55 protein-coding genes and 1 pseudogene (1 of these 56 running past the window's edge) are annotated in these 55,937 nt (G+C 53.7%); 27 read left to right on the top strand and 29 right to left on the bottom strand.

From position 1 onward, the window contains the following. Positions 1–674, bottom strand: the 5' portion of a protein-coding gene (locus ACYVBJ_RS16940) for a tetratricopeptide repeat protein (RefSeq protein WP_460983542.1). 364 nt of this gene lie to the left of the window's left edge; only the first 674 of its 1,038 coding nucleotides appear in the window; the start codon lies at positions 672–674; its stop codon lies off the left edge, out of view. 79 nt (positions 675–753) lie between these two features. Between ACYVBJ_RS16940 and ACYVBJ_RS16935 the strand changes: the two genes are divergently transcribed. The 3 genes from ACYVBJ_RS16935 (at position 754) to cobA (ending at position 4,180) form a co-directional block, all read left to right on the top strand. Continuing rightward, positions 754–1,002, top strand: a complete 249-nt coding sequence (locus ACYVBJ_RS16935) for a hypothetical protein (protein WP_460983485.1) — start codon at positions 754–756, stop codon at positions 1,000–1,002. Between the two features lie 194 nt (positions 1,003–1,196). Then, the gene (locus ACYVBJ_RS16930) at positions 1,197–3,350 is read left to right on the top strand and encodes a nitrite reductase (protein WP_460983484.1); all 2,154 of its coding nucleotides are present in this window, start codon (positions 1,197–1,199) and stop codon (positions 3,348–3,350) included. A gap of 68 nt (positions 3,351–3,418) precedes the next feature. Continuing rightward, on the top strand, positions 3,419–4,180 hold the full coding sequence (gene cobA, locus ACYVBJ_RS16925; protein ID WP_460983483.1) for a uroporphyrinogen-III C-methyltransferase: 762 nt from the start codon (positions 3,419–3,421) through the stop codon (positions 4,178–4,180). Positions 4,181–4,263: 83 nt separating this feature from the next. Here cobA and ACYVBJ_RS16920 read toward each other — a convergent pair whose 3' ends face one another. Next, a complete protein-coding gene (locus ACYVBJ_RS16920) occupies positions 4,264–5,316 on the bottom strand; it encodes an LLM class flavin-dependent oxidoreductase (protein ID WP_460983541.1) in 1,053 nt (350 codons plus the stop codon). Positions 5,317–5,933: 617 nt separating this feature from the next. Here ACYVBJ_RS16920 and ACYVBJ_RS16915 point away from each other — a divergent pair. From ACYVBJ_RS16915 to ACYVBJ_RS16895, 5 genes and pseudogenes are all read left to right on the top strand, one after another. Continuing rightward, positions 5,934–6,209: a redox-active disulfide protein 2 gene (locus ACYVBJ_RS16915; protein WP_460983482.1), complete on the top strand. Its 276-nt coding sequence runs from the start codon at positions 5,934–5,936 to the stop codon at positions 6,207–6,209. Positions 6,210–6,367: 158 nt separating this feature from the next. Further along, positions 6,368–6,622: pseudogene (locus ACYVBJ_RS16910) on the top strand (DUF3667 domain-containing protein); the annotation flags it as partial. A gap of 48 nt (positions 6,623–6,670) precedes the next feature. Beyond that, the gene (locus tag ACYVBJ_RS16905; RefSeq protein ID WP_460983543.1) at positions 6,671–7,183 is read left to right on the top strand and encodes a hypothetical protein; all 513 of its coding nucleotides are present in this window, start codon (positions 6,671–6,673) and stop codon (positions 7,181–7,183) included. 69 nt (positions 7,184–7,252) lie between these two features. Continuing rightward, positions 7,253–8,062, top strand: coding sequence for a subclass B1 metallo-beta-lactamase (gene bla, locus ACYVBJ_RS16900; protein WP_460983481.1), 810 nt, complete (start codon positions 7,253–7,255; stop codon positions 8,060–8,062). Between the two features lie 18 nt (positions 8,063–8,080). Next, entirely contained in the window at positions 8,081–8,527 is a 447-nt protein-coding gene (locus tag ACYVBJ_RS16895) for a VOC family protein (protein ID WP_460983480.1), read from the top strand. Positions 8,528–8,548: 21 nt separating this feature from the next. Here the strand turns inward: ACYVBJ_RS16895 and ACYVBJ_RS16890 are convergent, their stop codons facing one another. Beyond that, positions 8,549–8,860 (bottom strand): GNAT family N-acetyltransferase, encoded by a 312-nt coding sequence (locus ACYVBJ_RS16890; protein ID WP_460983479.1) that lies wholly within the window; start codon positions 8,858–8,860, stop codon positions 8,549–8,551. Between the two features lie 95 nt (positions 8,861–8,955). Between ACYVBJ_RS16890 and ACYVBJ_RS16885 the strand changes: the two genes are divergently transcribed. Further along, positions 8,956–9,918, top strand: coding sequence for a helix-turn-helix transcriptional regulator (locus ACYVBJ_RS16885; protein WP_460983478.1), 963 nt, complete (start codon positions 8,956–8,958; stop codon positions 9,916–9,918). A 103-nt stretch (positions 9,919–10,021) separates the two neighbouring features. Continuing rightward, positions 10,022–10,438: a DUF3224 domain-containing protein gene (locus tag ACYVBJ_RS16880; RefSeq protein ID WP_460983477.1), complete on the top strand. Its 417-nt coding sequence runs from the start codon at positions 10,022–10,024 to the stop codon at positions 10,436–10,438. A gap of 67 nt (positions 10,439–10,505) precedes the next feature. Here ACYVBJ_RS16880 and ACYVBJ_RS16875 read toward each other — a convergent pair whose 3' ends face one another. The 4 genes from ACYVBJ_RS16875 to ACYVBJ_RS16860 all read right to left on the bottom strand — a co-directional run bounded on the left by ACYVBJ_RS16875 (position 10,506) and on the right by ACYVBJ_RS16860 (position 13,392). Then, positions 10,506–10,751 (bottom strand): hypothetical protein, encoded by a 246-nt coding sequence (locus ACYVBJ_RS16875; RefSeq protein ID WP_460983476.1) that lies wholly within the window; start codon positions 10,749–10,751, stop codon positions 10,506–10,508. Between the two features lie 24 nt (positions 10,752–10,775). Further along, a complete protein-coding gene (locus ACYVBJ_RS16870; RefSeq protein WP_460983475.1) occupies positions 10,776–11,984 on the bottom strand; it encodes an acyl-CoA dehydrogenase family protein in 1,209 nt (402 codons plus the stop codon). Between the two features lie 161 nt (positions 11,985–12,145). Next, entirely contained in the window at positions 12,146–12,799 is a 654-nt protein-coding gene (locus ACYVBJ_RS16865; RefSeq protein WP_460983474.1) for a hypothetical protein, read from the bottom strand. Positions 12,800–12,801: 2 nt separating this feature from the next. Next, positions 12,802–13,392: an RNA polymerase sigma factor gene (locus ACYVBJ_RS16860; protein ID WP_460983473.1), complete on the bottom strand. Its 591-nt coding sequence runs from the start codon at positions 13,390–13,392 to the stop codon at positions 12,802–12,804. Positions 13,393–13,576: 184 nt separating this feature from the next. Between ACYVBJ_RS16860 and ACYVBJ_RS16855 the strand changes: the two genes are divergently transcribed. Then, positions 13,577–13,984: an OsmC family protein gene (locus ACYVBJ_RS16855; RefSeq protein ID WP_460983472.1), complete on the top strand. Its 408-nt coding sequence runs from the start codon at positions 13,577–13,579 to the stop codon at positions 13,982–13,984. Positions 13,985–14,034: 50 nt separating this feature from the next. Further along, on the top strand, positions 14,035–14,424 hold the full coding sequence (locus tag ACYVBJ_RS16850) for an iron chaperone (protein ID WP_460983471.1): 390 nt from the start codon (positions 14,035–14,037) through the stop codon (positions 14,422–14,424). A gap of 42 nt (positions 14,425–14,466) precedes the next feature. On the opposite strand, the gene ACYVBJ_RS16845 is transcribed toward ACYVBJ_RS16850, so the two are convergent. The 4 genes from ACYVBJ_RS16845 to ACYVBJ_RS16830 form a co-directional block, all read right to left on the bottom strand. After that, positions 14,467–15,654: an endonuclease/exonuclease/phosphatase family protein gene (locus ACYVBJ_RS16845; RefSeq protein WP_460983470.1), complete on the bottom strand. Its 1,188-nt coding sequence runs from the start codon at positions 15,652–15,654 to the stop codon at positions 14,467–14,469. A gap of 32 nt (positions 15,655–15,686) precedes the next feature. Continuing rightward, the gene (locus ACYVBJ_RS16840; protein WP_460983469.1) at positions 15,687–16,640 is read right to left on the bottom strand and encodes a hypothetical protein; all 954 of its coding nucleotides are present in this window, start codon (positions 16,638–16,640) and stop codon (positions 15,687–15,689) included. Between the two features lie 75 nt (positions 16,641–16,715). Next, positions 16,716–18,098 (bottom strand): sensor histidine kinase, encoded by a 1,383-nt coding sequence (locus ACYVBJ_RS16835; protein WP_460983468.1) that lies wholly within the window; start codon positions 18,096–18,098, stop codon positions 16,716–16,718. After that, positions 18,098–18,775 carry a response regulator gene (locus ACYVBJ_RS16830; RefSeq protein ID WP_460983540.1) on the bottom strand — a complete coding sequence of 226 codons (678 nt, stop codon included), beginning with the start codon at positions 18,773–18,775 and terminating at the stop codon, positions 18,098–18,100. Before ACYVBJ_RS16830 ends, ACYVBJ_RS16835 begins: the two co-directional genes overlap by 1 nt. Before the next feature lie 224 nt (positions 18,776–18,999). Here ACYVBJ_RS16830 and ACYVBJ_RS16825 point away from each other — a divergent pair, with 224 nt between their 5' ends. The 5 genes from ACYVBJ_RS16825 (at position 19,000) to ACYVBJ_RS16805 (ending at position 23,660) form a co-directional block, all read left to right on the top strand. After that, a complete protein-coding gene (locus ACYVBJ_RS16825) occupies positions 19,000–19,731 on the top strand; it encodes an OmpA family protein (protein ID WP_460983467.1) in 732 nt (243 codons plus the stop codon). Positions 19,732–19,804: 73 nt separating this feature from the next. Beyond that, on the top strand, positions 19,805–20,584 hold the full coding sequence (locus tag ACYVBJ_RS16820) for an oxygenase MpaB family protein (RefSeq protein ID WP_460983466.1): 780 nt from the start codon (positions 19,805–19,807) through the stop codon (positions 20,582–20,584). A 129-nt stretch (positions 20,585–20,713) separates the two neighbouring features. Beyond that, on the top strand, positions 20,714–22,099 hold the full coding sequence (locus tag ACYVBJ_RS16815; protein ID WP_460983465.1) for an L-serine ammonia-lyase: 1,386 nt from the start codon (positions 20,714–20,716) through the stop codon (positions 22,097–22,099). A 94-nt stretch (positions 22,100–22,193) separates the two neighbouring features. Continuing rightward, entirely contained in the window at positions 22,194–23,261 is a 1,068-nt protein-coding gene (locus tag ACYVBJ_RS16810) for an AI-2E family transporter (RefSeq protein ID WP_460983464.1), read from the top strand. 180 nt (positions 23,262–23,441) lie between these two features. Next, complete coding sequence (locus tag ACYVBJ_RS16805) at positions 23,442–23,660, top strand: hypothetical protein (protein ID WP_460983463.1); 219 nt, start codon at positions 23,442–23,444, stop codon at positions 23,658–23,660. A gap of 81 nt (positions 23,661–23,741) precedes the next feature. Here the strand turns inward: ACYVBJ_RS16805 and ACYVBJ_RS16800 are convergent, their stop codons facing one another. Then, positions 23,742–26,261 carry a PspC domain-containing protein gene (locus tag ACYVBJ_RS16800; RefSeq protein ID WP_460983462.1) on the bottom strand — a complete coding sequence of 840 codons (2,520 nt, stop codon included), beginning with the start codon at positions 26,259–26,261 and terminating at the stop codon, positions 23,742–23,744. A 22-nt stretch (positions 26,262–26,283) separates the two neighbouring features. Then, positions 26,284–26,688: a PadR family transcriptional regulator gene (locus ACYVBJ_RS16795; RefSeq protein WP_460977553.1), complete on the bottom strand. Its 405-nt coding sequence runs from the start codon at positions 26,686–26,688 to the stop codon at positions 26,284–26,286. Positions 26,689–26,936: 248 nt separating this feature from the next. On the opposite strand from ACYVBJ_RS16795, the gene ACYVBJ_RS16790 reads away from it, so the two are divergent. From ACYVBJ_RS16790 to ACYVBJ_RS16780, 3 genes are all read left to right on the top strand, one after another. Beyond that, positions 26,937–27,803, top strand: a complete 867-nt coding sequence (locus ACYVBJ_RS16790) for a tetratricopeptide repeat protein (protein ID WP_460983461.1) — start codon at positions 26,937–26,939, stop codon at positions 27,801–27,803. 107 nt (positions 27,804–27,910) lie between these two features. After that, a complete protein-coding gene (gene porU2 / locus ACYVBJ_RS16785; protein WP_460983460.1) occupies positions 27,911–31,903 on the top strand; it encodes a putative type IX secretion system sortase PorU2 in 3,993 nt (1,330 codons plus the stop codon). Further along, complete coding sequence (locus ACYVBJ_RS16780; protein ID WP_460983459.1) at positions 31,903–32,988, top strand: acyltransferase family protein; 1,086 nt, start codon at positions 31,903–31,905, stop codon at positions 32,986–32,988. Before porU2 ends, ACYVBJ_RS16780 begins: the two co-directional genes overlap by 1 nt. 45 nt (positions 32,989–33,033) lie before the next feature. Here ACYVBJ_RS16780 and ACYVBJ_RS16775 read toward each other — a convergent pair whose 3' ends face one another. Together ACYVBJ_RS16775 and ACYVBJ_RS16770 are read right to left on the bottom strand one after the other, a co-directional pair. Then, positions 33,034–33,297 (bottom strand): hypothetical protein, encoded by a 264-nt coding sequence (locus ACYVBJ_RS16775; protein WP_460983458.1) that lies wholly within the window; start codon positions 33,295–33,297, stop codon positions 33,034–33,036. 90 nt (positions 33,298–33,387) lie between these two features. Continuing rightward, entirely contained in the window at positions 33,388–33,906 is a 519-nt protein-coding gene (locus tag ACYVBJ_RS16770) for a hypothetical protein (protein WP_460983457.1), read from the bottom strand. Between the two features lie 381 nt (positions 33,907–34,287). On the opposite strand from ACYVBJ_RS16770, the gene ACYVBJ_RS16765 reads away from it, so the two are divergent. Both ACYVBJ_RS16765 and ACYVBJ_RS16760 read left to right on the top strand, forming a co-directional pair. After that, on the top strand, positions 34,288–34,779 hold the full coding sequence (locus ACYVBJ_RS16765) for a DUF3592 domain-containing protein (RefSeq protein WP_460983456.1): 492 nt from the start codon (positions 34,288–34,290) through the stop codon (positions 34,777–34,779). Positions 34,780–34,868: 89 nt separating this feature from the next. Next, positions 34,869–35,168 carry a hypothetical protein gene (locus ACYVBJ_RS16760; RefSeq protein ID WP_460983455.1) on the top strand — a complete coding sequence of 100 codons (300 nt, stop codon included), beginning with the start codon at positions 34,869–34,871 and terminating at the stop codon, positions 35,166–35,168. 143 nt (positions 35,169–35,311) lie between these two features. Here the strand turns inward: ACYVBJ_RS16760 and ACYVBJ_RS16755 are convergent, their stop codons facing one another. Together ACYVBJ_RS16755 and ACYVBJ_RS16750 are read right to left on the bottom strand one after the other, a co-directional pair. Then, positions 35,312–38,347: a ligand-binding sensor domain-containing protein gene (locus ACYVBJ_RS16755; protein ID WP_460983454.1), complete on the bottom strand. Its 3,036-nt coding sequence runs from the start codon at positions 38,345–38,347 to the stop codon at positions 35,312–35,314. Then, positions 38,344–39,120 (bottom strand): LytR/AlgR family response regulator transcription factor, encoded by a 777-nt coding sequence (locus ACYVBJ_RS16750; protein ID WP_460983453.1) that lies wholly within the window; start codon positions 39,118–39,120, stop codon positions 38,344–38,346. Before ACYVBJ_RS16750 ends, ACYVBJ_RS16755 begins: the two co-directional genes overlap by 4 nt. Before the next feature lie 255 nt (positions 39,121–39,375). Between ACYVBJ_RS16750 and ACYVBJ_RS16745 the strand changes: the two genes are divergently transcribed. Continuing rightward, positions 39,376–39,864, top strand: coding sequence for a globin domain-containing protein (locus ACYVBJ_RS16745; protein ID WP_460983539.1), 489 nt, complete (start codon positions 39,376–39,378; stop codon positions 39,862–39,864). A 91-nt stretch (positions 39,865–39,955) separates the two neighbouring features. On the opposite strand, the gene ACYVBJ_RS16740 is transcribed toward ACYVBJ_RS16745, so the two are convergent. The 3 genes from ACYVBJ_RS16740 to ACYVBJ_RS16730 form a co-directional block, all read right to left on the bottom strand. Beyond that, complete coding sequence (locus ACYVBJ_RS16740; RefSeq protein WP_460983452.1) at positions 39,956–40,618, bottom strand: thiamine diphosphokinase; 663 nt, start codon at positions 40,616–40,618, stop codon at positions 39,956–39,958. A 69-nt stretch (positions 40,619–40,687) separates the two neighbouring features. Continuing rightward, a complete protein-coding gene (locus ACYVBJ_RS16735) occupies positions 40,688–41,164 on the bottom strand; it encodes a nucleoside deaminase (RefSeq protein ID WP_460983451.1) in 477 nt (158 codons plus the stop codon). A 3-nt stretch (positions 41,165–41,167) separates the two neighbouring features. After that, complete coding sequence (locus ACYVBJ_RS16730; RefSeq protein ID WP_460983450.1) at positions 41,168–41,980, bottom strand: nucleotidyltransferase domain-containing protein; 813 nt, start codon at positions 41,978–41,980, stop codon at positions 41,168–41,170. A gap of 196 nt (positions 41,981–42,176) precedes the next feature. On the opposite strand from ACYVBJ_RS16730, the gene ACYVBJ_RS16725 reads away from it, so the two are divergent. Continuing rightward, positions 42,177–42,611, top strand: coding sequence for a YybH family protein (locus tag ACYVBJ_RS16725; RefSeq protein ID WP_460983449.1), 435 nt, complete (start codon positions 42,177–42,179; stop codon positions 42,609–42,611). A 34-nt stretch (positions 42,612–42,645) separates the two neighbouring features. Here the strand turns inward: ACYVBJ_RS16725 and ACYVBJ_RS16720 are convergent, their stop codons facing one another. The 3 genes from ACYVBJ_RS16720 to moaC are packed head-to-tail and all read right to left on the bottom strand — an operon-like array spanning position 42,646 to position 44,325. Continuing rightward, entirely contained in the window at positions 42,646–43,248 is a 603-nt protein-coding gene (locus tag ACYVBJ_RS16720; protein WP_460983448.1) for a DUF6992 family protein, read from the bottom strand. A gap of 41 nt (positions 43,249–43,289) precedes the next feature. Next, complete coding sequence (locus ACYVBJ_RS16715) at positions 43,290–43,862, bottom strand: NTP transferase domain-containing protein (protein ID WP_460983447.1); 573 nt, start codon at positions 43,860–43,862, stop codon at positions 43,290–43,292. Then, positions 43,855–44,325, bottom strand: coding sequence for a cyclic pyranopterin monophosphate synthase MoaC (gene moaC / locus ACYVBJ_RS16710; protein WP_460983538.1), 471 nt, complete (start codon positions 44,323–44,325; stop codon positions 43,855–43,857). Before moaC ends, ACYVBJ_RS16715 begins: the two co-directional genes overlap by 8 nt. 95 nt (positions 44,326–44,420) lie before the next feature. Between moaC and ACYVBJ_RS16705 the strand changes: the two genes are divergently transcribed. Then, positions 44,421–45,617: a molybdopterin molybdotransferase MoeA gene (locus ACYVBJ_RS16705; RefSeq protein WP_460983446.1), complete on the top strand. Its 1,197-nt coding sequence runs from the start codon at positions 44,421–44,423 to the stop codon at positions 45,615–45,617. Between the two features lie 397 nt (positions 45,618–46,014). Here ACYVBJ_RS16705 and ACYVBJ_RS16700 read toward each other — a convergent pair whose 3' ends face one another. Together ACYVBJ_RS16700 and ACYVBJ_RS16695 are read right to left on the bottom strand one after the other, a co-directional pair. Continuing rightward, positions 46,015–47,679: a two-component regulator propeller domain-containing protein gene (locus ACYVBJ_RS16700; protein ID WP_460983445.1), complete on the bottom strand. Its 1,665-nt coding sequence runs from the start codon at positions 47,677–47,679 to the stop codon at positions 46,015–46,017. Between the two features lie 457 nt (positions 47,680–48,136). Next, positions 48,137–49,156: a hypothetical protein gene (locus ACYVBJ_RS16695; RefSeq protein ID WP_460983444.1), complete on the bottom strand. Its 1,020-nt coding sequence runs from the start codon at positions 49,154–49,156 to the stop codon at positions 48,137–48,139. A 205-nt stretch (positions 49,157–49,361) separates the two neighbouring features. Between ACYVBJ_RS16695 and ACYVBJ_RS16690 the strand changes: the two genes are divergently transcribed. Then, entirely contained in the window at positions 49,362–49,964 is a 603-nt protein-coding gene (locus ACYVBJ_RS16690; RefSeq protein WP_460983443.1) for a DUF4254 domain-containing protein, read from the top strand. Between the two features lie 15 nt (positions 49,965–49,979). Next, complete coding sequence (locus ACYVBJ_RS16685) at positions 49,980–51,035, top strand: glycosyltransferase family 9 protein (RefSeq protein WP_460983442.1); 1,056 nt, start codon at positions 49,980–49,982, stop codon at positions 51,033–51,035. Positions 51,036–51,045: 10 nt separating this feature from the next. On the opposite strand, the gene ACYVBJ_RS16680 is transcribed toward ACYVBJ_RS16685, so the two are convergent. Genes ACYVBJ_RS16680 through ACYVBJ_RS16665 form a run of 4 tightly spaced genes read right to left on the bottom strand, consistent with a single transcriptional unit; the run spans position 51,046 to position 55,792 of the window. Then, the gene (locus tag ACYVBJ_RS16680; RefSeq protein WP_460983441.1) at positions 51,046–52,041 is read right to left on the bottom strand and encodes a glycosyltransferase family 9 protein; all 996 of its coding nucleotides are present in this window, start codon (positions 52,039–52,041) and stop codon (positions 51,046–51,048) included. A gap of 48 nt (positions 52,042–52,089) precedes the next feature. Next, on the bottom strand, positions 52,090–53,172 hold the full coding sequence (locus ACYVBJ_RS16675) for a DUF4249 domain-containing protein (protein ID WP_460983440.1): 1,083 nt from the start codon (positions 53,170–53,172) through the stop codon (positions 52,090–52,092). Positions 53,173–53,210: 38 nt separating this feature from the next. After that, on the bottom strand, positions 53,211–53,378 hold the full coding sequence (locus tag ACYVBJ_RS16670; RefSeq protein ID WP_460983439.1) for a hypothetical protein: 168 nt from the start codon (positions 53,376–53,378) through the stop codon (positions 53,211–53,213). Positions 53,379–53,380: 2 nt separating this feature from the next. After that, positions 53,381–55,792 carry a TonB-dependent receptor gene (locus ACYVBJ_RS16665; RefSeq protein WP_460983438.1) on the bottom strand — a complete coding sequence of 804 codons (2,412 nt, stop codon included), beginning with the start codon at positions 55,790–55,792 and terminating at the stop codon, positions 53,381–53,383. Positions 55,793–55,937: the final 145 nt, after the last annotated feature.

Genomic DNA, 55,937 nt, shown 5'->3' with positions numbered 1-55,937 from the left:
TGGTCAACGAACGATAGAGCCTCGGCGTATTTTTCCGTACGGGCCAGCAGCAGACTCTGGTTGTTCAGAGCCGCGTCCTGGTTCGGGTTCAGTTGCAACGCTTTTCGGATGTCCTGTTCCGCCTGATCGTATGCTTTCTGGCTGAAATAAAGGGCACCGCGGTTGGTGAGCGCTTCGACGTTGTTGGGGTTAAGCTGCAAGGCCCGATCATACGCAGTCTGGGCCTGCAGCGGGTTGTTGAGCCGAACATACGTATCGCCCAGCCGGGTTTGATAAAACGTGGAATCCCGGTACGTTTTTTCGATTCGCTGAAGATCGGCTAAGCTTCCGGCAGCATCGCCCGTTTCTAACCGGACTTCCGCCCGATTGAAAGAGGCCGTTGCGAAGTCGGGGTCAAGGTCAAGTGCTTTGGTGTAATCCGCCAGCGCCCCCTCCCGATCGTCGTTCCGAAATTTGGCTAACCCCCGATTATTATAAGCGTCGGCAAAATCCGCTTTTTTCTCGATGGCCTCCGAGTAATACCGGATGGCCTCCCGGTACTCCCGTTTCTGCAGTTGAACGTTACCACGCAGAAAAAACTGAGCCGCTTCATCCGCCGTCTTATCCCCACAGCCAATCAGGAAATGAAAGCAACCCAGCCATAGCAGCGGAATGACAACGATTCGCAACCGCATCTGCGTAATCCGTACCTTTGTCGTATACAACCTCAACTCATTTCTCATTCGTTCCAGTTACTAATAAGTCACTTGTCCCATGCGTTTTGTTCAGGATATCCCCCACCCTCAGTTCCGAATCGGTCTCTACGCCTGGAACGGCAAATATATCGTCAAAATCGAAGCCGGTCCGTATGAGCAGACCTATAAGGTTAGTGAACTGGACCTGACCGCCCCAGAGGACGTACCAACTATGCTCGACGAGACGTTTCTGAGCCGGGTAGCTCAGCGTTTTCAGGAGATGGATCTGGACTGGCAGGCCGCTGGCGAACGGAACAACCTGTTCTGATCGCTTGTTATCCGGGGGAACCCCGAGGTTGTATAACGAATCGCTATCGACCATAACCAGAAGTTGGGCTTCCGCCGAACTTTACAAAGGGCGAAACCCTTTATACTTGTACAAAGAAACGATACCCAACGCCGGAATGAACCGGCGTTTCGTTTTAATGAATTAGTTGATTATTTCTATAGACTATATACTTTATGTCTATCCAACTCACAGACCGAGTAAATGAAGCGGCCCGTCGCGACATTCTGGATTTAGAACGCAAGATTAGCTCTTTTCGCTCCGGCGACATTCCCGAGGAAGCCTTTCGCAAGTATCGGCTCACCCGTGGTGTTTACGGTCAGCGGCAACCCGGCGTTCAAATGGTTCGGATTAAACTGCCCCACGGCCGCATCACGGCTGATCAACTCATTCGCATTGCCGACCTGTCCGATACCTACGCAACCGGCAATCTGCACGCCACGACCCGGCAGGATATTCAGCTCCACTTCGTGAAACTGGCCGACTCGCCCCAACTCTGGGCCGCCCTGGAGGACGCCGGCATCACGATCAAAGAAGCCTGTGGCAACACGGTTCGGAACGTAACGGGATCAGCCCGGGCGGGTATCGACCCCGAGGAGCCGTTCGACATTACGCCCTACGCCTACGCCATTTTTGATTACTTCCTGCGCAACCCAATCTGCCAGGATATGGGACGTAAGTTTAAAATATCGTTATCCTCCAGCGAAAAAGACTCGGCCTACGGCTACATGCATGATGTCGGGCTGGTCGCACGCATTCAGGATGGCAAGCGAGGCTTTAAGGTCATGCTGGGCGGTGGTCTGGGTGCTCAGCCATTTCCGGCCCAGACGGCGTTCGAGTTTCTGGAAGAAGATCAGGTTGTTCCGTTTATTGAAGGCGTCATCCGGGTATTCGACCGCTACGGGGAACGGGTGAAACGCCACAAAGCCCGCATGAAGTACCTCCTGAACGACATTGGTTTGGAAGAACTGCTCCGGCGGGTCGACGAAGAGCGGCCAGCCCTGCGCGTTCAGCAGTTTAGGGTATCCACCCCTACTGGCGAAGTCGATCCGGCCGCGCTGACCACCGATTTCGTCGCTCACTTAACGGACCAAACTGCGATTGAAGCTCTGCCAAAGTATCAGGCCTGGCTAAAAACAAACGTGTTTGAGCAGAAGCAGGCGGGTTGGTACGCCGTTCAGCTTCGGGTGTTACTGGGCGATATGCACTCGGATACCGCTCGCGCACTGGCCCAGATCGTGAAGCAGTACGCAGCCGACGACATTCGGGTAACGGTCAACCAGGGGTATCTCCTGCGGTTCATCCGGCCTGAGAATTTACCCGCTGTATTCGAAGCACTCGACAGCCTGGGGCTGGCGGAACCCGGCTTCGACACGACGGCCGACATCACCACCTGCCCCGGTACGGATACCTGTAACCTCGCCATTTCGAGCAGCTACGGCATTACGCGGGCGCTGGAAACCATGATGCGGGACGAATTTCCGGATCTGGTGTTCAACGACGACATCAAGATCAAAATTTCGGGGTGCATGAACGGCTGCGGCCAGCATTCCGTAGCAAACATTGGCTACCACGGTTCGTCGCTGAAGAATGGCGCGTACGTTTTACCGGCCCTACAGGTTCTGCTGGGCGGTGGTTTCAACGGCAAGGGCGAAGGTCTGATTGCCGATAAAGTCATCAAGATCCCGTCGAAACGCGGTCCGGAGTCGCTGCGGTTTCTCTTACGCGATTTCGAGACGAACGCCTTCGACGGGGAATACTATAGCGACTATTACGCACGGCAGGGTAAAAATTATTTTTACCAGTTGCTGAAGCCCCTGGCCGATCTGAAAACCCTGCAGGATAGTGACTACATCGACTGGGACCATACCGAACAATACGTAACCGAGGTAGGGATTGGGGAATGTGCCAGTGTCCTGATCGACCTGGTCGCTACCACCCTGACCGAGGCAAGCGAGAAATTAGGGTGGGCGCAGGAAGCGTTAGCCGAAGGTCGGTGGGCCGACGCGCTCTACCATTCGTACAACGTGTTCATTACGGGCGCGAAAGCCGGACTGATGAGCCGCGACGTACCAACCAATACCCAGCACGGCATTGTGAGCGACTTCGATAAGACGTTCGCTGGTGAGTCGAACTTTCACCAGACTGAAGGCGAGTTCAGGACGCTGGTGTTCAGCATCAACAAGCAGGAACCTTCGGAAGCCTTTGCCCGTGACTTCAACGCACAGGCGGAAGCATTTTTAGGGGCCATTCAGGCGTACCGGAATTTGCAGATCGAACTGGAAGGGGTTCCTCATCTGCACGAGTTAACACAGGCGCAGGATAGCTAATAGCAAAAAGGAACGAGCGATTTATCACCTGACGTTTCCCTCGTTCCTTTTCTTTCTCTCATTAACGAATGAAACTTACGCTCGTAGGGGCCGGTCCCGGAGATCCGGACCTGATAACCGTTAAAGGAATTCGGGCTTTGCAACAGGCCGACGTCGTGATGTACGATGCGCTGGTTGCTCCCGAGCTGCTGGATTATTGCCGTCCCGAGGCTCTGAAAGTATACGTAGGAAAACGCCGGGGTGCCTATTCCTGTATGCAGGAAGACATCAATCCGCTCATTGTGCACTATGCCCAGCAGTACGGTCATGTGGTTCGGCTCAAAGGGGGCGACTCGTTTGTGTTTGGTCGCGGCTACGAAGAACTGGAATACGCCCAGCAGCAGGGCGTTGAAACAAGCGTCATTCCGGGCATATCGAGCAGCTATGCCGTGCCCGCTTCGGCGGGGATTCCGCTCACCTCGCGGGGTGTTTCAGAAAGCTTCTGGGTGGTGACGGGGACGACCAAATCGGGGCAACTGTCGAAGGACCTGCATCTGGCCGCTCAATCATCCGCCACCGTCGTGATCCTGATGGGTATGCACAAACTGCCCGAAATAACGGCCCTGTTTGCCCAGGTCGGGAAAGCTGATACGCCTGCGGCCATCATCCAGAACGGAACCACCGCCGACGAACGCGTTGTGCTTGGGCGGGTATCAGCGATCGTGGAGCAGGCCGAAGCAGCGGGTCTAGGCAATCCTGCCGTCATCGTTATTGGCGACGTAGCCGGACTACCAAACCCTACGTACCGGGAACTGCTGGCGACAGCGGGCACAAGCGACGAAAACGACTAGTCACGTATTGAATACACCTGAATCAATAATGCAGCAGGCGGCCTTATGGCCGCCTGCTTTTTGAGGACCACTGCTGACGCCAGCTACTCCCCAACCTGGGCAACACTTCCAACGGCCTTTTTAACGGCCGGAGCAACCACGGTACCCAGCAGTTCGATAGCGTGCAGTACGTTCGCATGGGGTAACGTACCCACACTGATGTGGAACAGAAAGCGGGTATTCCCGAATAATTCATACTCCCAGAGAATCTTCTCGATAACCTGCTGGGGGCTTCCGACCAGTAATGATCCTTCCGGCGAACGCATGAGATCGTATTGACCTCGGGACATCGCCGACCAGCCCCGCTCCCGGCCAATCTGGCTCATTACGTAGGCATACGGGCCGTAAAACTCATCGGCCGCCCGCTGCGAATTGTCAGCAATATAGCCGTGCGAGTTGATACCCAACTGAAGCCTGGCGGGATCATGGCCCGCTTTAACCCAACTGTCTTTATAAAGGTTAGTGAACGGAACAAACCGCTCGGGCATACCGCCAATAATGGCCAGCGCCATAGGCAGCCCATAACTGGCGGCCCGAACGACCGACTCCGGCGTTCCCCCTACGGCTACCCAGATGGGCAGTTCCGGCTGATACGGCCTTGGATAAACACCCCGGTTATCGATAGAAGGCCGGTGATGGCCCTGCCAGGTTATTTTTTCACTTTTATTTAACTTGGTCAATAAGTCCAGCTTCTCGGCAAACAGGGAATTATAGTCCTCCAGGTCATTGCCAAACAGCGGAAACGACTCAATGAACGAACCCCGGCCCGCCATGATCTCGGCCCGGCCTTTCGACAGCAGATCGACATGGGCAAAATCCTGGAACACCCGAACCGGGTCGTCGGAGCTTAACACGGTTACGGCGCTGGACAGTCGAATCTGTTTCGTTTTGACCGCTGCGGCCGCTAAAACAACCGCCGGCGATGAGACGATAAAATCAGGTCGGTGGTGTTCGCCGATCGAAAAAACATCCAGACCGAGCTGATCGGCCAGTTCAATCTCTTCCATCAGATTCATCATCCGCTGGTGTGGGCTAAGCAGTTTACCCGTAGCCAGATCAGGCGTGTTCTCTACGAAGGTGGTGATGCCAATTTCCATAAATGATGTATCTACATCTTTTTTTACATAACGCATAAATATGAGAAAAACGTTGCGGCAATTTCAACAATCTCTCTTTTTCTGACAAGATGCCTGACGGTGGCCTTCTTGCCTGGCCCTTAGCTGAATACAGCTACGTAACAAATTGAATTTAAATCGAATGTCGTATTTTGTTTGCTCCAGGCCCTCTTGTTCGTGAGCGGATGATTCGACTGGTCTGGCCGATCTGCCGACTCTCCTTTTCCCGGCAACTCCTGTAACCTCTTCCTCAACTCGTATAAAACCTTCCTTTCAGATCGGGCAGGGTCACTTCTTTTCCTTTGCCCTGCCCGGTCGAACTGCCTACTATGTAACAACACTATCAGATCAATCAGCAGGGAAACATTCTGGGGACAAATAACCCAACGGTTAACCCTAATACCGGCCCAACCCACGAATGGCGGCCGTTGAATCCCATAAAACGCTGATGGTTACGTCTGTCGGCTCCTTCATCATCGTTGAAAGCTAAATTAAGGGTGATAAAGACCTTCTTTTGATACGTCAGGTTTGGATTTTCGAGTTTGGTATGGCAAATTGACCTTGGAGTTGAGAAGATACGGAAATTGTACAGCCAGCCAATGGCGACAAGCCAAACGAACCAGATGAAGAGCGCCAACTTGCAGGACATCAGTAACGACGCCCTGCTTCAGCTAGAGAGGTCGATAAAAATATTGGTAGGTGTACTCATCGGCGCGCTGCTTGTGTTGCTGATTATCGGGATTGAGTTCACCCTCAAGCGGGGATTTGACGCGTTCATCATCATTCCGTTCGCTCTGCTACCCATCGTACTTATAAACGCCAACAGTCTGAAGGATATAAAGAAAGAACTCAGTTCCAGAAAAACCGTGCTTTAACAGAACGAGTGAGTTTGACCAACGTACTGCAGAATGCTCGCTTACCAGACTAGTTAGCCTTTCTGGCACCTCAGTGGCTACTTTGCAGTTGACTACCCGTTTAGGTTATCAATATATTGTTTAGTTTAGTACGATAAAGTCACCGGAGGCTTCCTACAATGACAACCTGTACCAATTGCGGAACCAATTTTGAAGGACGGTTTTGCTGCAACTGTGGGCAAAAAAAGTATACGGATAAAGACAAATCACTAAAGCACCTGCTAGAAGAACCACTCCATTTTATAACCCATTTCGAAGGAAAGGTTTTTACTACGCTTAAAGCCATATTTTTTCATCCGGGCCGATTAGCAACGGACTACAGTAGCGGTATCCGTCTGAAATACTATAAGCCTATTTCATTGTACCTGCTCATTGTTGTCGTGTACCTTATTTTCCCGCTGTTTTCCGGCTTGAATATGGAGATGAAGTACTATAAACGACTGGACATCTCCGGGCCGTTTATCACAAAGCAGATCGAAACCAAACTAAAAACCAACGCTGTAACCGAAGAACAGCTTACCGAAAAATTCCATCAGAAATCGCAGAGTACATCCAAACTGCTGCTATTCCTCCTGATTCCACTTTCGGTACCTATTATTTTTCTGCTTTACTTTTACAAGAAAAGATGGGTGTTTGACAATTTTATATTAGCCACTGAAATCAATAGTTTCTACCTGCTCGTCCTGTATCTTCTTTTTCCGGTTTTGTTTATTTTATTTCTCAGGCTTGTTCATTGGCAGTCCAGCGAAAGCGTCGTGAGTAGTATACTGGCTGTTGTATTCTGGCTGTACACGTCCCGTATATTCTATAATGTATTCCGGGAAAAATGGTGGATTTCCGTCAGCAAAGGCTTGCTGTTTGCGTTCCTTCATACGATGATGGTTCATGTTGTATACAAGACTATAGTGTTTGAAGTAACGTTTGCTTTACTCTGATTTCAGGTCGTCATACGTGCTCTACGTCCCTGATTACCTGACGTATCGTTGCCCTTCTATCTCTTTATCATGCGCATTCTGATTGCTTTCGTTGTCTGTTTTTTGGGGTATGGGGTCGCTCCTGCTCAAACTGCCTCTAAACCTAAACTGACCGTTACCCCGCTTACGGATCGGGTGTGGGTGCACGTTACGTATGGCATCTATCAGCAAACGGCAGTTCCCTCGAACGGACTGATCATTAAGACTAAGGAAGATGTCGTGCTGGTCGATACGGGCTGGGATAGCGATGGCAATACCGACAATACCCGGCAATTGCTGCAATGGATTGCCGACAGCCTGCGGCAGCCCGTTCGGCTTTGTCTTGTCACGCATGCCCACGAAGATCGAGTTGGTGGCATCAGCGAACTGCGTAAAGCGGGCATACGGGTTGTCAGTACGCCGTTGACCGCCCGGAAGTCCGTTACATTAGGCTACCAAGCCCCCGACGGTATCCTGTCGGCCGACACTACGTTCACCATTGGTGAAGTTCCTATTCGTTGTTATTTTCCGGGCGAAGGCCATACCAGTGACAACATTGTTGTCTGGCTGCCCAATCAGCAGATTCTACACGGGGGCTGTTTTGTAAAAAGCGTAGCGGCTTTCGGTATGGGAAACGTAGCCGATGCGAACCTCAACGAATGGGGCAATTCCGTTCGGCGCGTCATAAAGGAATTTGGTACGGCCAAAGTCGTGGTGCCGGGTCACGAGAGCTGGGGCGATACCCAGTCGCTCGAACACACGCTCAGGCTGCTGGAAAAGCATGCAGCGGCTAAACGCTTACGATTCATTCCTTTCCAAAAAGGAATATGTTCACGAACGGAATGCCCCCACTATCCTTAGCGATCAACGCCTACACTCATGAAAACAACAGAGCTGCGTATTATTCTGACGGTCGAGAACCTGGATGAAGTCCTGACCTTTTATCGGGATGCCCTGGGACTGAGTACGTCAAAAGAATGGCACGAACCGACCGGAGGGGGCATTATACTGGACGCCGGCCGGGCTTCGCTGGAATTAGTTGATAGCCGACATGCGGCCACAATCGACGCGATTGAAGTGGGCCGACGCATCGCGGGTCCGGTACGCTTAGCCTTTAAAGTTGGCGACGCCATCGCCGGCGCGGGTGAGGAACTGGTTCAGGCGGGTGCCATAAAGCTGGCCGACGTAACACAGGCCCCCTGGAGTCGGGTGCAGCGTCTGCAGGACCCGGCGGGCATGCAATTCACCCTGTTCGAAACCTCAACGTTACGCGACGTACCGCCCCCTGAATCCGGGGAACGTATCGATAGTTCTCCGCTGGATTAGCTTCTGCGCGACGCTCCACGTTTAAAAATCGTCGACGGTATAGGCTGTTGACACAACCCGGTTCCAGTCGGGGTGACGTTTGAGATACACGGATACAAACGGGCAAAGCGGGACGATTTTCAACGCGTTCCGTTCGGCGTATTCCAGTACGCCCTTAACCAGATGCGACCCAACGCCCTGGCCTTCAAGGCTCGGGTCCACTTCGGTATGGGTCAAAGCCAGCGTTTCGTCATCGACGCGCTGGTACTCGACCACGGAGAGTTTATCACCGGTTTTCAACTCAAAGCGGTGTTTGTGCGAATTGTCGGTAACGGGTGCGTCAGCCAGATTCATGCGGTTTTCGGATTGTATACAGACTTTACCCCAAAACAGGCCGACTTGTTCAGCGATCCGGTTTATTTTCGCCCTAAAATTGTCCCCGTCCTATCATGAACCGTCTTGATCGCCTGACTGCCATTCTGATTCACCTGCAAACCAAACGCGTGGTTCGGGCTCAGGAGCTTGCCGATCGGTTTGGCATCAGCCTGCGTACGGTCTACCGCGACGTCCGGTCGCTGGAAACCGCCGGGGTACCAATTGGTGCTGAAGCGGGCGTCGGCTATTTCCTGACCGACTACCACCTGCCTCCGGTCATGTTTACGAACACCGAAGCCAGTGCGTTGCTGCTGGGGGGGAAACTCATCGAAAAATGGGCCGACGAGTCAGTCCGGCGCGAATTTGAGTCGGCTCTGTTCAAAGTAAAGTCGGTGTTGAAACGAACGGACCAGGAATATCTGGACGATCTGGCTCCCAATCTGGATGTATCGGCACCGGCCGGGCAACCGGTGTACGCGAACAGCCTGCTGAAAGATATTCAGCATGCCATCGGGCAGCATCAGGTGCTGCGCCTTCACTACTATTCGGCCTATAGTGAGGCCGAAACCCAGCGCGATGTTGAGCCCATTGGCCTTTACCACTACGGCATGGCGTGGCACCTGATTGCCTTCTGCCACACCCGACAGGATTACCGCGACTTTCGGGTCGATCGCATTCGCGAACTGTTTAACACCGGCCAACGATTTGCGCGTCACGAACGCCTGACGCTACAACAGTATCTCGACCGGATGGGGAACGATATGCCGTCGATCGCAGTAACGGTTGTTTTTGAGAAGAAAGTATGTCCCTATATACAGCAGCAACGGATTCTATACGGGTTTCAGAGCGAAGAGATAACGGGCGATTACGTCCGCATGAACTTTCTGACGCCCTATATTCAGGGACTGGCCCGGTGGCTGCTCATGTACGGCAAAACGGTAACCATTGAGCAGCCCGATATGCTGATCGGGCTGGTCCAGAACCTTACCGAAGAGCTGCGCGACCATTATTTGCTGGAGCCGTCGGTCCTGCCCTAACCCAGAGCCCCGATTCGGGAATTTCTCCTCTTCCCTGCTGACATACGGTTGTCACGGCCTGCGTCGATCTTTCGGTTATAGTTTTCATTAACCGAACAAGGTCATGCACACCCAGGTTTCCGCCCAGTTGATCCACGTAGTACGTATCACCGAAAGCTGGCAGGAGGTTCCGTACGATGAACTAAGTGGAGCCCCAACGCTTGTCCGGGCATCGGTACGTAGTCGGCTCGAAGGCAACCTTGACGGCGAGAGTTGGGCCGAATACCTGATCACGTACCGTAGCGACGGCTCGGGCAGCTTCGTTAGTACCGAACGCGTCATTGGCCAGATCGGTGATCGTTCCGGCAGTTTCGTGGTCCAGGGGGTTGGTACGTATGAGCAGGGAACTGCCACGGGACAGCTAACCATTGTGCCGGGCAGCGGCACCCGAGACTTCACAAACCTGCGTGGTCAGGGCAGGGTTTTGGCCGCGACCAGCCGTTATTCGACCATCATGCTAACGTGTGAATTATCCGCTTAGCCGGGAGTAAGGGGGCTACTGCGACGTTTTAGGCTTTGGCGTTACGTTCGAGAACGAGTTTTATGAGTTACTTCACACGCCAGCCCCTCAGGCCGAACTCAGTTTTCTGTTGCCTGACCATCCAACCCAACAGCCCTTGTTTCAACCAGCCTTTGAAAGAAGTAGACCAGACGTATGATCGCATTCGGGCATTCCGATCGCTCTGGAAATACGTAATGCGCCGTGGGGCGACCGCCACTTCTGCCTCACGGATCCGAACGGCGTCGGTATTGACATAGTCACCTACGCCCCGCCAGAAATTGAGCAGGTCCAAGCGCAGGATCGCCGGCGGCCCGCTTTATTTATAGGCTGGGATGCCGGTGATATCCGCGCCGAGTATCAGCAGATGAATGTCGTGAGTGCCTTCGTAGGTGCTCACCGATTCAAGATTCATCAGGTGACGCATAACGGGATAGTCGCCGGTGATGCCCATACCGGCCAGAATCTGACGAGCTTCGCGGGCGATACGTAACGCCATCTCGACATTGTTCCGCTTGGCCAGCGAAATCTGCGCGTTCGTGGCTTTATCTTCGTTCTTGAGCATCCCCAGTCGCCAGCAAAGCAGTTGCGCCTGCGTAATGTCGGTCAGCATTTCGGCCAGCTTTTTTTGCACCAGCTGAAAACTGGCAATCGGTTTGTTGAACTGGATACGTTCGAGGGCGTAGCGCCGGGCCACTTCGTAACATTCCATGGCCGCGCCCAAAGCCCCCCAGCTGATTCCGTACCGGGCCTGATCGAGGCACTTCAACGCACTTTTCAGTCCCAGGGCGTCGGGCAGCAGGTTTTCTTTGGGCACCCGAACATCCTGAAACACCAGCTCACCCGTGGCGCTGGCCCGCAGCGACCATTTGTTGGTGATTTCAGGCGTGGAAAATCCTTCCATACCGCGTTCAACGATCAAGGCCCGAATTTTGCCCTGGTCGTTTTTGGCCCACACAATGGCGATGTCGGCGACCGGCGCGTTGGTAATCCAAAGCTTGGAACCGTTGAGCAGGTAATAATCGCTTCGTTCGATGAAGTTGGTTTCCATGCTGCCGGGGTCCGAGCCGTGGTTTGGCTCGGTCAGGCCAAAACAGCCGAGGAGTTCACCTTTGGCCAGGCGGGGCAGATACCTTCGCTTCTGCTCGTCCGTGCCGAAGGCCAGAATGGGATACATCACCAGCGAACTCTGCACCGACACGCAGGAACGCAGGCCCGAATCGCCCCGCTCGATTTCCTGCGTCATCAGCCCGTACGAAATCTGGTCGAGACCTCCCCCACCGTATTCCGTCGGGACAGTAGCGCCAAACACGCCAATCTGACCGAATTTAGGAACAAGGTGGCGGGGAAACTCAGCCCGCTGGGCGTAGTCTTCTACAATGGGCGTGATCTCGCGCTTCACAAAATCACGTACGGCCGACCGAACGAGTTTATGCTCGGCGGTGAGCAGATCATCGAGACAGTAAAAGTCCGGTGACTCATACGAGTCCACTTTGTTGCGAGGTGAGGTTATCGTAGCGGCTTGCATACAGAGTAAACATCAGATCGGTCGGCTTGTTGGCCAATTTGGCGATTTTGGCGCATAAAATCCCAGCGCAGCGTTGCAGGCAACTCATTGTCAACGGTTCGTTTCCTATGGTGAAGCAACATAACGAACGCAGGCAGTAAGGAATTACGGGTTAACGTGATCTACCGCATCTCTTGTTTATAGTCGTTCACCTGGTTCAACAGATCCATCGACTTCATCATTGGGCTCCATTCGTTTCCGCCGAAAAGCCACCCGAACCATTTTTTATGGCGGTTTTCGTACCGGATGTTATAGAAAAGCCAGACGGCCACGTACGTAAACCCACCCGTTACCAGAGCCTGAATGAGCAGCAGGAATGGAGTACCGGTTTTGAACATGCGTTCACTCCAGTAAAACGTAGTCCACACCGGCAGCTGAAGCAACAGAAAGCGGGCCACCCAAATCGTCGATGATTTCAGGCGGGCAATCTTTTCCTGGGTAACGAAAACCGGCTGATGACTGTCGACCTGATGAATCAGCACCAGTTGATACAGGTAGATACCAATGGCCAGTTTAGTCAGCAAAACCTGAATACCAGCCGATACCAGAAAAAACGGGCTAGCCGTGGCGGGGAGTACAATTAGCAACCCATCCACCATCGCAACCCAGACAAGACCCACCAATACCGCCAGCATCTTGGTGGGCTTCATTGATGCGATCAGCGACCGAACCTGCATACGGGTTATGGCCTCCGCATTCCGGCGGTTTAGTGTCAGGCTTTCTTCCAGCCGTTTGTCATATGATTTCCAGAGCATGCGTATGTCGTTGTCTTCCATATCTATTGTGATTTTAAAGCGGAGAATTTACGTTTTAGCTGTTCCTTAATCCGTCCTAGTTTCGTGGCTACGTTCGACAGAGAAAGGCCCAGAATCTCGGCGATCTGCTGATAACTTTTTCCCTCCAGATACAGCAGCATCAAGGCCTTGTCCAGCTCTTTAAGCTCGCCCAAGAATTTTTGCAAGAGGCTGATGTCGCTTTCCGTATCGCCGGATTCATCCGTTTGTAACTCAAGCAGATCACCGGGTGGGATTGGCCCGGCAATCGTCTTCCGGCGCGTATCCTTCCTATAAAAGGATATCGCTACGTTCAGCGCAATCCGGTAGATCCAGGTTGAGTACCTGAACTGTTCGTTATAGCGGTCGAACGATTGCCACAACTGCACCATGATTTCCTGAATCAAATCTTTCCGATCTTCCGCGTTTTTGCAGTAGGCCTGGGCAACTTTATAGATGATGCCCTTATTCAGATCTATGACCGAAAGAAACTGGTCCTGTTTAGCCAAGGGAATACGGATCAAGGGTTCGTTCGCTAATTGCCTGTTGCGGCCTTTCCAGTCGGGGGTATGACCGATCAGCAGCGTAGTTACCAATTATTCGTCCGAAGGCCTGTATAATCACAGCTTAACTAAATTTTTTTTGATCAGGCATCGGCAGTTCGCTAATGGGTGATAGGGCCAGCAAAGCCAACCCGTACGTAGTATTACTGATTAACAGCAGCTTACATAAGTAAAAGTCAACTCGGCACGGCTTTTACCAATAGCAACGGATAAGCGAATGATTATAACCGCTACAGTTCGGAATAAACTGGGAGAAAACGACGTAACAGTCGAAACGGATGGCAACGCAAAGAGCGTAATGATCCCGGCTAAAGCCGCCGGGCGCGGGTCGTCGATCAATGGCGGGGAACTGCTGTTTCTGTCGCTGGCGACCTGTTTCTGCAATGACGTGTACCGCGAGGCCGCCCGACGGAACATGCCCATCGAGTCGGTGGACGTAACGGTGACGGGTGAGTTTGGTCAGGAGGGTGAGCCCGCTTCGCGCATCAGCTATGCCGTCAGGATTCAGTCTGACGGCCCGGAAGATGACGTTCAGGCCCTTATTCATTACGTCGATACGGTCGCCGAAATTCACAATACGTTACGTAGCGGTGTACCTGTATCTTTACAGTCCCATCAGCCGTAGCAATACGTCTGCATATCGCTACGTACTTTCTTTACCTAGCTCATTTCCAGATGACACCAACACAACCTACTACCATCGACGAATACATTGCGGGTTTCACTCCCGACATTCAGGTGCTGTTGCAGCAGATTCGGGCGACGATTCGGAGCGCAGCGCCGGACGCAGCCGAAACCATCAGCTACGCCATGCCCACGTTTACCCTGAACGGTAATCTGGTTCACTTCGCGGCTTTCAAACACCATATCGGATTTTATTCCATTCCCACGGGTATAGACGCGTTTAAAGAAGAGCTGGCGCATTATAAAAGCGGAAAGGGCTCCGTTCAGTTTCCGACCAACCAGCCAATGCCGCTGGACTTAATCGCCAGGGCCGTAAAGTACCGGGTTGCGCAGAATTCAGCGCAGGTGAAGGCACAGAAGCAGATCCCCTCCATTAAGTAAGTGCTAGACAGAACCTTACTCTCCAGCCTCATTGTCAGACTGCTAGTTCGGAATGGTCAGCCGAGCGGGTAGTTTGTTCTGTGCCAGGGTTTCCGGGGACTCACTCAAAGCCTTCTTCAACACGTACTGCGCCACCACCGGAAAGTGATCGGAGAACGAAACGCCGGACAAGGTCTGGCAGGTTTTGATGTGCCAGTCGGCGCTGAAAAACTGCTGATCGATCCTGACGCAGTACGGGTGACGGTTCAACGTGAACCCTAACCCCTGCCCTGCTTCTTCGAACGCATTTTTAAAATTCTGGCTCAGCTTTCCGTACGAATACCCAACGGGGGTCTCGTTAAAATCACCGCAGATAATGACTGGATACCGGCTGCCCGCTACGTACGACTCCACTTCCTGAAGCTGTTCCGAACGGTACCGAAACCCTTCTTTCAACCGACGAAACGTATCGATCAGCCCGACGGCAAACTGGCTTATTTCACCCGCCTTTACCGCATCCAGCATCTGGTTGGTCCGCACGCCCATCGACCATAAATGCAGATTGACGATCCGAATCGTATCGGCCCCAAAAGCGATATCCGCGCAGAGAAACCCGTTGATATCCGGGGCATTCGGCCGGTTCCAGATCCGGCCATACTGCCTGACAATGGGGTAGTTCGACAGCAACGCCAGTCCAATTTCGCGGTTTCGGTCGAAGCAGGTCAGCTTTTTAACGTTAGCTCTGTACCGGCTCTCGAGGGACGGATTGGGGGAATATTCCTGGAAGCAGGCAATATCCGCTTTGAATTGGGCCGCGTCGAAAGGTACCTGAGCGCTTAGCGGGAAGGTTTCACTATTGAAACTAAGTACGTTCAGCGTGGGTGCCTGACTGACGTCAGGTTCGCCCGCGTGTCTGCCCACCAGCCGTTTCACCACCACACCGGCAAACAGCACCCATGTTAGCCCGGCCATGGCCACCATGCGCTGCTGCTGATGAAACAGATACACGCAGGCTGCCAGTCCAAAAATCATGGCCAGCGGCAGGGTCATCATCACAAAACCGGTCAGCCAATGCCCATTAACGGGGTAGTAACAAAACGCCATCGTGAAAAACAGATAGCCGAGGGCGGTGTAGGCAACCGGAAACCGCCGGTACTTCTGGATCGTGAGCCGGATGCCGGCCACGAATCCGGTCAGTACAGCCTGACTCACAGGCCATACCGCCCTCTTCAGGTTTTTATAACTTAGCATAAGTAGTGGATGGGCTGAACGGAACGAACCGCTTATTTAACCTCGAAGCTGCCCCCGCCAATCTGGAAGCCTTCGGCATACAGTTCAACCAGATAAGGACCCGGCTTGTACTGGGCATCCCGGCGGAAGAAGATTTCTACCCGCTGGTCATTATTTTCAAAAGGCACCGTCTGGTGCGTACTGTACCCGATTTCGCGTCCGTCAATCAGCAGAACCCCGCCAATGCCGGTATCGCTGATCACCGCCCCGTTGGCGTCGAGGATGCGTACGTAAATCTCTTTGTTGTTTTTCAGCGCCACCGGATTTGAGGGCATGATGAAATTGATCTTCAGCCGGTCGATCCGCGCGGCTTTGTAGGCGCCCCCGCGTCGTTCTTTGCCGTTCGGTGCCAGGGCGGTAACTTCCACATTAACCGCTTTCATGGCCGAAGCCAGCGTCACCTTTGTTTTCAGGTCAGCATTCTGCAGCGAGTAGTCGACCACGGCCTGGGCCAGGGCGGCCCGCTCGTTCTTTAACCCTTCGTTCTCGGTTAGAATTGTTTTCTTCTCTGCTTCCAGCGCCCGGGCGCGGCTCAGCAGCGAACCGTTTTCGGCGCTGAGCTTGCGGATATCCGCTTCGCTCTGCGTCAGGAAATTGGTATAGTCCCTGATTTTGAAGTTGTACTGCTGAATGGAAAAAGTAAGGTCGTATTTGAGTTTCTTTTTGTCGTTCTCCAGCTGGCGCTTGATCCGTTCCAGCTCCGTAATGCTCCCGCCGAGTTTGCGTACTTCAACGATTTTCTCGTCCAGCACGCCCGAAATGGAATCGAGCTTCGCCTGGGTCGTTGCGAATTGCTCAACTTTCGCCGTTAGCAGCTTCTGTACTTCCAGGGTTTCATTGCGTGAGCCAATAAACAGGTACGACAACAAGGCCAGTATACCCACCAGCGCCCCGATTGTCATGCTCAATATGCCCTGCTTACTAGTTGTCACATTGGCTTCTATCATTTCGTTTACAAGTGGTGGTTCAGCAAAACAACGATAATGAACTTAAGGGGGACTTAACCTGACTTTAAATTTAGCTTAAAATGAGCTTTCGCTCGACAAGGTTAACGTAAAGGTGGTTCCTGCGGGGGTGGACTGAACGGCTATGTCGCCCCCGTGCAGCTGAGTCACCTGCGCCACCACCGCAAGCCCAACCCCGTGCCCTTTGCTCGACTGAGCCGTGGCATTACTCCGAAAGAAGGGCTGAAAAATGTGGGGCAGATCCGCTTCGGGAATCTGGCTCCCTTCGTTGAATACAACCACATGGATCGTTCTTTCTTTCGCCCGAAAGTCTACCGTGGCCGTTCGGGCGGGCGAAAATTTACAGGCATTGTCGATCAGGTTCATGAGCACGACCTTCAATGCCGCCCGGTTTCCCCGCGTGATCAAAGCGTCTTCATCGTCGGGAAAATCGGTGAACGTGAGTCGGATCTGATACGTTTCGTTCCATTCCTGCAACTGGGTTTTCGTTTCCCAGAGCAACTCATCCATTCTGACGGGCTCAAAGGGCATATTTTTGGTTTGAATAGACGTATTGGCCAGTTCCAGCAGGGTGTTGGTGAGCTGGGTCAGCGTCCGGGTATCTTCCCGCAACGAGCGCAGGGTTCGCTCGTATACATCCGGGTTACGAGGTTGAATGAGGGCGACGTCAATCTGCGAATTGATCTTGGTCAGCGGGTTCTTCAACTCGTGCGATACGTTGGCGATAAACATTTTCTGGGTGTTCAGCGCCTGTTCAATGCGGTCGAGCAGTTGGTTGAACGTAGCGACCAGTACACCAATTTCGTCGGAACGGTTCGGATGCTGCACCCGCTTCTGCACATTTGCCGGAAAAATCGTGTTTACCTGCTGCACAATCCCCGACATGGGTGCCAGGGCCTGATCCGCAAACAGCCAGCCCGAAACGCCGAGCAGCAGGATAGCCGCCAGAATCATCACGATCAAAATCTTTTTCAGATCACTGAGCGCATCATGCCCCACCTGATCGATCCCGCTGACGATGACCCAGTTACTGCCGCTCCCTCTTGCCAACTGAATCGCAACAATCTGGTAGTCGCTTCGGGTTAGGTACAGGGTTTGCGCTGCCGGATCGAGCTGCGGAATAAACTGCTGGTGGAAAGGCGCGTTGGCGGGATTGGTCGAGAACAGAAACGCCTTACGTTTCTCGTTGTAGACCGAAATATGCTCATTTAACAGGGGCTCTTTATTGCCCGCGTCAATCAATCGCAACACGGTGCTGTCCGTCTGCTTCAGATCGAACAAAAGCGTTGTCGTGGTAACGGCACGATCTTCCAGGCGCTTGAAAAACCGTTTTTCGAGGTACAGCTTACTAAAGAAATAAACCCCGAGCGAAAACAGAACCAAGATTAAGGTGACCAGCAGGGCAAACTGGTAGGTGAGCCGGGTACGGATGTTGATCATTACAACAATTTTACGACATAACCCATGCCGATCTGGGTGTGCAGCAATTTGGGCTCGAAATCCTTGTCGATTTTTTTACGCAAAAAATTAATGTACACTTCAATGATATTGGTGCCGGTATCGAACGTCAGATCCCAGAGCTTTTCGGCCAGTTCAACTTTGGAAATGACCCGACCCTGATGGCGCAGAAAATATTCGAGCAGCTGAAACTCCTTAGCCGTCAGCGAGATCTCCTTGCCCGCCCGCACGACCTTTTTCGTGTACGGGTCAAGTTCCAGATCGGCTATTTTGAGCAGATTGGCAGTAAGCGTCACGCTGCTGTTCCGGCGCGTCAGCGCCCGCACCCGCGCCATCAGTTCGCCGAACTCGAAGGGCTTGGCCAGGTAATCGTCGGCCCCGGCGTCGAGCCCTACAATCTTGTCGTCGGTGGTACCCAGGGCCGTCAACAGCAGAATCGGGGTCGATACCCCGGCTTCGCGGAGCTTCCGGCAAAGTTCCAGGCCGTGGATGCCGGGCAGAATGATATCGGATATTATCAACCCGTACGAGGATCGGGTAGCCAGTTGAAACCCCATCGTTCCGTCATACGCTACGTCGACCTCCCACTGGTGTTCTTCCAGCCCCTGTCTAATGCTCTGAACGGTTTTAACCTCGTCTTCAATAATCAGGATTTTCATCATATCGCCTGTTCTTCAACCCGAATGTCTTAAAAAACGCTTGCTTATGGCCACTGGTACGTATTCTCCTCAGCCGGGCGCAAAACTAACAAACGTCGGCTACGCCTGGTATTAAACCAGTTTTCCATTTGTTCAGCACGAACGGCGCTCGTCCAGCAGCCGGGAGCAGAAACCGGCATTTTTTTTGCAGCGGTCATCCTGACCCATTCGATTCATTTTCAACCATGCGCGCAAGGCTTTTTCTTTTCTTTTTACTGCTTTATCTGCCTACCGTATACGGCCAGACCGTAAAACCGCTGGCGAAAACGCAGCATACGGTGTTTTCGCTCAAAGCGGTTGACGATCAGACCTCGGCCGAGGTCTCCGCCGAGTTCAGCGTTGAAGCGAAGCTGGCGGCCAAAAAGTTTGCCGGTAAGAGTCTGCTGAACAAGCCGTTTACGTTCGTCCTTAACCGCACCGATACGCTGACGGTCGTGACGAAACGGGGCGGCTACTACGAGAGTGAAGAGCTCATGGTCGTTTCCTGCGATACCTGCGCGGATTATGAATACACCGTGCGGCTGGAAAAGGAAAATCCCAAAGCCGACAGCGTGTTCCGGAACCTACAGGTAAACCAGTCCTTTCGGCTCGACAATGTGTATTTCGACCAAAGCAGCTACGTCTTACGTAATGAGTCGTACCCGCAGCTGAACAAGCTGATCAAAACCTTGGCAACGACTCCGAAACTGCTTATCGAAATTGCGGGGCATACCGACAACGTTGGCGACCGGCGGCTCAATCAGCTGCTGTCCGAGAACCGGGCGAAGGTGATCACTACGTACCTGATCCGCAACGGTATTTCAGAAAATCGCTTGCGCTACAACGGCTACGGCGATAAGCGACCGGCGGCTCCGAACGATTCCGAGGAAAACAAACGAAAAAACCGGCGGGTCGAATTTGTGGTGCTGGCCATCTAAAAAATTCGTCAGCGACGGGTTATTTATTGCGGTTTATCGTTGTTACGTAAGAAGATAACCTTACGCCCGTCCGATGACTACGAGTGAACGCCTGAAACCCTATTTTGTCCGGCCCGATTCCATTGTCCGCCAGATTTGGGGAGATGCCGACGTAATTCTGCTGATTTTTGCCGGTTCAGCGGCTGAATTCGCCTTAAATCGAGCGGTGGACTGGCTGTTCTTTACGGGCAAGCTGCCCGCCGACCCGATCGCACGCTTGTTTTCGACGGTACGGTACGCCCAGGAAATCGTGTTTGCCTCCGAAGCCAGCGCCCGGCAGGCCATTGCCCGCATGAGCGCCATTCACGGCGGGGTTGAACAGAAGCGCGGCTACCAGATTCCCGACTGGGCCTACCGGGATGTGCTGTACATGTTGATTGATTACTCGCAACGTGCCTACGAAACCCTGCATCGCCCGCTGACCCCGGTCGAGCGTCAGGAAGTTTTCGATACGTTCCGGGCGGTGGGTGCGGGCATGGGTATACCTGATTTACCCACTACGTTCGACGACTGGCAGACGGACCGACAGGCGCACCTCAAGCGTGACCTGGTCAGGAGTGCCTACACCGACAAACTGTTTCAGCGGTACCGGGAGCAACTTGGCGGCTGGCGCTACGATTTACTGCGGCAGTCGCAGGCTGTTCTGGTCCCTACGGAAGTTAGTCGTCTGCTTGACTTACCCCGGAAGCCTGTCCTATCCTACTCCATTGGCTTGTATAAACTGCTGAACGCGCTGAAGCTGCGCTCGGCCATCCAGCGAATCCTGCTGCCCACGGAGTACCTGAATCAGATTCGGGCGCTCGACAGGCGGTAAGCCATTACCATTGCATTTTATCGTAGAGACACCCAGCCGATAGCGTATCGGGCGACAGGAGATTGCCTGCTGACTGACATACTATGGGTTGTTTATTGCCGACATGCACTACGCATATTCTTCACCAACATGACTGTTACGAATCCAATTACTACGTCGGTTTTCGACCTGTTCAAGGTCGGGCCGGGCCCGTCGAGTTCGCATACCATTGGCCCCATGAAAGCCGCCTACGACTTTCGGCAGCGGCTCGCCAGCCTGCCACCCGATCAGGTTCAGCAGGCAGACGCCATTCATATTCATTTATACGGGTCGCTCAGTGCAACCGGCAAAGGGCACGGTACCGACCGGGCCGTGGTGGCGGGTCTGCTCGGCTGGCAACCCGAAACGACCGATCCCGAGGCATTGCTGGCGCTGCTGAAAGACCCGGCCGTTACGTATCCGGTACCCGTTGGCGATCATACCGTATCGGTTGGCCCTCAGCACATTCATTTTCAGCGGAAACGCTACGATTCGCCCTACGCCAACACGATGGTACTGCACTTGAGCGCCGGTGATGACGTAGTAACTTCCGAAGAATACTACTCGATTGGCGGTGGCTTCATCATCCGGAAAGGCGAACCCGAAACGCCCTCCGCATCGGTTCAGTTGCCATATCCATACAGCACCATGACCGAGCTGAAGGCGCAGTTGTCCACGCATCAATTAACGCTCGATCAGGTGATGCTGGCCAATGAGATGGCCCTGACCGGCAAAAGCCGACCCGAAGTCCACCAACGGATCGATCAGATCCTGGATTTCATGCACAAGGCCGTTCGGCGGGGTCTCCGGCAAAAGGGGTTGCTTCCCGGCTCCATCCGGCTGAGTCGCAAAGCGCCGGTGTTGTACCAGCAGGCGAAGAGCCTGGCGAACAGTTCCGACAGCTTTCTGATTTTTTTGAACGCCTATTGCCTGGCGGCTTCGGAAGAAAATGCCGCCGGAGGCATCGTGGTCACCGCGCCTACGTCGGGGGCATCGGGCGTGATTCCCGGCCTGACCTATCTGGCCCGACATCACTTTCATTACGATCGCGCCACGTTACGTTCGGGAATGCTGGCAGCGGCCGCCGTGGGCTTTCTGGTGAAGCACAATGCCAGCATTTCGGGGGCGGAAATGGGCTGTATGGGCGAGATTGGCACGGCCTCGGCCATGGGCGCGGCTTTTTTAACCCGTTGCAGCCAGCCCGGCGCAGCTATCGGCACCCTTGAAGCGGCCGCCGAAATCGCCATTGAGCACCACCTGGGTATGACCTGCGACCCCATTGGCGGCTTCGTCCAGATTCCGTGCATCGAACGCAATGCGATGGGGGCCGTGAAAGCGTACAATGCGTTTCTGCTGGCTACGTCCGGAGCGGCTTCGTTCCAGAAAATATCGCTCGACGCGGTGATTAAGGTGATGAAAGCCACCGGCCGGGATATGTCGACCAAATACAAAGAAACATCGGAGGCCGGTCTGGCCCTGAGTGCGACAGAGTGCTGATTGCGAACGAATCTCAAACAATTGGCGGATAAAGATGTGTTAAGCACTAATGAGGTTGCCGAAATTCACCGGAGCCGCAGGAGCGCTTACCATCATGAGTAACATATACACCCCCAGGCAACAGCGCATTCTGCTGATTACAAGCCTGATAGTCATAGCAGGATTTATCATTGCCGGACTGCGCGGTTACGCTTCGGCCTTTCTGGGAGCCGGGATTCTGTACGTCGTGTTCCGGCCCTGGTTCACGGCCCTGGCCATCAAACGAAAGTGGAACCGGTCATTTGTAACAACGCTGCTGATCATTTTTTCGGTCATCGTCATTATTCTGCCGTTTCTAACGCTCAGCTTACTGCTCATCGGCCGGATTCAGTATTACAGCCAGAACGCCGATGATATTCTCAACCTGATTCACAAAGCCGAAGACCTGACCGGCTTTAAGGTGACGAGTCCGCAGAACGTCCGCCAGATCGTTCAGCAGGGAGCGGGCTACGCCAGTCGGCTGCTGCCTTCGCTGGCGGGTGGCGCGCTTGATTTCATCGTGATCATTGGTCTGATGCTTTTCACGCTTTACTTCATGTTTGTGCAGCAGGATGCCTTTCAGCGGGGTCTTCAGAAATACCTGCCGTTTAAACGGGATACGCAGAAAGAACTGGGCGAATCGCTGAAAAACAATGTGAACGCCAATGTGCTGGGGCAGGCGCTGGTGAGTCTGGTGCAGGGGGTGCTTACAGGCGTTACGCTCTGGATTTTCGGCGTACCGGATGCGCCTTTCTGGGGCGTTGTGGGCTTTTTTCTGGCATTTATTCCGATCCTCGGCACCCCACTTGTCTGGGCCCCAGCGGGGTTAATCAAACTCTCCCAGGGCGATACGGGGCAGGGCATCGGGATACTGCTGGTGGGCGTCATTGTGATTATCAACATCGACAACCTGCTGCGGATCATGCTGGCCAAGCGGATGGGTGATATTCACCCGCTGATCACGCTGGCCGGTATTGTGCTGGGCGTACCTATTTTCGGCATTCTGGGGCTGGTCATCGGCCCGCTTCTCCTCTCCTATTTCATCGTGCTGATTCAGGTATTCGAGCGCGAGAACAAAGTCCAGCGCGAAGAGGTGGCTGAGGATGAAGCCCGCGTGGAGGAAACGGCGGCTCAGAAGACGTAGTACGTATCGCCCGGCCTCAGCGACGAGATTATGTGACACAACGGTCATCCGACTGATGAGTCCCCCCATTTCATGCTTCCTTTTACCCAATCCAGGGATTGATTGACGCAGTGCGTGATCAGTACCATTGAGGTTGTTTTGGCGACATGCGTATTTAGCAGCTAGACAACCTCATAGAGCATGAAACGCGTTTTTATTTTTATTGGCTTGCTGGCTCTAACGGCCTGTCAACAGACCCAGATTAATTCTTCCTGCTACGTTTGTGACGTTTATTCGACAAACCCATCCCGGGCGGGCCGAACCACAACCGAGTTTTGTAATAAAGCCGAAATGGATCGATACGTCAAAGACATGCAAGCCAATCCGGAAACTACGCTGGTTAGCTGTCGTAACAAATAAGTCATGCCCTAGACCTTTAAAGCCAGTGGGCTCCGAGGTAAACCCCGGAGCCCACTGGCTTTACATCAATTACGTATTGTTTTACTGGCGCGTTACTTTGCTGGCACCTGACGTTTCGGAATCGAGCGATCCAACCTGGCCTAAGTTGGCGTGACTGGCTCCGCTGGCATCAACCGACGCCCGATCGACCCGCATATCCGTTGCTTCAAGCTTGCTGGCTCCGCTCAGGTTAACGTCGAGTTTCTGGGCATGGCCACGTAACAGGGCATTCGACGCGCCCGACAAATCGAGCGACAGATCGTTTACCTCCCCATCGAGAACGACCCGGCACGCTCCGCTCAGCTCCACATCGAGCTTGTTGAAGTTACCATACCCGGCCAGACTGGCTTTCGACGCGCCCGACAGCTTCAGTTCATCGATAGAGGGTACAGTAATGGTCAGCCCCACGCGGTTGCGATTACCCCAGTCGAACAAGCCTTTCCGGTCGACCGATACGTCCAGTGTATTCCCTTTCACCTTCACCTCGATGTCTTCAAGGTCTTCTTCGCGGCCGTCGGCCACCACCTTATACGTAGTACCTTTCCGGAAACGCACCACGAAGGCACCCCCGACGTCGACTTTCGAAAACTCACCGACGGTAAACTGGCGGGAATGATCACCGATGTCATCGAAATCGTCGCCCAGTTCGCTGGCTACCGCATTCTGCACATCGTCGGTCAGGTCCGTTACGTCATTGTCTTCGCTATCGAGATCGCGATCTTTCTCGCGGGGGTAATTGATGCAAACCAGCCCGTCGGCTTTGGTGAACTTCCAGATACTGGCCTCCATCCGGTTTAGCTCCCGTTCGCCGAATACGTTGCGGACATAAAGCGCAAAGTCTTTGGTCATCCGGAACGGCTTTTCGTAGGGGACCATCAGATCCATATCCAGATCCTGCGCCCGGAAGCGGGCGGTCGGAAGCAGCTCAACCCGATTGTTGAAGCGAATGGTCGAGTCTTTCGTGGCGTAGGTATACTTCAGCTGGCGGGCGTTAGCCTGCGCTTCGGCACGGCTGCTACCCTGCGCCCGGAAGTGCTGAACCAGATTAAAGGTCGAACCCTCATAGCCTTTTAGCTCAAGAGAAGGCCGGATGTCCCAGTCGTCGTATTCATCTTCAACGTCGTTTATGGCAAAGGTAGGAACAGCCGCCGGTACGTTCAGGACCTTTGTTTCTTCAACCGTACCCCGGCGCTGGAAACTGTTGATCAACGGAGCGGTCGTTCCTAGAAAAATGACCAGGCTTACAAGCCAAACCCCAGCCAACGTTAAGGCCGTACGGCTGCTTAATACGTTTCGTGTGGTGATGAGCATGACACCCAGAATCGCCAGACCAAAAGCCGGGAGGATACCAACGGCACCCGCCGACAGAATCATGGGCAGAGAGATGTCGTCACGGATCATGCTGATGGGTAAGTTCCCGAAATGAGCCCCGGATTCAAAGCCAAGAAAAGCGACCAAAACCGCTAAACAGGCAATCATGAACGCAAAGCCCATGACCAGTAACATAATCCCCGCCAATACACGGACCAGAGAAACAACTCCGGTTAAAAAGGGCCCCAGGGCGCTGCCCAGCCCGCCGATGATGGTGGCAATGGCCCGAAAGGGAAACAGCAGGATGCGCGTCAGCGTGCTTTCGTTGTTGGAGGATTCGTTGATGTTCAGGTTCTGCTTGATGCTTGATTCAATGTTCGACAACGTAATGGGCCGACCCTGCATCTCCATCTTTTCGGTGAGCGTATTGGCCTGGGGCGCAATCATCCACAACACGATATACAGCAGGAAGCCCACGCCGAAGAACACGATGCCCAGCACGAACAGCAGGCGGATGATGCCCGTATCGACGCCGAAATACGCGGCAATACCCGAGGCTACGCCCCCAAGCACTTTATCTTCGGGATTCCGGAAAAATTTCTTAACCGTTTTGTCCTCTTCAATGTAATTGACGCCCGGCAGAGCAATCCACATGGCAATGTAAAGCAGGAATGTAATGCCGGAGACGCCCGCGCCAAATTCCTGACCCACAGGAGGCATGGCGAAAAACAGGAACACAAAGATCAGCCGCACCCACACTACGTCCATGTTGAAGTAGTGCGCCAGCCCGGCCGCTACCCCGCCCAGCGTTTTCCGCTGCAGGTCGCGAACGAGCCGACGCGGATAAGCCGCAGCCGTCTGCGCCGACGGATTGGCCGCCGGACCTGGATTGGTCGGGTTGGTAAAGTTTTTACCGCCTGTTGCCTGCCCTTCGCCGAAGGCGGAGTTACGGCCCCCACCAGCGACAAGCACTTCTTCTTCCTCAACGGCTTCAAAGTCATCGACAGTCCCCATAGCGGCTAGCAATTCGTTCACGTCTTCCAGGGAAATTGCCTGTTTTTCAGCCACTTTCAATTTATTAAGCAGCTTTTCGGCAATGCGGTTTTCGATGTCGGTAATGATCTCCTGACTGTCTTCGTAGGTCGAAAAGTACTGCTGAACCGACGTCAGGTAATTTCGGAGCTTGTCGTAGCCATCCTCTTCGATGTGGAAGATGACTCCACTAATATTGATGCTTATGGTCTTTTTCATGGCGATCGGAAAAGAGAATAGGTTAAGCGTTGGCTGAGGGGTTCGTGAAATCAGTGGTAGGCGCAGCGGTTGTGCCATTGGTCGGCTTTTTGTGCTGATTCACCCGAGTGACGATGGAATTTACGGATTCGGACAGTTCCTGCCAAGTTTCGTTGAGGGCATCCAGCGAGTTGCGGCCAAGCTCCGTTAGAATATAGTATTTACGCGGGGGACCGGACGTCGATTCGACCCACTTGTAATCAAGCAGACCAGCATTTTTGAGTCGGGTAAGCAGAGGATAAAGCGTACCTTCCACAACCATAATCCGGGCGGAGGTCAGCTCGTCCAGCATATCGGAGGCATAGACCTCACCCCGCGATATGATATGCAGGATGCAGAATTCCAGAATGCCCTTCCGCATCTGCACCTGAGCGTTTTCGATATTCATTGGTGTACGGAGTTTCGTTAATTTCTTCATCCAAAGGTACAATAAGGTACTATGCGATGCAAGGTACTTGGTCGAAATATAGATAAATGATGTACCAGCGGGTAAAAAGTGAGGATGAATGGTAGTCGTTGCGGAACCGGGAGAGACGATTTTACCGCATTAGAATCGTTTTTGGAGAGCGCCTGCCGTAGTTACGTCGCGTTGACCTATTTTTGTTCCGTATTTTAAGAACGTCTGCGTCAACGTTTATGCTGGAATTAACGGCATTGTCAGCCTTTATTGGCTATTTAATTTATCTGCGTTATTACGCCGATCAGCGCACGAATGCCGAAAAAGAAGCCGATCGCTTACGGGAAGGAATTACGCTGTACGAAACGGGTAAGTACGTCAACGCGCTCACCTATTTCTCGAACGCCATCGGGGCGCAGCCTAAGTCGGCCGTAGCTTATCTGTACCGGGCCCGCTGCTACCGCGCGCTGGGCGACGAACCGGCTGCGCTGGCCGATCTGGAACGAGGAAAGAGTTACGACGATTCGGTATCCGAGCTGCATGTAGAGACCGGAAAAATTCATTTTGATCAGCACAATTTTCCGGTTGCGTTTCAGGACTTTGACAAAGCTATTTTCTTCGCCCATGGCGATACGGCCGAGCCTTACCAATGGCGCGGTCTGACGCGGGAGCAGCTCGGTCGACCCGCCGAAGCGCAGCAGGACTTTGCGAAAGCCGAACAGATCAGGGAGTTGAAAGCCCAGCAACGTTTAGTAAAGCCCGAAGCGCCGAAGCAGTTCGTCGACCGCCGATTAGCCCTTAACGCTGGGCTCACGCTAGTCACCAGCGCCATTTTGCTGCTGCTCATTAAAAAGAGTGAGGTCATCCACTGGCCTTATTTGTGGGCGGCCAGTTCCGCCATGGGAATCGGGTTTGCGGAGCCGCGAAAAGGCTGGTCGCTGGCCATACTCCAGGCATCATCAATACTGGTCGGCTATTACGTACTGGTCGGGCCGAGCCTGCTGAGCACCCACCGCGAGGTCGAAACCTTTAGTTTGTTCGGCTCCATCGGGCTAACCTTTGCGGGGAGCCTGATCGGCAGCGTTTTAAAACGAGCGCAACGCTAACCGGGCGTACCAAGCCTGGCCCGATGCGAAGTTTGTAACCTCGTGTTTACAAATTATGCGGACGGATAGAAGCAATTGCGTATTTTTAGCGCTTATTGCCCTACCGTATGCTTCGTGCTTATCTGGTTCTATTCTTGTTGACTGTCTGCGTCCGCAGTCTGCTGGCGCAGCCTTTATCGGCTGGCCACGAATGGATTAACTCTAACCAGACGTATTTCAAACTCCCCGTTGCCGAAACAGGCCTCTACCGCATCCGGGCAGTTGAACTGGAACGAGCCGGTTTTCCGGTCAGCACCGTTGATCCAACAACGGTGCAGGTATTCCACCGGGGGATTGAGCAGGCTATTTTCGTGGCAGGCGAAGCGGATAAGCGTTTTGATACCGACGATTTTCTGGAGTTTTACGGCCGGGGTAACGATGGCGCTCAGGACTCGCTGCTGTATCATCCGGTTGGAGCGCAGCCACATCCTTATTATAGTCTGTTTAGTGATACTACGGTCTTTTTCCTGACCTGGCGACTCGATGGTACACCCGGTAAACGCATGGCGGCCTATAGCGACACCAGCTACGCCAGCTTACCCCCTGAGCCCTATTACTGGGCAGAAGACATGCGGTTGTTTACCGACAACTACCCCGGCTATCCCGCCGGCATTCCACCCCGAATCGAATTCAGTTACTACGAAGCCGGAGAAGGCTACACCGGCCCCGTTCAGCAGAAAGACAAACCTTACGTCCATACGTTTGCTCTACGCCAGGCGTATACGAACGGTGCAGCGCCTGAACTCACCATCTTACTGGCGGGACGCGACAACACAAACCACCGGGTTGAATGCTGGGTTGGACCAAGTCCCGACCGCCAGCGACTGACCGATTCAACGTTTTTTTCGACGTACGACAACGCCCGTCTTCAGCTACGCATTCGCTGGAGCGATGTCGGCCCCGACGGTCGGCTAACGGTATCCCTGGTTTCGCGGGGCGACAACGCTCCAGTTGACCGCTACTCCGTATCGTTTATGCGGCTACGCTATCCTAAGCACGTCAGCCTTGAGGACAACAGACCGCAAACGTTCCAACTGGCTCCTACTGCAGGCGGGCGATCGCGACTGGACCTACCCTCCGCTCCCACCGAAACCTGCTTCTGGGATATTACGGACCCTATAAATCCCATTCGGCTTGGCGCTACCGTATCGCCAGCGGGATTGACGCAGGTACTTGTTCACGGGACAACTGTTCCCCGCACGATTTTTAGCGCCAGTCAACGCAAATCCGCCATCAGCATTCGCCCGGTTACTTTTCCGGATTGGCGGGGCCGTAAACCCACGTACCTGATTATCACACATGAAGCCTTACTTGGGGCTAATGCCGTTCGCGATTATGCCGCCTACCGGGCATCCCCCGCGGGTGGAGCCCACGATACGCTGACGGTAACCATGCAGCAGTTAATCGATCAGTACAGCTTCGGCGAGCGCCACCCGTTGGCCATCCGACGCTTTGCGGATCAGATGCTGCGGCAGGGCTCCCCTCAGTATCTGCTGCTCATCGGTCGCAGTCGCAGTACGCCCGGCATTCGACGTAATCCCGAGCAGGCTGCGCTCGATATGGTCATGACGGCAGGGTTTCCCGGTTCCGACATGGCGTTTACGGCGGGGCTGGCTGATCAGCCCGTGAACGTACCGGCTATTCCGACGGGCCGCATTAACGCCAGCAGTCCGCAGGAGGTGATCAGTTACCTTAACAAAGTAATAGAATACGAAGCGCAGCCCGGCACGCTCTGGCGCAAGAACATGCTGCACCTGAGCGGGGGTGCAACGGCTGACCAGGCTGTATTGTTCCGAAGTTTGGTAGACGGCTACAAACATCGGGCCCTTGCTCCTTCGCTGGGCGCGCAGGTAACAACCCTGTCGAAACAGACGGATAACTCGGTCGAGCCGATCAATGTTGTCCAGCCGGTTAACGAAGGCGTGGGGCTGATGACGTTCTTCGGTCATTCCGGGCTTGACGTAACGGACCTGGACATTGGTTTTTGCACAAACGATGCCCTTGGCTACCAGAATAAGGGCAAGTATCCGGTGCTGCTGATCAACGGTTGCGCGATCGGCAACTTCTTTTTTGGTCGGCCTACGCTGACAACCGATTGGGTGTTAGCCCCGAATCGGGGAGCCATTGCTGCTCTGGCGCACAGCCACCTGGGTTACGTCGAATACCTGAACCAGTACAGCACAACGTTTTACGAGCTTCTGGCCGACAGCACCCAGCTAAGCCGGCCGATCGGCCAGCTTCAGCAGGAAACGATACGGCGCGTCCTGGCGCAGACGCCCGATGGCTGGAGTCTGGCGAACTGCCAGCAGATGGTGTTGCAGGGCGATCCGGCCATCCGGCTGTTTCCGTTCGAAACCCCGGACTATGCCATTCCACCGAACTCGGTTGTTGTGAGCGGATCAGACGGGCAGCCGTTACGTGCCCAGAGCGATTCGGTGCAGATTCGGTTTGTGGTCCAGAATAGCGGACAATACCGGGAACGTCCATTCCCCATCCGAATCCGTCGGTTTGTCAATACCCAGGAAGTCGGCATGTTCAACCTGACGCTTCCCAATGCAGTGGCTTACCGCGACACGCTGACCGTGACCCTACCCAACCAGCACGATGCCGACGGACTCAACCGGTTTGAACTGACCCTCAATCCAAACGGGCTCATTCCGGAACGGCAACAGAATAATAACCACGCCCTGGTCGACGTATTGGTAGCCGGTCAGAAACCTATTTTACTCTATCCCGCACCGGGCAGCGTAATTAACACGACTTCTCTTCGGCTGAGTGCGGAGTTTCTTCGACAGGGCCGGTATCCATTCGACCTCGAACTCGACACCACTGCCCGCTTTTCCAGCCCGTTCCGGATTCAGCAGCGCATTCGTGCAGCCAACCTGATCAGCTATCCAGCCAATTTACTACCTGATCCCAACATCACGTACTACTGGCGGGTTCGCTTAGCGGATTCTACGGGCTTGGCCTCCCCCGCTGACGAGTCGAAAGCCTGGTCAGCCAGTACGTTTACCTACGTACCTTTACAGGCTACAGTTGGTTTACCCGAAGGTCATCTTCAGATGAGCGGTACGTTACCTGGTGCTGTTCAGCAGGGCGATACCGTTGCCATTCCTGTCCGTTTTACGAATCTCAGCGCTTACCCGTTTGCCGATTCGGTTACGGTTCGGCAAACGATCTTTGCAGCGGCTTTACCGGAACCCCAAACCAGGGAGTGGCGGCTTCCCGCACCCGCCCCCTACGCTACATTAGCGTTCGTTATCCACATTGCTACCCAGGCGCTTCCCGGCCTCAATCGAATCGTGCTGACGGTGAATCCTGGCCTACAGCCGGAATATTTGTTTCACAACAACACGGGCAACTTTTCCCTGGCCGTACAACCCGATCAGGTGGGGCCGCTGCTCGAAGTGGCGGTTGATGGAGACCGTATCAACGATGGAGCCACCGTATCCGCTCAACCGCTGCTGGACATACTGCTTACTGACGACAACCGCTCGATTAGCCGACAGGACACGGCTGGGCTGAACCTGTTTCTGCAACGGCCCGGTTTGAATCAGCCATTCGAGCGGCTGAGCTGGCATCCGGCCAAGATTCAGCCTTCTGGATCAGACAAAGCCTTTCGAATCCGGTATCCCTTACCTCTCCTGGCCGAAGGCTTGTATCAGGTGCTGGTCACGGCGCGCGACGCTGTCGGTAATTCGGCCATCCCGTTTCAGGTGCGCTTTCGGGTTATCCTGGAACCAGGTCTGACCAATCTGAACGCGTATCCCAATCCTTTCTCTGACCAGACATTCGTTACGTTTCAGCTTACCGGCGCTCAGCCTCCGGCTACATTGGCACTGACCATTATGAACCTGGCCGGTAAAGTAGTGAGGCAATTCCACAAACCGGGTCGTATCGGGCTGAACGTGTGGAGCTGGGACGGCTGCGCTGACTCCGGAGCGCCACTGCCGTCGGGTGTGTATCTGTATCGGCTAAGCGTTGGCAAGGAAGACCCGACCTGGCCGGGAGATGTTGCCGAACGTAACCAACGGAGTGGTCGACTCCTCCTGATGCGGTGATGATTGCGGTACCCTCAACTCGCCCGCCGACAACCAGCCACTACCTACCCGCACTGACGGGATTACGGGCGGCAGCGGCTTTCCTGGTTTTTCTGCACCATTACAACCCGGCTCCAGCCCTTACGTTCGCGCATCGGCTGATTGGTCAGGGCTACGTTGGCGTGTCTGTATTTTTTGTGCTCAGCGGCTTCCTGATGCAGTATCAGTACGCGGGTCCGGCTGCTGACGGGGCCAGCTGGTCATGGCGAACGTACGCGCAAAACCGTTTCGCCCGCATTTATCCCTTATATGCAGTGCTGCTGGTGCTTACACTCAGTATCAACGCCTTGCGCGGGCAATCCATAAGCGGGTTCGCGTTCTTATTGAATCTAACACTGTTAAAAGGCTTCTTTGCCGACTATCTGTTCAGTGGCCTTGCCCAAAGCTGGAGCTTAACCGTTGAGGCATGTTTTTATGCCGCAGCCCCTGTTTTATGGATGGCGCTACGCCGTTGGTCAGCCTGGCTACCGGTTGCGGTTCTCACCGCTGCCGGACTGCTATTCTGGGCTACGCTTGGGCAGCTACAATACCATGGCCTGTTCGGGAGTCTCTCATTCGTATCGTTTTATCTGTTTTTCGGCCGCTCCTTCGAGTTTATAGCAGGCATGTGGCTGGCCCAACGCTGGCAGAGCCATACACTCCAAGGAATTCGAAACGCTACGGGAATGGGGTTAGGTCTCATAAGCGGCTGTGTGCTCTGGCAGGCGAACATCGGCATCCTGACGATTAATCCGACAGGGCTTTTCTGGAGTGAGCTAATCGTTTATAACTACCTCCTGCCGGTGGGCATCTCGTTGTTCCTGCTTGGCCTCTTACAGGAGAAATCGTCAATCCGTTACGTACTTACGACGCTCTTCATGCAGACGATGGGCCACTGCTCGTACGCCTTTTACCTCATCCATCTGGGCATGATTCCCAAACTGCTGCAAAAGCTGGGCCTTACCAGCAACTGGCTGCTCCTTGGTTGCCTGATCCTGATTGCCCATTTCCTTTACGTAACGATTGAAAAGCCGCTTCACCAACGACTTCGTCGGCGAACCGACTAGCCTTGTTCTCCATCACCGGATCTCTCGTTTTAAAATGCGGTTTTATTACAGATTCAGAACCCAATTGCTCACCTGCGCCAGCGACCCCGAGAACGAGTCGCCTGGGGTCTGGGCGGCCCCCCAGTCGTCGGAGGTTTCCAGCCGTACCGTACAGGCGATGCGGCCAGGGTATTTACGCAGATTCATTCGAACGGTTGTCTCATCGAGCCAGTTTACATCGGAAGCCGACCAGGGGGCACCGTCAAGCGCAAACAGGCAGGCCCCGTCGCCAACCCGCATCAGATAAGGCTGGTCGATCCAGTGGCTCATGCGCACTTCGTACCTACTCAAAACTACCTTATAAGTTCGATCGGGTGATACTATTTCGTCAAGCATCGGAATGAATCGGGGGATAACCGCTCAACGCGGCAGGAGCCTGCCGTCGGGCGTAAATTGATAGTGGATCGTCCTTCGCTTATACTGTCCGGCATCGTCATACGTCCCCGTTTCAACCAGTAGCCGCTGTTCGGCGGGCAGCCATTTGCTTTCGGTTTCGGTCATGCCTTCGGCATTGGTGTAATAAGCGATGCGTTTGTCAAGTTGCCGCCCACTGGCGCGGTCGATAGTCACCAGCCAGCCGATACTTTCTTCGGCGTAGAGCCGTCCGACGAGCAGAGCGTATGCGGTTTCCGTAGTTGCCAACGTATCGGCTTTATACGTAAAGACTGCGGAACCGGCAACTCCGGCAGCATCTTCCTGGGTTATGGGCAGTTGAGCCGCTTTGATCGGGTGGCCCGCCCGGAGCCGGTCTTCGGTAATCGCCAGCGTATCGATCCGGCGGGACATGTGCGGAGCCGTTTCGGATCGGTGGTTCGCAAACTGGCACGTGGCCATGAGCAGACCCACCGTTAAAAGAATTGACAAAGAGAGCAGGTTCATTGTGTTGTTTACTGTACGCAGGGTTGGGGTGTTGCCACTCGCTCCGAACCGGGTGGGTTCAATCGGGCACCGTCGGTCGTGACGCGGCAAAGGTGTTTGCCCAACCTCGATTCTGCCAAAGATTTTACCACGAATCGCCGACAGTTCCTGATAAGTGGCCTTTGGTGGCCGCTGAACCGTTACTTCTCAGGTTTCTCCCCGTCTGTATAGGCTCATCCTGTTTTCGGTGCCAATATCAGGCCGATTTACCGCCGTTCGTTTCCCGCAACCGACGATTCAGCGACGAATACCAACGATTCGATTTATAAATTTTGGCAGGTGGCTAACCGAAGGCATTTTTTTGTATCCATCAAACCCAACGCATCACACTCGCTCTACCCAATGGACCCTTTCGCAACCAAACTAGGCTTGATTTTCAGCGTCATTAGCATCGGTATGCTGCTGGGCGGCTACATCAGTTACCGGAACACCCGGCGGTGGCTGGCCAATACCGCGGAAGTTACCGGCAAAGTCGTTAGCTTCACCAGCAAGCGCTCCATCGATACGTTCAACCGGGATCGTAATCGTTCGCAGACGATGTACTACCCCACCGTTCGCTACCAGACTACTGACGGCCAAACTGTTACGTTTACTTCTTCGGTTGGCTCCTCCTCACCCGCCTATCAAAAAGGGCAGGATGTACCAGTCCGTTATAATCTGGACAATCGGCAGGATGCTGAAATCAGTGCGTTTGTAGCGCTCTGGCTCGTTCCGCTGGTGCTCACCTCTATCGGTGCCCTGGCTCTGGTTGCTTTTTTTGGCTTAACGTTCGTAGATAGTGCCGCTTACACCTATGCCGATGGGTCGTGGCAGAAGCTGCCCACCCATTACTAGCTGCCATACGCTGCATAACTCGATACGACTTTTGCGTCGTTCATCAGATTTCGTCGCGCACCTGGTTAGCTGTTAACTTCCTCTTTACCATGACTCTTATCCATAGCTTATGGGCCATTAATGGCCTGGCTTTTTTGATCGCTTTCTATTTTTTTCTAAACGGGTTACGTGGCGCAACCAGAAGCGCCTATTTCAGCACCTGGTTTATGATCCTGAAGGGGCTCGCCCTGGGTTCGGCTGGCAGTTACCTGTGTTTTGCTTACCAGTACCAGGCGTTAGCCCTTTCCCTGGCTTCCATTCCGGCAACGGCTGTGCTAATCGTGACCACTTGTTTTTTATTGCTGATGTCGGTGATGTTACAGGATAAAGACAAAATCAGCTGGCGCTAATTACACGGTGTTACCTTGGCTATATGATTGATGCTTTGCCTGTTCAGGCTTTAGCTTGCTGTTGCTAGCTATTCTGAGTGGAGTCGAAATGGTCCGTCGTAGTGGGATTATGCGGCAGCAAGGTACGCAACTACATTATTTAGTTAGAGCAAGGGCACTTTTACGATAAACTCAGTGTCGGTTTCGCTAATTTCAATATTGTGCTGACTGAGGTACTGGTACAGGGACCGAAGGCTGGCAAGTCCCTGCTTATTTGACGATTCGACGAAGCTTTTCCGCTGCAACGTATTGGCGACGCACAACTGGTTAGCATCCGTAAAAATGCGGATAATAAGCGGACTCTCGTCGGCGATGATGTTATGCTTAATGGCATTTTCGAGCAGATTCTGAATCGTTACGGGCACAATACGGTAATCTAAGTCGGCCTCGGCCACATCAATGATAAACTGAATCCCCTCGTTGAAGCGGGCGGTTTGCAGATCGATGTAGTGCTGCACAAAATTCAGCTCTTCCGTCAGGCTGACCAGTTCCTTATCCTTGTTCTGGAGGATATACCGGTAGATAACCGATAACTTCCGCAGAAACTGCGAAGCCTGCCGGGGATTGGTGATGATGAGGCTATTTAGCGATGTCAGGCTGTTGAACAGGAAGTGCGGATTCAAATGGTTAATCAGGTTCTGGTACTGAATTTCCGTTTTGTCGCGCTCCAGCCGCGAAGCCTGCACCTGTAAATTATGCAGTTTCGCCGTCTGATCGGCCCGGTACCGAATAAAGCCCAGGAACAACCCCAGCCCAATCATAATGACCAGTGTCCAGAATCCATCCGTTCGGTAAAAAGGCGTATCGATGTGAATGGCCACGGTACTCACCGGCGTTTCAAGGCCGTTAGCCGCCACCGCCTTGACCGAAAATGTGTAGTCGCCACCCGGAAGCCGACCGTATGCAGCGACTGTCTGCGCGCCCACGTCGATCCACGCGTCGTCGTATCCTTCGAGTTTATAGATGTACCGGTACGGGTGCTGGTTCAAAGGCGACAGCACCGAGTACTGAATCGTAAACGCGTTGTCGGTGCTTTTTAACTGCACCGACGGCGATGGGCCCTGCAACAGTTGTGTCGTATCGGGCAGCGTAAGGCTGTTAATCAGCACGCGCTCGCGATTTCCCTTCGGAATCAGCTTTTCGGGTTTAAATTCGATCACGTAGCCTTTCAGAGCCGCCAGAATATGGCCGTTACGTAGCGGGGCGAGGATATTAATGTATTCCAGGTTCGCTTCGCTGAATGGAAGTGAGAAGTTAAAGAACCGGTTTTTAGCGGGTGTGAACACCGAAAATTTATTGTAAGCACCGACCCAGATATTCCCGAATCGATCGGGTAGAGCGGCCCAGCAATGGTCATAGCCCAGCCCTTCGCTCTCCGTCCAGTTGCGATACTGTCTCCGAATGGGGTTATACCGTATTAATCCGTAGCCGTTGGCCGCCAGCCAGAAATAACCGTCCCGATCCTGCGTGAACGACGCGATTTCCCGTTCATAATCCCCACGTTCGGGCTGACCTTCCAATAGAAACGCTTTATGCTGCGCCGAAAGGCGGGCAAACCCTTCCGGGTACAGATCAAGCCATACGGTATTGTTGTGATCAACAAGAGAATATCGTACCGTAAATCGGGGGTCGTCGGACGAGGAGCGGATGGAATACGTTGTCCATTGACTCGTATCGAGGTCGTAGCAAAGCACCTGTTTCCCTTTTCCCGATACCCACAGCCGGTTCTGCTGCCGTAGATAGCTGCGCCAGTTCGGGTTCGTGCCGGTCGGCATCGGAATATTGGTGAATGTTTTGGTCTGCTTGTTGAAGCGAAACAGGGCGTACTGGGTACCCACGTACAAATCGTCTTCGTATTCGACCAGACCTACTACCGGCAGGCCATACGGATACTTGGCGGTTGCGTCCGGCAGCTTGTAAACGGCCAGCTGATTCCTTCGGGAGACGTAATGCATGAGTCCGCGAATCGACGTACCGAGCCACCACGACCGATCCGAATCTTCCAGAATCTGCACAATACCCCGTTCGTCGTTCAGCGGAGGAAACATGGCTCCCAGGTCATACACGTCATAAAACGCCTGCTCGGGGTTAGTGCAGGATATGCCGTTGACGGTGCCGAGCCAGACGGAGCCGTCGGGTTGCTGCCAGCCCGTCCAGAAGAAATCGGCGGCAATCGACGTAGCCTGCGCACCATCGTGCATGAGCTGCGTCATCCGGCCCGTGCTGGTCTCGACGTGAAATAGGATGTAGTTCCACGAGCTGGTCCACAAATTATGCTGCCGGTCCACAAAGATGGTCGCGATATCGAACACATCGCGTTTCGACTGGGTCACCGGCCGGTACTGACTAACGATCTGCCGCCTGCGGAGGTCATACGTGATAATCTGCTGGTCGGTATTGTCGGCAAAAATCAACCGCTCACCGTCCAGAGCCAGGGCGGAGGTGTAGTGTTCCTGAAAAATGGGCAACTGCTGCGGGTTGTTCCGGTGGTTTTGAAACGTCAGCTGATCTACATCGATGTACTGCAATCCGCTCCGATCGGCCATCCACAGCCCGTTCCTGGTGGGGTCCTGAACCAGCCCGTTTTTGGATATTCGGCTGGTGACGGTCAGGGGCATGTTTTGCCGGGTCTGCGATACGCAGGTGATCGTTCCGGTCTTGGTCTGGTACCGGTACAAGCCCATCATGTAGCTGGTAAACCACACATCGCCGTTCCGGTCGGTGAGCACATTGTTGCAGAACCCCAGCGGGCGCTTATCGACCTGGACGATGTTCCGAAACTGCCCCGTTGCTTTTACGTAACAGCAGATTCCGTTTTCAACGGCCATCCAGATATTGCCCTCACCATCTTCGCATAAATCGTGCACCGTGTTATGCAGCAGCGAATTGGGATTGTTTCGTTGGTGCTTAAAGGTAATAAAGTGCCCGCCATCGTAGCGGTTCAGTCCGTCGAACGTACCGATCCATAGAAACCCATCGCGATCCTGAAGAAAACAGTTGATCAGGTTAAAGGACAGCCCATCTTTCTCCTGAATATGCCGGAATTCAAACTGAGCGGGCCGCTGCTGAGCTATTCCCCGGCCGAACCCGCTCAGAAACGCCAGTAAAATCAGCACCCGTCCGAGTGATCGACCACTCATTTTTCCAGCCATTTCTTGAACGAAGGAGCTTTATCCCGGCTGATTTCGACGATAAACTGGTGGTTTGGTACTTTTAAGCTCAGGTGAAGTTTCAGATTGGCTAATCCTTTGAGGCTCTGCACGGCCTGTAAACTCACCAGACAATGCCGGGTAGCCCGGTAGAATTGGGTGGGGTCGAGCCGCGCTTCAATTTCGTCCAGCGAATCGTAGTCGATAATGTACCGCTCGCCGGTCAACGTAACCATAAAAATAAGCTGATCGCGAACGATATACGCAATGTCGGCTGCCTTAACCGGTACCAGGCTGTTGCGTAACGTACCCAGAAAATACTCTTTGTACGTCGGTTTGACCGCCGATGGCGAGTGACTGATCACCTCCATCAGCTTGCGCACGTCAATGGCGACCTTCCCCTGGGTTTGGGTCAGCGTTCGGGCTTTTTCAATAGCGCGTTTGAGTTCATCCCAGTCGACGGGTTTGAGCAGATAATCGATGCCGTTGGTTTTAAAGGCCCGAATCGCGTACTCGTTATAAGCCGTAGTAAAAATGATGGGGCAGGACAGCCGGTATTTCTCGAAAATATCGAAGCTAACGCCGTCTGACAGTTGAATGTCAGCGAAAATCACATCCGGCTCGGCGTTGTCGGCAAACCAGCGCAGGGCGGTTTTTACGCTGCCCACGGTGCCGATAATCTTTACGCTGGAATCAACTTCAGCGATGCTGGCGATCAGTTCCTGAGCCACCAGTTTTTCGTCTTCAATAATGAGTGCATTCATGGTACGATGCGTCAACGGGGTAAAGCTTCCGATTTTAAGGGGTTCAGGCAAAAAAGTAATTGTCAACGGCTCGAAGCAGGCCGCCAACGACGCAGAACCGGCTATGAATCGCAGCGTATCCGAATTGAAGCTACGCAGCCGGTACGTATCACCCCACGATTGACAGGCCGAATTCGATGATTCACCGCTAAATTTTAGTAGATGCGGGCCAGAATGAAGTGCATCGCCCTATCGAACGCGATACGCATTTAACCTATAAATTCATTACCAATCAAACAAATTGCACTCATCAAACGGATCTGGCGATTACTACGTCATATTGATCCAGCGCTTCTGGGCGAAGTCTTTTACGAATACCTGTTCATTCAGAATCCCAACCTGCGTCGCCTGTTCACGGGCCCAATGGATGCTCAATATCAGAAGTTCGTGGCGATGCTCAACGCCATGGTTGCCGGTATTGAGCAACCGGCAACCATGCTGACGGTCATTCAGCCGTTAGGCCAGCGTCATGCCACTTACGGAGTCAGGCCCAGCCGCTACGATGCTGTGGGCGACGCCCTGCTGTGGACCCTCAAACGCGGCCTCGGCAAGGACTGGACAACCGAAGCCAAAACTGCCTGGAGCAGTTGCTGCCAGGCGCTTACTCAGTTGATGCTGGCAGGGCCAAAAGCTGACGCCCAGCGGGGTCGCGCGTCGGCAAATACACACGAAAACAATGTGAGTTGTGGATACTTTAGGAATTAGTATTCTGTTTACTAATAGATTACACTGGAATGCCAACGTTTCTTTAACAGCTTACCCCGGTAATTCACGTTAAAACAATACAGTCTCCCGATTAGTCCCAGCACTCCATGATAAGCAGATCGCCCGTTTCGGCCGAGACGCGAACGAACCCATCCGTTGCGACTTCGTTGCTGTTGCCGGTGCGGTAGCCCAGCGTGAGCGTATCGTTGATCAGGTTGTATTTGAGTCCGCTGGTATGCAGCCCCGTTACGGTTCCTACCGGAATGAGCGAGATGGGCGTACCGGCTTCGTACCACTTTTCAAAACGCCCAACCAGCGGAAAAATCTTGGAATAGTTGTCGAGCATGACCAACCGAATCTGGTCTTTATACCGGACAAGGTTGGTCATGTTGGTCAGGCTGTGATCGGCCCGTCGGCCCGTGGCCCAGACGATATTCACAGCCGGAAATTCCCGGCTGATCAGGAACTCGATTCCTTTTTCCAGGTCAGTTTTGTTCTGGTCGGGCGCATGAACGATCTCCACTGGGTACTGCTGCGCCCGGATGCCGTCCAGGTCCAGGCTCCCGTCGAAATCACCGAGCAAGACGTCTAGTTTTATACCTAAGTCAAGAACCCGCCAGACGGCGCTGTCGAGCACAACCACAAACGGGCTCCATTCCAGTAACTGACCCAGCAGTTCAGGGTCGCAGGCTTCGCCGTTGGCAATCAATAAAGCAGGCTCCTGCCTGTCGCGGACAATATGATGAGAGGACATAGATTAAGAAATAACCTGCGCAGCCGTTGCCAGATACGCGATGCATTCGAATACGTAGTACGCATCCTGTTAGTACTGTTTCCGATTCTCCATGGCGATCCACTCCTGAAAAACCGCATCGGCTTCGTCCCGTAACAGTTGTTGCATGGGAATATGGCGTTGTTCGCGTGGCCTGTTGAGTTCTTCATAGATGAACTGATCATCGAAACCGGCTTCGGCTGCATCGGTATGAAAAGCCCCGTACACGATACGTCCCGGACGCGCCCAGTAAATGGCACCGAGGCACATGGGGCAGGGTTCGCAGGACGCATAGAGCGTGCAATCGGTCAGTTGAAACGTATTGAGATGACGGCAGGCGTCCCGAATGGCCACCACTTCGGCGTGGGCGGTTGGGTCGTTGGTAGACGTCACCTGATTACACCCCCGCCCGACAATTTCATTTCCGCGAACTATCACGGCACCAAATGGGCCGCCCTGTCCGGTGTTCATGCCTTCACGGGCCAGTCGGATGGCCTCGCGCAAAAAGTGTTCGTCCTGATGTATCATGAATTAACTCCTGAAATCGGTTACCAGCGCTTGAAGCGTGGCTCTGTATTCATTAACGGCTAGCTGGGCGTCGGTGTTTTTCTGCAATGTCGCTGGTGCGAGCGTATCGCGCAACTCTTCGTATAGCTGACTGATCTCGGTCAGGCTCGCCATCAGGGAGTCCCGGTCCGGTGTAGCCACCGTTTTCCGTAGCCGGTCCATCTGGTCGGCATTGAGTACGGTTTCGATCCGGCGTACGCCCCTCGGCAGGGCTCCCTGGCTGAGCTGGAGCATCGGACCAATCACCATACTTCGCACGAACGAGATAAAATCCAGCGCTTCAAAATACTCACCCCGGCCGATCTTCAATAAAGCGTAATGCATCCAGATCCAGAAGCGATCCTCGGTTGTCTGATAGTCAAAATCCGGATAGTGGGCGGTTGATTGATCCAATACGGCGGTCAGCTGCCCCATCTGTTCCCAAAGTACAACAGGGTTTTCGACCCGGTGGCAAAATTCATCCAGTGTCAGAAACTTGATGTCGACATGCAGTATTGACGGGCTATAAAGGGCAATCAGCAGACGCGGCTCACCAACGTGGTCACCCCGGAACGAAGCCAGCATCGTTCCCAGCCGGGCAGCGTACGCTCGCATCCGGTCCAGGTCAGGTGCCACGTTGGCCGTAGTTACGACGACAAGATCGAGGTCTGAATAAGCGTCCAGCTCAGCCGAAGCCCACGACCCGCCGGCCGCGAGACCAATGGTTTCGGGATCGTGTTGGATGGTATTGATAACCTGATCGAGGAACGATTGGAAGGGTAGCCGATGGGCTTGCATAACGGGTTGCGATTAGTAAATTATCGCAGAACGGTCCGGTTTTGAAATTAGTTCGGCCACCAGGGCGATGTTTGGGCAAACGAGGTTGGTTCGGCGCTACGTAACCCAGTTGATAACTCTGCACGGATGTAGTGATCCGGAATTGGCGAAAATTGCTAGCTTACCTCCTATTGTGACGCTACTTACCCCTTTTCACATGATTCGATTGTATACACTTGCTACGTTGCTGCTATTCGTGTCGACAGTCCTGCTGGCTAAACCAAAGCCCAGCCCGGACGAAGTGCAGATTCGCCAGGCTCTCGATTCAACCTCGGCGGGCTGGAATAAAGGAAAGCTGGAGCAATACCTGGGCGCATATACGCCCGACGCGCAGGAGATGGGCCCCAACGGGCCGCGGGGTGGCGTGGAGGTCATCGAAAACACGATGAAGAACGGCTTCTGGAAGACAGGGTGTCCGCTGCAGAAACTCCGTTACGAACACGTCAATGTGCGGATGCTGGGCAAACGTAACGCGTTGGTTACGGGCCAGTTTGTGCTCAGCGGAGCCAACAGACCCGACCGTACCGGCTGGTTCACTACGGTCTGGGAGAAAACCAAAGACGGCTGGCGAATGATCTTCGACCACTCCTAGTTGTAGTCCAGCGGGGCTTTACCCTGGTCAAATACTATTTTATAGGAATCGCTACGCCCACCCCCATCGGCGACGCACCAATCAACTGTATTTCCTGTTTATCGCCCCGATTCTTGACTATAAAGTAATTGACCAGGTCGAAGGCCAGCAAAAAGCCGCCTTGCAGCATGATCGACTTACCATAGCCGCGCAACTGATCAGCCTGGGCGGGGCGGTTTTTCGCCCGTTCCTGCAAATAGGCACCGCCCAGTACGTAAGCGACATCCAGGCCCGCGTTTACGAGCAGCACCTGCTTGAAGTTCTCGTGCTGCCGTACTGCCTGACCTAGTGTTTCGCCAGCCGACTTTCGCGAACCGAGCAGACCTAGGCCCGCAATGCCGAGATTAACCAGGTTCCAGTACAGGTTCATGCGGTGGAAATACTTCGTTTCGCCCGTTGTCTGCCCAGCAGCAATAGCCCCTACGCCAATGTTTGCCAGGGCGTAGCTGCCTAGTGTCAGGCCCAGCGTTTTCTGGTGGCGGATTCGCTGCTCACTGAATTGGCGTAAATCGGCGGCCGGAGCAACCCGTTGCGCCAACGTAGCACTGCCCAGCAAGACCGACCCGGCCGTCAGCACCAAACGTCGAAAAGGATTCATCGTGATCATAAAGGCTCAACCCGGCGTTACGTCCGGATGTTTCACAAGCCTAACCGCACCCGCGTTTGAGGGTCATTTACGTTGGTCAGTTCGCGGCTATCGGGCACGTTGAGCATCTGAACGTTATTACGTTGCAATAGTCGACGCGGTGAGTATTCACCCTGGGCAACGGCCGCTTGCAGTATAGGCCAGAATTGAGGTTCGTAAATACCAAGCAGAGGCTCGGGTTCCCGCCCGTCGGTGTCGTAAAACACCGTAGCCAACTTTGCCGGATTGCGGCCCGCGACCAGTGCATCGAGCGATTGGCTGGTCAACAGAGGCATATCGCAGGGAACAACCAGCCAGGCCCGCTCGGGTGCTTGCTGAAAGGCCGACAGGATGCCGTTGAGCGGACTCGCGACGTCGAAGGCGTCAACAATACAGGGTTGCTCGGCACCAGCGAGTTCATGTGCCTGATCGGCGTTCACCGACCAGTACACCCGTTCGCAGTACGGGCGTAACAGATCAGCGAGGTAGTCGCGCTGGGGCTTACCGTGGTAGTGTAACGTCGCCTTATCCTGCCCCATCCGGGAACTGCGTCCGCCGATCAGAATTAGTCCATTAGGCTTAGTCACGGCGAAAATCACGTTTACCCCCGGTCTTCTCCATCAGTTTTGTTTCGCGGATAACGATGTCGTGCGAGAAGGCTTTGCACATGTCGTAAATGGTTAGTGCGGCCACCGATGCCCCCACCAGGGCCTCCATCTCGACGCCTGTTTTGCCTTCGGTCGACACCAGACAGTCGATCACGGCATCCGTTCCGTTCAGATGTATGGTGATCTGGCAATTTTCCAGCCCCAGCGAATGACAAAGTGGAATCAAATCGTCGGTGCGCTTGGCCGCCATCGTGCCGGCAATAATGGCGGTCTGAAACACCGGCCCTTTCTTGGTTTGTATATCGTTGGCGGTCAGGTGCCGCGAAATATCGGGGCCCAGCGCCACCACAGATCGGGCACGGGCGGTCCGGCGCGTAACGGTTTTACCGCCTACATCGACCATAGCGGGGTTACCTTCGGCATTCAGGTGCGAAAAGCTCATAAAATCAGTATTCACGTAGAGACATATACTTGCCTGACGGCAAAGATGTAACTTCACGGGCATTATTTAGTGTTCGTTATTTTTTATCTGCTGCCATGCAATCTGTCGCCGAAGCGTTTGCCATCACTCAACAGCATCTGTTAAACCTGCCCGCCGAATCCATTTCACTGACCGAAGCCAAGGGCCGGGTTTTGCGAGAAGCGGTCCGGGCCGACCGTGACTTCCCTCCCTTCGATCGGGTCGCGATGGACGGGATTGCCATACGATTTGCGGATTATGCAGCCGGACAACGTAGTTTCCGGATTGTGGGTATGCAGCGCGCCGGGCAGCCGCAGCAGGCGCTGACCGAACCGGGCACCTGCCTGGAAGCCATGACGGGCGCAATGGTGCCCACCGGAGCCGATACGATTGTGCGGTATGAGGACATTCGCTCTACGGCCGATCAGGCGCTGGTGCTACTGAACGACGTACAGGCTGGCCAACATATTCATCATCAGGCCACGGACCGGCGGGCGGGCGATGAACTCCTGCCAGTTGGCACCCGACTGGGGCCACCGGAACTAGCCGTTGCGGCTTCGGTTGGTCAAACGCGGGTGTTGGTTACAGCCTTGCCCAGCGTTGCGCTGGTATCGACGGGCGATGAACTGGTCGACATTGGCGATACGCCCCTCGCCTACCAGATCCGACGCTCCAATACGTACATGCTCCAGGCAGCCCTGGCGTCCGTTGGCATAACCGCCACCTTATACCACATTGTCGACGACGAAACTCAACTTTACGAACGTTTACAGGCGTTACTGGCCTCAAACAACGTCCTGATTCTAAGCGGGGGCGTATCAGCGGGCAAAGCCGACTTTGTGCCGGACGTACTGGCTCGACTAGGCGTTCAGAAGCATTTTCATAAGATTGAGCAGCGCCCCGGCAAGCCGCTCTGGTTTGGTACCTCCGCCCGAAACACCGTCTTTGCCCTGCCGGGTAATCCGGTGTCGACGGTTCTTTGCTTTTACCGCTACGTCCTGCCTTACGTATGGGCATCGCTTGGCGTAGCCTCCGCTCCGGTTCGATACGCTCAACTGGCGGCCTCCGTTACGTTCCAGCCTGCCGTTACGTATTTCCTGCCCGTACAACTCCGTTCGTCGCCCGATGGCCGTCTGCTGGCTCAGCCGTTACCGGGCTCTGGCTCCGCCGACTTTGCGAACCTGCTGGCCGCTGATGCGTTTATGGAGTTACCCGCTGACCAGTCCGAATTTCCGGCGGGCGAAGCGTTTCAGATATGGCAGACCAGGCTATAAATTCGCCCTGCGGGTGTGTTTGCCGCTTTATAAGGCGACGGCCGACCGTAAAATTAAAATTCATCATACCGATAAGCTCCGCCTGAATCAAACCAAATATTGCCATCAGTAGCATCTAAAATCCCCCAAAGCATCCCTTTACTTCCTTCATATTTCGACTTTATCTCGGTAACAGTAGCTTTCTAGTAGACAAGGATTTTTGACAACAACGGAAAAGCGTCCAATCATTTTCGATGTTTGGTTTTAGCCACAGAAAGTCAGAAAAGCAAGCATCAAGAACAAAGTATAGACGGGAAAGTATTTTATCGTTTTAATTTTTTAAGGATTTCAAAAATCCAAAAGCTATTGTATTACAATGGCATAATTTGTTCTAGGTGAAGTCTACTGGATTCAGCTGTTATTTTTTTGCTACGATTTTTATAAAGAGTTTGACGTCGTCCGAAATAAAATCATCAGACTGATAAAGAGGCTTTTCTGATCTATAATCGATACCCCACTCGGTTCGATCAATGACCAGCGTGCCATTCATCTCAACGGTTCCGTCCATTCCGTCCTTAAAATACAGTTTGGCTGGAAAAGTAACTGCCTTCGTGATGCCTTCAAGGGTGAGGCTCCCTGTAACTTTTATATTTCCTTCCTTAACTCTTATACTTCCATCAGTTGGAACTTTTGCATTTTCATCATTTCCCATTTCAACCTTCGTAATTACGAAGGTTGAAATGGGAAATTTTTTGACATCAAAAAATCCGGGTAGTTTATTGTATGAACGTTGATCATCAAATTTTTGCTCAATCGTACTCATGTCGACTTCAACTGCACCGCCCACCAGATGACGGTCGCTTCGGCGATCCGATTCGATCAACAATTCTCCTTTCACCAGATCGACATCCCCTTTAATGGTACCATCATTTAGTAACACAGAACCTTCCCATGCACCAAGTAGATAAGACCCTTTCCAGATGACAACACTTTGCTTCGTATCGATGCTATATTTTTTCTGACCCGTTTTATTATAAAAGTCCGTAATGGTCTGTCCATCATACCGATACACGCCGGTCGCATCGCCAAACCAAATACTCCCGTCGTTTGCTTCCAAAAGCCCATAGAAAGCCTTCCCCGACCTAATTTCGGTTACAATGGGCTCCTTGCTATACAGGGACGTTGCATCATAACGGGAAAGGGCCTGGACCGTCCAATTAGCAGGATTCACCGGACCTGTAGTCCAGATGTTCCCTTTTTTATCCTGGATTATAGCGTAAGCACCTCGCTCCGATACCTTCGTAAAGGTACTGCCGTCATAGCGATAGAGCCCACCGGTATTGCCTCTAAAGCCATTGTAGCCGCTGAGCCAAATAGTGCCTTTTCGATCTTCCATTATGGCCCAAACGCCGAGAAAGGGTTCGCCCTTATGGGTTAACGTAGTAAATTTTTTCCCGTCATACACGAATGCGTCGCCCCTGGTGCCAACCCACAATTTCCCGGTTTTATCTTCAATGATTGTATTAATCTCATTATTCCAATGTCCTTCTTTATAAAAAAGCGGGGCGTTCGGAGATGTAAAATTCCGAAACGATTTCCCATCGTAACGGCTTACGCCACCTCCAGTCCCGAACCAAATAATGCCGGCTTTATCTTCGTAAACAGACATGACTTGATTGTTGGCAAGTCCCTCCGTGGTCGTGAAATGTTGAATAGCTTTCCCGTTGTCATAATAAACACCTGAATCAGTAGAAGCGAACCAGATATGGCCTTGCCGATCTTCCAGAACATCCTGGAATTTGTGCTGACCTAGTTTACTGGTAAGGTTAGTAAACGATTTTCCAGCTGCCCGTCTGGGATCGTATCGAAACACATCACCAAATGATGAGTTATTCGGCCCAGCGATCAAAATGGTGCCATTCCTGCCCTTTTTTATGTTACGAACCATTATGTTGGGCCCGATGTCTTTAATTTCGGACCTGATTTTTCCTTTTGGTTCTTTTGGTACGTTTGTTTGATTTTGTCCGCAGGAAGTGAGAAAAACAGACAGTAAGAGCAAAGCACATACGCGGGAGTAGTTCATCCTTTTTCTTTTTTGATACCAACGACTTTGGACAAACCTACCAGTCTTTGTGCTGAGCTATGTTGGAGAGCTAGTAAAAGAATGTTAACGATACGTAAAAGTTGCCGCTTCGGCGGTCCGCCGAAGCGTCGGCGCAGGGCACGGTTCCCCGCCGGGACCTGCCGTCCGATTTTACAGGCTGTTGTGGACTTTTGCCCGTGTGCAGTGTGTCCTATACAACTGTTTTACATTAATGTTGCTTTTTGCTACACGACTCTCTAAAAGGAAGTGACGGATTTTATCCGAAACGGCAAACTTCCGCTTATTTCGTCGCGGTCTGGCGTTTAAGCGTAATGTTAATACTCAGTTCGGCGGCTATAGGTTGAATTCTACAAAATTGACCGTTCGAGGTCTTCAGCAAATAACGCCGACTAAACGAGTAACGTAGTCGGCGTTATTGTTGGCGTATGCTGTATCCTTATCTGGTACGTGGCAAGCGCTTGTTGAGTTGCTCGATCTGTTTTTCGAGTTGGTCGATCCGCCGATTCTTTTGCTGGTCAGCTTTGGTCAGGCTGATCAGGTGCAGCGTTAACTCTTCGATTTTCTCCAGCAGTTTCGCGTTCAACTGCGTAGCATCAATGCCGGTTTCCATCATTTCATTGGCGGATGGAATACCGGGCAGGTGTTTATTGGCGTTAATGAACCGCTCGACTTCGGCTAGGCTCCGCAGAGAGTAGCCCGGCTCAAAGACGCGGTCACTCCATTCGGCGCTGTTATTCACTTTTACTTTGTAGCGGCTCAGCACTACATCCCCTTGCTCGCTCACAGTCAAAAACTGGTCCGTAGTCCGAACGGCCGGACTAGCGCTGGTTAACCGGCTCAGGCGCAGGCCGCTCTGATCTGCCTGTTCACTCACGACTTCGAGCTTTTGTTGAGGTGCCGAGGTGCCGATACCCACATTGGCCCGACTGCCCAGCACCAAGGCATTGCTGGTTAGCACCTTAGCGTTGGCGCCGATGGCCGTAGCGTTGGTCAGGGCCACCCCTTCGCCAACCGCGTTCGATCCGATCAATGTATTGTCGCTGCCCTCGTCGCCAAACAACCCGGCCCCGACCCCGATACCGATGTTCCGATCACCGCGCCGGTTACGTCCGCCGGTGTTGTAGCCCATAAAGACGTTGTCGGACCCATCAATGTTCAGTTGGCCGATCTGGTAGCCGACGAACGTATTTCGACTCCCAACGGTGTTGGGCAGGCCCGCCCGACAGCCGACAAAGGTGTTCTGGGTACCCGAGGTTGTTCCCTGCCCCGCCTGAAATCCGACAAAGGTGTTTGATCCTCCTCCGCTGGCCTCGGCCGTGTTCAATCCAACAAATACCGTTACGTTGTTGGAGGCAGTGCGCATGTTCAAGGGTTCCGCGTCCTGGGTGATAATCTGCTGAGAAAACCCAGCGGTACAAGTGCTTAGTAAAAGGGCTGCGGTAAAGGAATGCTTCATGGGGATTGAATTTGATAATACCCGGTCTACTTAACGAATACCGGAGATTCGTTACGCTGCAAAGTACAAAAATAGAGAACCCTAGTTACTATACACCCGGCCTATTCTAGGCAGAATAGGCTATGCTAGGCAGCGAATCGGTTCGACGCAACCGAATTACCGCTACTTGGCCAAAACGCGTATCTTTGCGGTTGATCTATTGCTTATGAACGCCCTCTTCGCCAACGAACTCTTTCGCCAGAGTATTCACGACTACCACCTCACCGACCACGTTGATACGCCCATAAAGAATCCGTATGCCCCTGACGATGTCGCCTTTCTGCTGTATCTGAAGAACTGGATCGATACAGTGCAGTGGCACCTGGAAGACATTATCCGCAGCCCAACCATCCAGCCGGATGAGCTGGTTGCCATCAAGCGCCGAATCGACCAATCCAATCAGGACCGTACGGATACGGTCGAACGCATTGACTCATATTTTGACGGACTGTTCCGGAGCATTACGCCAAAGCCGGGGGCCCGCATGAACTCGGAGACACCGGCCTGGCTCCTCGACCGTATGTCGATCCTGCAACTGAAATTGTACCACTTCCGCGAACAAACCGAACGGCCCGAGGTCTCTGCTGACCATCGCCGGAATGCCCAGCAGAAACTCCTTGTCCTGCAGGAACAGGACCTGGACCTGGCCCGCTGCTTCGATGAGCTGCTCGAAGACATCCATACCGGTAACCGGTACATGAAAGTCTACCGACAGATGAAGATGTACAATGATCCAACGCTCAATCCGGTTCTGTACGGGCAAGCCTAGACGATCGTCCATCCATTGAGTAAACACCTTCTTTTACTGCGTTTTTCGGCCATGGGCGACGTCGCCCTGCTGGCCCCGGTTGTGCAAGCCTTTACCCAGCGCTACCCCGACGTATCGGTTACGGTGGTTACCCGGGCGAAGTTCGGCGTTTTTTTCGCGCCTTTTCCCAATGTCTATATCGTTGGGGCCGACTTTGAGGATCGTCACAAGGGATTGCCGGGTTTGGTCCGTTTATTCACCGAGCTTCGTCAGGTCGGCCCGTTTTCGGTGGTTGTCGATGCGCACCAGAATCTGAGGTCCGCCGTTTTAAAAGCCTTATTCCGGCTGATCGGCGTTACGTCCGTTACCATTGACAAAGGCCGGGCTGAGAAGAAAGCCCTCACGCGTAAAGATCATAAAATCCGAAAACCGCTTCTGCACAGCGTTGAGCGGTACGCCCGAGCGTTCGATCAGGCCGGTTTCAGCGTCCAGCCCGCCCGCCCGTTTCAGTTCCCCCAATTTTCATCCGCTGAAAACGAGGTACAGACGTTCCTGGAACGTCACTCGATCCAGCCTGGTTCATCCTGGCTGGGCATTGCTCCATTTGCGCAGCACACCCAGAAGATGTGGCCTTTTGAGCGATTCGCTCCGCTACTCGACCGGCTGGTTCAGCGTCGGCCGCTCACGATTTTTTTGTTTGGCGGGGGTGCGGCAGAGATTGCGCAGCTGGAGACGTTACGTCAGCGGTTTCCGCAAACAATTCTGGTGGCTGGTCAGCTTTCGCTGACGGCTGAACTCACGCTGATTCGTCGGCTGAACGGTATGCTGTGCATGGATTCGGGCAATATGCACATGGCCGCCTTAAGTGGCGTACCCGTTTTATCGATATGGGGATCTACCCACCCCGACGCCGGATTCGGCCCCTGGGGACAGGATGATGAGGCTATTCTGCACGTTTCGCCGGCCGAACTGACCTGCCGTCCCTGTTCCGTATTTGGCAGCAAACCCTGCTGGCGGGGCGATCTGGCGTGCTTACACTGGATTTCCGTTGATACGGTGGCCGAACGCGTTGACAGACTGCTGACTACGTAGTCCCTGGCCTTTAATCGAAGTTTTTCTTTTTCCGCAACTCTTTGATCTCGAAGTCGAACGAGAGGTCGTTCATGCAGCGAAAATGCTTCATGGGGCAGTTGCTGAAGCCGCTCGGCGAACAGGGCCGACAGGCCAGGCCCTGCTTTTCCAACCGGACGTAGGGAGTTTTATAGGGATAATTGCCCAGTTGGGGCGTCGTACTGCCCCAGATCGAATAGACCTTCTTGCCGAATGCCGCAGCAATGTGCATCAGGCCCGTATCGTGACTGAACACCACCCGCGCGCGCTGAAGTAACGAAGCCGACTGATTAATGTTAAACTGCCCACAGGCGTTGTACACGTACCGGCTGCCGAGCGCCCGCACCACCGCATCCCCCTGCGGCCGGTCGGCTTTGTCGCCCAGCAACACAATGGGGTGATTGATTTTGCGGCATAGACTGATGATTCGTGGGACTGGCAATCGCCTGGTCAGGTGCTGTCCGCCAATGGCGTAGGCGACAAAATCATGCTGATGGGTGGGTGGCAGCCAGTCGGTTTCTACCTCATCCTTGTACGGAATAAAATAATCTACTCCTTTTTCGTCGTTCGTGACCCCGAGTTCATGGAGCGTGGTCATGTACCGGTCGACGACATGCTGGGTGGGCATGGCGTTGATTTTCCAGCGCACATAAAGCCACCGGCGGAACGAATGCGTTTCTACGCTGAACGACCGAACGCGAAGGGCCGCTTTGATCAGGCCAGTCAGCCAGGTATTTTGCAGATCGATTACGTAATCAAACTGCTCGGCCCGCAACTGGCGAATCAACCGATAGAGGTTCCCATTCAGGTAATGGCACTTATCGATGTAGGGATTGTAGGCAACCAGCAGCTGGTAGTCCTGACCCGTGCAGAAATGCACCTCGGCCTGGGCAAGCTGCTGCTTCACACACCGGATGACAGGCGTTGTCAACACGATATCGCCGATGGACGCAAACCGTAGAATCAGGAGTTTAGTTGAAGCAGCCATACATCTTTTTTGCAAAATTATTTCATTTACCACGGCCCGCCAAACCGTTTAATAGACCCACCCACGGGGTTTGATCGGTGTTCGGTACTGACTGTTTTCGCAGGGCACACAGGCCGACGGCTGGGGTACGGATACGGGCATCGTTACGTCGGGTATTCCCTGCCCGCCACTCCGATCGACATAGACAGTCTGCTCCGATATGCCCGTCGCGCCAAAGTATCCGTAAACCATTTCGTTGGGATTACTTACGCACCCCAGGTTCCCCTGCACCGGAGTTGGAGCCGCATCGAACAGGCCGCCGGTATTATTGACCAACTGACGAACGCTCTTCCAGAATGCGTAGGCTCCTTTGCTGATCGCCTGCTGCTGTACTTCCAGATAATACCGGGACGTCGACGTGTACGGCACCTGCGTAATGAGCTGACGGCTAATGGCCTGCCCGTTTATATTCGCGTCCGAGTTCACGCTGATGCAGTTGTAGCAACGGGTAATGTCCCAGCACTCGGAGCAGCAATTACGACCGCTCACCGAACCATCGCGCGCCTGAATAATCTGGCACACGTCAATGAATTCATAGTGGGTCCAGAGCCAGCGGTAATAATTTCCGGTGGTTTCGGGGTCTTTGGTGTCCAGCAATACGTCCCAGCTTTGTTTGCGGGAATTTGTATTCGGAACGGCTTCGTTGCGGTATTCGGTATACAGCTTCGTGATGGGAGGTGCCGCCGTTAAGACTTCCGTATCGGATTCGTAGCGGACACCGGCTTTGGTCTGTATAGTCAGCTTATAGCTGCGGCCCGCCACACCCCGAATACCGGTTGCCGAACTGGTATAGATGCCCCCTGCGCCAAGCTCGCGCAGAATCTCGCGGTTGCCCAGGTTATCTTCGATGGTGACCACGGCCCCCGTTTCCAGCAGGTTCAGGCTGCGGATGGAGTAGTTGGCCGTGCGGGTAAGCTTGACTGTATAGGGACCGGGCTGGTCGGTGATCTGGCCTTCTACCACCAAGGCCGGTGGCAGGCTGAGCGTATCGGGCTGGTACTCCGTTACGCAGCCAATAAGGCCCGCTAACACGATCCAGACGACCGATACTCGTTTACTGATTTGTCTGATAAATGGTTGACTAGGTTGCATATAGATTAATCGTTCCACCAGCGTGGTTTAGTCGAGGTTCAGTACAGATTGTTTTCGCAGGTGTAAGGACCGGGCTGGTCAGTAATCTGGCCTTCGACGATCAGCGATGGGGCCAGGCGCAGCGCATCGGGCTGGTGCTCCGTCACGCAGGACAGCACCAGAACCAGATTCGCCAGAGCATAAAAGACCGATCGCAGCCGACGCATAGTTAAAACTTGAAGTTGTAAGTCAGCGACGGGAAAACAGTGCCAAAGATCGACAGCTTATAGGCATCGTTCAGGGCCCGGTTGTTCAGTCGGTAGAAAACTGAATACGCATTTTTGCGGGCGTACACATTGTACACGGAGAAGACCCAACTGCTCTGGTTACGCTTTTTCTTAGCTGGATTCGGTTCGAATAACATCGAGAAATCGAGCCGGTGATAGTCAGGAATGCGCTGCTGATTCCGATCGATATAAATCGGTACGTATACGCCGTTTATCAAGGCCCGGGCGTAAGGTTGCGTGATCGGTCGGCCGGTGCTGTACGTAAAATTTAAGGACAGGCTGAACCAGGCCAGGGGCCGGTAGGTGGCCAGTACGTTCAGGGTGTGGGGTTTATCGTAATTAGCGGGGTAGGCACGGCCGTTGTTCACCCGTTCTTCGGCATAAGGGCTATTCATGGCCAGGAACGTACGGGCGTAGGTGTAGCTGACAAAACCGGTCCAGCGCCCTTTATTCTTGCGTAATAGTCCCTCCAGCCCGTATGCCTGACCGTTGCCCTGCACGATCTGCGTCTCTACGGCTTCGGCCAGTTGCAGTTCTGCCCCGTCGCGGTAGTCAATGGCGTTGGCAATCGACTTATAATAAACTTCTCCCGAAATTTCCAGGGCATTATCCTGGGTGTTCCGGAAATACCCAATGGACCACTGATCGGCAATTTGCGGTTTGGTGTACGTATCGCTCAGGTGCCAGCGCGAGGTGGGCAAAGCGGCCGTGGTGTTGGTCACCTGCTGGATGTACTGCCGCAGTCGGCTATACCCGGCCTTAATGGCTTTTCCCTCCCCGACCGACCAGCGAATGGCCAGGCGAGGCTCTATGCCACCAGCGGCATTGTAAATCTTGCCCGCTCCGTACGGCTGGATGGACGCTACGGTTTCATCCTGTTGGGGTCCCCCTTCCTGGTACCTGCGCACATTGGCGGGTCCCCGGTTGAGTAAGGCCGAATACCGCAGCCCGGCCAATACCGATACGTTCGGATTTACGTTCCACTCGTCCTGTACGTAGGCGGCCAATTCGTACGCCCGTTCGCGGGCCAGATCAATCGGCAAGACGTTCGAGGCCGGGCCCGGAATCCGCGAGTTGGGCTGAATGTCGTAGTCGATGGCGCTGATTCCAGCCTGCCACTGGTGCCTGTCGTTCGGGGTGTACGTTACGTCGGACTTGACCTGTCGGTGCCACACACCCGATTTCAACTGGAAAGCATTGGCCGAATCCGGAGCTGACAGATCCGCCTGGTACCGACTCAGGATCAACGCCGTTGCTACGTTCACCTGCCGGTTGACGAAGTAATTCCAGCGGGCCACGCCGTTCAGGGTCTGGTACGCGAATCGGGTAGACGATGCGTTGATTTCCTGACCCGACAGCGAATCGGAGGCTAACTTGAACACATCAGTGCTCATGTAACCCGTAAACGTAAAGGTGTGCCGCTCGCTGGGCTGGTATTTCAGCTTGGTAGTCAGGTCGTAAAAATTAGCTTTAGTATCCCGCAGACCGGGCGGGGTGAGCTTGAACAGAAAGTCGTTGAACGAAGCGCGGGCAGCCGCCAGAAATGAAAGCTTATTTCGGATAATCGGCCCTTCGACACCGAGTCGGCTCGAAATAATGCCGATGCCGCCATTGATACCCCACTTTTCGACATCGGGCTCTTTGATTTTTACGTCCAGCACCGACGAAGCCCGCCCGCCGTATGCCGCAGCTACCCCACCCCGATTTAAGGTTACGTCGCGGACCACGTCGGGATTAAAAACCGAGAAAAAGCCCATCAGGTGGCTCGAATTAAACACGGGCGCGTCGTCGAACAAGATCAGGTTCTGATCCGTACTCCCCCCTCGTACATTAAAGCCGGGCGCCCCTTCGCCAACGGTGGTTACGCCCGGCAGCAGCAGCAAACTCCGGACAACGTCGACTTCGCCCATCAACGGCGGAATTCGCCGAATGCTCCGGATCGAGAGCTGCGATACGCCCATTTCCACTTTGCGCACATTCCGGTCGGGGGCTTCGCTGGTGACGACGACCTCCTCCAGGTCTTTGGAATCATCTTCCATCCGGATTTCCCGAAACAGTAATTTCTGCAAGGATATGGTATCCTGAACGGGCCGGTAGCCGACGTGCGTAAACCGGAGTATATAGTTGCCCGGCGCTAAGGTCACGATGTAAAAGCCGTCTTTGGCCGTTACGTAGCCTTTGGAAACGTTCAGAACAACAATATTGACGCCCTGAATCGGTTTACCCGTTTTAGCATCCCGTACGTAACCGGAGGTCGAAAATACGGTGCGTGTTTTTTCCGGACCGTCTTTCGATTGTGCGTTTGCTTTATCGAGAAAGCACGGCAACAGAGCCAGTAAAAAGAGGAATCGCATACAAAGGTTTAGGAAGCACAAAGGCAATGGGAAGCGTGGTACCGGATCGAGTTGGTCTGCCTGTAGTATAAAGGCAGACCAACGTTAATTTACTGATAATTCACTACTAGTTTACTACTTTATAATACCCTCTTAATCTGGCATT

It is taken from the genome of Spirosoma fluminis (assembly GCF_054778895.1).
Note: the sequence above shows the minus strand (reverse complement) of the source record. Positions and strands in the feature narration are given on the sequence as shown.

Excerpts from the sequence above, each read along its gene's own strand:
- ACYVBJ_RS16830 (WP_460983540.1), bottom strand. The coding sequence starts at position 18,775 with ATGAAAATCCTGATTATTGAAGACGAGGTTAAAACCGTTCAGAGCATT.
- ACYVBJ_RS16915 (WP_460983482.1), top strand. The coding sequence starts at position 5,934 with ATGGCGACAAGCCAAACGAACCAGATGAAGAGCGCCAACTTGCAGGAC.
- ACYVBJ_RS16810 (WP_460983464.1), top strand. The coding sequence starts at position 22,194 with ATGAGTAACATATACACCCCCAGGCAACAGCGCATTCTGCTGATTACA.
- ACYVBJ_RS16705 (WP_460983446.1), top strand. The coding sequence starts at position 44,421 with ATGCAATCTGTCGCCGAAGCGTTTGCCATCACTCAACAGCATCTGTTA.
- ACYVBJ_RS16665 (WP_460983438.1), bottom strand. The coding sequence starts at position 55,792 with ATGCGATTCCTCTTTTTACTGGCTCTGTTGCCGTGCTTTCTCGATAAA.
- ACYVBJ_RS16790 (WP_460983461.1), top strand. The coding sequence starts at position 26,937 with ATGCTGGAATTAACGGCATTGTCAGCCTTTATTGGCTATTTAATTTAT.
- ACYVBJ_RS16880 (WP_460983477.1), top strand. The coding sequence starts at position 10,022 with ATGCACACCCAGGTTTCCGCCCAGTTGATCCACGTAGTACGTATCACC.
- porU2 (WP_460983460.1), top strand. The coding sequence starts at position 27,911 with ATGCTTCGTGCTTATCTGGTTCTATTCTTGTTGACTGTCTGCGTCCGC.
- ACYVBJ_RS16695 (WP_460983444.1), bottom strand. The coding sequence starts at position 49,156 with ATGAAGCATTCCTTTACCGCAGCCCTTTTACTAAGCACTTGTACCGCT.
- ACYVBJ_RS16730 (WP_460983450.1), bottom strand. The coding sequence starts at position 41,980 with ATGCAAGCCCATCGGCTACCCTTCCAATCGTTCCTCGATCAGGTTATC.
- ACYVBJ_RS16735 (WP_460983451.1), bottom strand. The coding sequence starts at position 41,164 with ATGATACATCAGGACGAACACTTTTTGCGCGAGGCCATCCGACTGGCC.
- ACYVBJ_RS16690 (WP_460983443.1), top strand. The coding sequence starts at position 49,362 with ATGAACGCCCTCTTCGCCAACGAACTCTTTCGCCAGAGTATTCACGAC.
- ACYVBJ_RS16675 (WP_460983440.1), bottom strand. The coding sequence starts at position 53,172 with ATGCAACCTAGTCAACCATTTATCAGACAAATCAGTAAACGAGTATCG.
- ACYVBJ_RS16770 (WP_460983457.1), bottom strand. The coding sequence starts at position 33,906 with ATGAACCTGCTCTCTTTGTCAATTCTTTTAACGGTGGGTCTGCTCATG.
- ACYVBJ_RS16865 (WP_460983474.1), bottom strand. The coding sequence starts at position 12,799 with ATGGAAGACAACGACATACGCATGCTCTGGAAATCATATGACAAACGG.
- ACYVBJ_RS16825 (WP_460983467.1), top strand. The coding sequence starts at position 19,000 with ATGCGCGCAAGGCTTTTTCTTTTCTTTTTACTGCTTTATCTGCCTACC.
- bla (WP_460983481.1), top strand. The coding sequence starts at position 7,253 with ATGCGCATTCTGATTGCTTTCGTTGTCTGTTTTTTGGGGTATGGGGTC.
- ACYVBJ_RS16845 (WP_460983470.1), bottom strand. The coding sequence starts at position 15,654 with ATGCTAAGTTATAAAAACCTGAAGAGGGCGGTATGGCCTGTGAGTCAG.
- ACYVBJ_RS16855 (WP_460983472.1), top strand. The coding sequence starts at position 13,577 with ATGATTATAACCGCTACAGTTCGGAATAAACTGGGAGAAAACGACGTA.
- ACYVBJ_RS16895 (WP_460983480.1), top strand. The coding sequence starts at position 8,081 with ATGAAAACAACAGAGCTGCGTATTATTCTGACGGTCGAGAACCTGGAT.
- ACYVBJ_RS16720 (WP_460983448.1), bottom strand. The coding sequence starts at position 43,248 with ATGAATCCTTTTCGACGTTTGGTGCTGACGGCCGGGTCGGTCTTGCTG.
- ACYVBJ_RS16800 (WP_460983462.1), bottom strand. The coding sequence starts at position 26,261 with ATGAAAAAGACCATAAGCATCAATATTAGTGGAGTCATCTTCCACATC.
- ACYVBJ_RS16805 (WP_460983463.1), top strand. The coding sequence starts at position 23,442 with ATGAAACGCGTTTTTATTTTTATTGGCTTGCTGGCTCTAACGGCCTGT.
- ACYVBJ_RS16765 (WP_460983456.1), top strand. The coding sequence starts at position 34,288 with ATGGACCCTTTCGCAACCAAACTAGGCTTGATTTTCAGCGTCATTAGC.
- ACYVBJ_RS16820 (WP_460983466.1), top strand. The coding sequence starts at position 19,805 with ATGACTACGAGTGAACGCCTGAAACCCTATTTTGTCCGGCCCGATTCC.
- ACYVBJ_RS16700 (WP_460983445.1), bottom strand. The coding sequence starts at position 47,679 with ATGAACTACTCCCGCGTATGTGCTTTGCTCTTACTGTCTGTTTTTCTC.
- ACYVBJ_RS16725 (WP_460983449.1), top strand. The coding sequence starts at position 42,177 with ATGATTCGATTGTATACACTTGCTACGTTGCTGCTATTCGTGTCGACA.
- ACYVBJ_RS16740 (WP_460983452.1), bottom strand. The coding sequence starts at position 40,618 with ATGTCCTCTCATCATATTGTCCGCGACAGGCAGGAGCCTGCTTTATTG.
- ACYVBJ_RS16840 (WP_460983469.1), bottom strand. The coding sequence starts at position 16,640 with ATGATAGAAGCCAATGTGACAACTAGTAAGCAGGGCATATTGAGCATG.
- ACYVBJ_RS16905 (WP_460983543.1), top strand. The coding sequence starts at position 6,671 with ATGAAGTACTATAAACGACTGGACATCTCCGGGCCGTTTATCACAAAG.
- ACYVBJ_RS16890 (WP_460983479.1), bottom strand. The coding sequence starts at position 8,860 with ATGAATCTGGCTGACGCACCCGTTACCGACAATTCGCACAAACACCGC.
- ACYVBJ_RS16755 (WP_460983454.1), bottom strand. The coding sequence starts at position 38,347 with ATGAGTGGTCGATCACTCGGACGGGTGCTGATTTTACTGGCGTTTCTG.
- moaC (WP_460983538.1), bottom strand. The coding sequence starts at position 44,325 with ATGAGCTTTTCGCACCTGAATGCCGAAGGTAACCCCGCTATGGTCGAT.
- cobA (WP_460983483.1), top strand. The coding sequence starts at position 3,419 with ATGAAACTTACGCTCGTAGGGGCCGGTCCCGGAGATCCGGACCTGATA.
- ACYVBJ_RS16870 (WP_460983475.1), bottom strand. The coding sequence starts at position 11,984 with ATGCAAGCCGCTACGATAACCTCACCTCGCAACAAAGTGGACTCGTAT.
- ACYVBJ_RS16750 (WP_460983453.1), bottom strand. The coding sequence starts at position 39,120 with ATGAATGCACTCATTATTGAAGACGAAAAACTGGTGGCTCAGGAACTG.
- ACYVBJ_RS16935 (WP_460983485.1), top strand. The coding sequence starts at position 754 with ATGCGTTTTGTTCAGGATATCCCCCACCCTCAGTTCCGAATCGGTCTC.
- ACYVBJ_RS16670 (WP_460983439.1), bottom strand. The coding sequence starts at position 53,378 with ATGCGTCGGCTGCGATCGGTCTTTTATGCTCTGGCGAATCTGGTTCTG.
- ACYVBJ_RS16835 (WP_460983468.1), bottom strand. The coding sequence starts at position 18,098 with ATGATCAACATCCGTACCCGGCTCACCTACCAGTTTGCCCTGCTGGTC.
- ACYVBJ_RS16815 (WP_460983465.1), top strand. The coding sequence starts at position 20,714 with ATGACTGTTACGAATCCAATTACTACGTCGGTTTTCGACCTGTTCAAG.
- ACYVBJ_RS16930 (WP_460983484.1), top strand. The coding sequence starts at position 1,197 with ATGTCTATCCAACTCACAGACCGAGTAAATGAAGCGGCCCGTCGCGAC.
- ACYVBJ_RS16775 (WP_460983458.1), bottom strand. The coding sequence starts at position 33,297 with ATGAGCCACTGGATCGACCAGCCTTATCTGATGCGGGTTGGCGACGGG.
- ACYVBJ_RS16760 (WP_460983455.1), top strand. The coding sequence starts at position 34,869 with ATGACTCTTATCCATAGCTTATGGGCCATTAATGGCCTGGCTTTTTTG.
- ACYVBJ_RS16680 (WP_460983441.1), bottom strand. The coding sequence starts at position 52,041 with ATGGCTGCTTCAACTAAACTCCTGATTCTACGGTTTGCGTCCATCGGC.
- ACYVBJ_RS16795 (WP_460977553.1), bottom strand. The coding sequence starts at position 26,688 with ATGAATATCGAAAACGCTCAGGTGCAGATGCGGAAGGGCATTCTGGAA.
- ACYVBJ_RS16780 (WP_460983459.1), top strand. The coding sequence starts at position 31,903 with ATGATTGCGGTACCCTCAACTCGCCCGCCGACAACCAGCCACTACCTA.
- ACYVBJ_RS16850 (WP_460983471.1), top strand. The coding sequence starts at position 14,035 with ATGACACCAACACAACCTACTACCATCGACGAATACATTGCGGGTTTC.
- ACYVBJ_RS16885 (WP_460983478.1), top strand. The coding sequence starts at position 8,956 with ATGAACCGTCTTGATCGCCTGACTGCCATTCTGATTCACCTGCAAACC.
- ACYVBJ_RS16920 (WP_460983541.1), bottom strand. The coding sequence starts at position 5,316 with ATGGAAATTGGCATCACCACCTTCGTAGAGAACACGCCTGATCTGGCT.